This is a genomic window from Streptomyces sp. NPDC054887 (assembly GCF_053610585.1).
Window position 1 is genome coordinate 104,396 of sequence record NZ_JBSGYQ010000005.1, and the last position, 56,009, is coordinate 160,404.

The 56,009-nt window shown below is 72.6% G+C and carries 51 protein-coding genes, 1 pseudogene and 1 riboswitch (1 of these 53 cut by a window edge); of the genes and pseudogenes, 33 read left to right on the plus strand and 19 right to left on the minus strand.

Features of this window, described 5'->3' with window-relative positions; all coding sequences use genetic code 11:
• Nucleotides 1-211: 211 nt before the first annotated feature.
• A complete protein-coding gene (locus ACWGH0_RS04530) occupies nt 212-1,141 on the minus strand; it encodes an FAD-dependent oxidoreductase (protein ID WP_453402641.1) in 930 nt (309 codons plus the stop codon).
• Nucleotides 1,142-1,207: 66 nt separating this feature from the next.
• On the opposite strand from ACWGH0_RS04530, the gene ACWGH0_RS04535 reads away from it, so the two are divergent.
• Nucleotides 1,208-2,236 (plus strand): oxidoreductase, encoded by a 1,029-nt coding sequence (locus tag ACWGH0_RS04535; RefSeq protein ID WP_453402642.1) that lies wholly within the window; start codon nt 1,208-1,210, stop codon nt 2,234-2,236.
• A gap of 220 nt (nt 2,237-2,456) precedes the next feature.
• Entirely contained in the window at nt 2,457-4,094 is a 1,638-nt protein-coding gene (locus ACWGH0_RS04540) for an ABC-F family ATP-binding cassette domain-containing protein (protein ID WP_453402643.1), read from the plus strand.
• 94 nt (nt 4,095-4,188) lie between these two features.
• Here ACWGH0_RS04540 and ACWGH0_RS04545 read toward each other — a convergent pair whose 3' ends face one another.
• From ACWGH0_RS04545 to ACWGH0_RS04555, 3 genes are all read right to left on the minus strand, one after another.
• Nucleotides 4,189-6,597 (minus strand): Tex family protein, encoded by a 2,409-nt coding sequence (locus tag ACWGH0_RS04545; RefSeq protein WP_453402644.1) that lies wholly within the window; start codon nt 6,595-6,597, stop codon nt 4,189-4,191.
• A gap of 94 nt (nt 6,598-6,691) precedes the next feature.
• On the minus strand, nt 6,692-6,838 hold the full coding sequence (locus tag ACWGH0_RS04550; RefSeq protein ID WP_167367988.1) for an LPFR motif small protein: 147 nt from the start codon (nt 6,836-6,838) through the stop codon (nt 6,692-6,694).
• A 103-nt stretch (nt 6,839-6,941) separates the two neighbouring features.
• Nucleotides 6,942-7,802, minus strand: a complete 861-nt coding sequence (locus ACWGH0_RS04555) for an SCO6745 family protein (RefSeq protein WP_453402645.1) — start codon at nt 7,800-7,802, stop codon at nt 6,942-6,944.
• A gap of 110 nt (nt 7,803-7,912) precedes the next feature.
• Here ACWGH0_RS04555 and ACWGH0_RS04560 point away from each other — a divergent pair, with 110 nt between their 5' ends.
• Both ACWGH0_RS04560 and ACWGH0_RS04565 read left to right on the plus strand, forming a co-directional pair.
• Nucleotides 7,913-8,896 (plus strand): GlxA family transcriptional regulator, encoded by a 984-nt coding sequence (locus ACWGH0_RS04560; RefSeq protein WP_453402646.1) that lies wholly within the window; start codon nt 7,913-7,915, stop codon nt 8,894-8,896.
• Between the two features lie 55 nt (nt 8,897-8,951).
• The gene (locus ACWGH0_RS04565) at nt 8,952-9,590 is read left to right on the plus strand and encodes a DJ-1/PfpI family protein (protein WP_453402647.1); all 639 of its coding nucleotides are present in this window, start codon (nt 8,952-8,954) and stop codon (nt 9,588-9,590) included.
• On the opposite strand, the gene ACWGH0_RS04570 is transcribed toward ACWGH0_RS04565, so the two are convergent.
• A complete protein-coding gene (locus tag ACWGH0_RS04570) occupies nt 9,577-10,365 on the minus strand; it encodes an enoyl-CoA hydratase/isomerase family protein (RefSeq protein WP_453402648.1) in 789 nt (262 codons plus the stop codon). The genes ACWGH0_RS04565 and ACWGH0_RS04570 overlap by 14 nt on opposite strands.
• Before the next feature lie 82 nt (nt 10,366-10,447).
• Here ACWGH0_RS04570 and ACWGH0_RS04575 point away from each other — a divergent pair, with 82 nt between their 5' ends.
• Both ACWGH0_RS04575 and ACWGH0_RS04580 read left to right on the plus strand, forming a co-directional pair.
• Nucleotides 10,448-11,050 (plus strand): HdeD family acid-resistance protein, encoded by a 603-nt coding sequence (locus ACWGH0_RS04575; RefSeq protein WP_453402649.1) that lies wholly within the window; start codon nt 10,448-10,450, stop codon nt 11,048-11,050.
• A gap of 94 nt (nt 11,051-11,144) precedes the next feature.
• Nucleotides 11,145-11,624: an ATP-binding protein gene (locus ACWGH0_RS04580; protein WP_453402650.1), complete on the plus strand. Its 480-nt coding sequence runs from the start codon at nt 11,145-11,147 to the stop codon at nt 11,622-11,624.
• Here the strand turns inward: ACWGH0_RS04580 and idi are convergent.
• The 4 genes and pseudogenes from idi to galE form a co-directional block, all read right to left on the minus strand.
• On the minus strand, nt 11,590-12,183 hold the full coding sequence (gene idi, locus ACWGH0_RS04585) for an isopentenyl-diphosphate Delta-isomerase (RefSeq protein ID WP_386721563.1): 594 nt from the start codon (nt 12,181-12,183) through the stop codon (nt 11,590-11,592). The two genes, ACWGH0_RS04580 and idi, sit on opposite strands and share 35 nt — an antisense overlap.
• A gap of 137 nt (nt 12,184-12,320) precedes the next feature.
• Nucleotides 12,321-13,028 (minus strand): annotated as a pseudogene (locus tag ACWGH0_RS04590) (class I SAM-dependent methyltransferase); the annotation flags it as partial.
• Between the two features lie 276 nt (nt 13,029-13,304).
• Complete coding sequence (locus ACWGH0_RS04595) at nt 13,305-14,246, minus strand: cation diffusion facilitator family transporter (protein ID WP_453402651.1); 942 nt, start codon at nt 14,244-14,246, stop codon at nt 13,305-13,307.
• Between the two features lie 144 nt (nt 14,247-14,390).
• Complete coding sequence (gene galE, locus ACWGH0_RS04600) at nt 14,391-15,374, minus strand: UDP-glucose 4-epimerase GalE (protein WP_453402652.1); 984 nt, start codon at nt 15,372-15,374, stop codon at nt 14,391-14,393.
• A gap of 250 nt (nt 15,375-15,624) precedes the next feature.
• On the opposite strand from galE, the gene ACWGH0_RS04605 reads away from it, so the two are divergent.
• The 18 genes from ACWGH0_RS04605 to ACWGH0_RS04690 all read left to right on the plus strand — a co-directional run bounded on the left by ACWGH0_RS04605 (nt 15,625) and on the right by ACWGH0_RS04690 (nt 35,765).
• Nucleotides 15,625-17,397, plus strand: a complete 1,773-nt coding sequence (locus ACWGH0_RS04605) for a DUF5941 domain-containing protein (RefSeq protein ID WP_453402707.1) — start codon at nt 15,625-15,627, stop codon at nt 17,395-17,397.
• A complete protein-coding gene (locus tag ACWGH0_RS04610; RefSeq protein WP_138894317.1) occupies nt 17,394-18,131 on the plus strand; it encodes a phosphocholine cytidylyltransferase family protein in 738 nt (245 codons plus the stop codon). Before ACWGH0_RS04605 ends, ACWGH0_RS04610 begins: the two co-directional genes overlap by 4 nt.
• A complete protein-coding gene (locus ACWGH0_RS04615; RefSeq protein ID WP_138901526.1) occupies nt 18,119-19,180 on the plus strand; it encodes an iron-containing alcohol dehydrogenase family protein in 1,062 nt (353 codons plus the stop codon). The genes ACWGH0_RS04610 and ACWGH0_RS04615 overlap by 13 nt, the downstream gene beginning before the upstream one ends.
• Nucleotides 19,158-19,937, plus strand: coding sequence for a CDP-alcohol phosphatidyltransferase family protein (locus ACWGH0_RS04620; protein WP_453402653.1), 780 nt, complete (start codon nt 19,158-19,160; stop codon nt 19,935-19,937). The genes ACWGH0_RS04615 and ACWGH0_RS04620 overlap by 23 nt, the downstream gene beginning before the upstream one ends.
• A gap of 50 nt (nt 19,938-19,987) precedes the next feature.
• Nucleotides 19,988-20,833 carry a glycosyltransferase family 2 protein gene (locus tag ACWGH0_RS04625; RefSeq protein WP_453402708.1) on the plus strand — a complete coding sequence of 282 codons (846 nt, stop codon included), beginning with the start codon at nt 19,988-19,990 and terminating at the stop codon, nt 20,831-20,833.
• A 95-nt stretch (nt 20,834-20,928) separates the two neighbouring features.
• Nucleotides 20,929-21,864, plus strand: a complete 936-nt coding sequence (locus tag ACWGH0_RS04630) for an ABC transporter permease (protein ID WP_453402654.1) — start codon at nt 20,929-20,931, stop codon at nt 21,862-21,864.
• Nucleotides 21,857-22,642: an ABC transporter ATP-binding protein gene (locus ACWGH0_RS04635; protein WP_453402655.1), complete on the plus strand. Its 786-nt coding sequence runs from the start codon at nt 21,857-21,859 to the stop codon at nt 22,640-22,642. Before ACWGH0_RS04630 ends, ACWGH0_RS04635 begins: the two co-directional genes overlap by 8 nt.
• 326 nt (nt 22,643-22,968) lie before the next feature.
• Entirely contained in the window at nt 22,969-23,889 is a 921-nt protein-coding gene (gene hpnC, locus ACWGH0_RS04640; protein ID WP_453402656.1) for a squalene synthase HpnC, read from the plus strand.
• Between the two features lie 26 nt (nt 23,890-23,915).
• The gene (hpnD, locus tag ACWGH0_RS04645) at nt 23,916-24,836 is read left to right on the plus strand and encodes a presqualene diphosphate synthase HpnD (protein ID WP_453402657.1); all 921 of its coding nucleotides are present in this window, start codon (nt 23,916-23,918) and stop codon (nt 24,834-24,836) included.
• Between the two features lie 100 nt (nt 24,837-24,936).
• On the plus strand, nt 24,937-26,364 hold the full coding sequence (hpnE, locus tag ACWGH0_RS04650; RefSeq protein WP_453402658.1) for a hydroxysqualene dehydroxylase HpnE: 1,428 nt from the start codon (nt 24,937-24,939) through the stop codon (nt 26,362-26,364).
• On the plus strand, nt 26,361-27,455 hold the full coding sequence (locus tag ACWGH0_RS04655) for a polyprenyl synthetase family protein (protein WP_453402659.1): 1,095 nt from the start codon (nt 26,361-26,363) through the stop codon (nt 27,453-27,455). The genes hpnE and ACWGH0_RS04655 overlap by 4 nt, the downstream gene beginning before the upstream one ends.
• Before the next feature lie 121 nt (nt 27,456-27,576).
• The gene (gene shc, locus ACWGH0_RS04660) at nt 27,577-29,682 is read left to right on the plus strand and encodes a squalene--hopene cyclase (RefSeq protein WP_453402660.1); all 2,106 of its coding nucleotides are present in this window, start codon (nt 27,577-27,579) and stop codon (nt 29,680-29,682) included.
• A complete protein-coding gene (locus ACWGH0_RS04665) occupies nt 29,682-30,362 on the plus strand; it encodes a phosphorylase family protein (RefSeq protein ID WP_453402661.1) in 681 nt (226 codons plus the stop codon). Before shc ends, ACWGH0_RS04665 begins: the two co-directional genes overlap by 1 nt.
• Nucleotides 30,363-30,367: 5 nt before the next feature.
• A complete protein-coding gene (gene hpnH, locus ACWGH0_RS04670) occupies nt 30,368-31,390 on the plus strand; it encodes an adenosyl-hopene transferase HpnH (protein ID WP_453402662.1) in 1,023 nt (340 codons plus the stop codon).
• Nucleotides 31,391-31,641: 251 nt separating this feature from the next.
• Complete coding sequence (dxs, locus tag ACWGH0_RS04675) at nt 31,642-33,555, plus strand: 1-deoxy-D-xylulose-5-phosphate synthase (RefSeq protein WP_453402663.1); 1,914 nt, start codon at nt 31,642-31,644, stop codon at nt 33,553-33,555.
• Nucleotides 33,552-34,949, plus strand: a complete 1,398-nt coding sequence (locus ACWGH0_RS04680; RefSeq protein ID WP_453402664.1) for an aspartate aminotransferase family protein — start codon at nt 33,552-33,554, stop codon at nt 34,947-34,949. Before dxs ends, ACWGH0_RS04680 begins: the two co-directional genes overlap by 4 nt.
• 59 nt (nt 34,950-35,008) lie before the next feature.
• On the plus strand, nt 35,009-35,611 hold the full coding sequence (locus ACWGH0_RS04685; RefSeq protein WP_453402665.1) for a helix-turn-helix domain-containing protein: 603 nt from the start codon (nt 35,009-35,011) through the stop codon (nt 35,609-35,611).
• 1 nt (nt 35,612) lies between these two features.
• Nucleotides 35,613-35,765 carry a DUF6126 family protein gene (locus ACWGH0_RS04690; RefSeq protein WP_453402666.1) on the plus strand — a complete coding sequence of 51 codons (153 nt, stop codon included), beginning with the start codon at nt 35,613-35,615 and terminating at the stop codon, nt 35,763-35,765.
• On the opposite strand, the gene ACWGH0_RS04695 is transcribed toward ACWGH0_RS04690, so the two are convergent.
• Nucleotides 35,766-36,590: a tyrosine-protein phosphatase gene (locus ACWGH0_RS04695; protein ID WP_453402667.1), complete on the minus strand. Its 825-nt coding sequence runs from the start codon at nt 36,588-36,590 to the stop codon at nt 35,766-35,768.
• A gap of 459 nt (nt 36,591-37,049) precedes the next feature.
• Nucleotides 37,050-37,218: riboswitch (cyclic di-AMP (ydaO/yuaA leader) on the plus strand.
• Nucleotides 37,219-37,220: 2 nt separating this feature from the next.
• Between ACWGH0_RS04695 and ACWGH0_RS04700 the strand changes: the two genes are divergently transcribed.
• Nucleotides 37,221-38,156, plus strand: coding sequence for a M23 family metallopeptidase (locus ACWGH0_RS04700; protein WP_453402668.1), 936 nt, complete (start codon nt 37,221-37,223; stop codon nt 38,154-38,156).
• A gap of 187 nt (nt 38,157-38,343) precedes the next feature.
• Nucleotides 38,344-39,135, plus strand: a complete 792-nt coding sequence (locus ACWGH0_RS04705; protein ID WP_453402669.1) for an SGNH/GDSL hydrolase family protein — start codon at nt 38,344-38,346, stop codon at nt 39,133-39,135.
• Here ACWGH0_RS04705 and ACWGH0_RS04710 read toward each other — a convergent pair.
• The 6 genes from ACWGH0_RS04710 to ACWGH0_RS04735 are packed head-to-tail and all read right to left on the minus strand — an operon-like array spanning nt 39,088 to nt 45,237.
• Nucleotides 39,088-39,984 carry an STM4011 family radical SAM protein gene (locus tag ACWGH0_RS04710; RefSeq protein WP_453402670.1) on the minus strand — a complete coding sequence of 299 codons (897 nt, stop codon included), beginning with the start codon at nt 39,982-39,984 and terminating at the stop codon, nt 39,088-39,090. The two genes, ACWGH0_RS04705 and ACWGH0_RS04710, sit on opposite strands and share 48 nt — an antisense overlap.
• 7 nt (nt 39,985-39,991) lie before the next feature.
• Entirely contained in the window at nt 39,992-41,335 is a 1,344-nt protein-coding gene (locus ACWGH0_RS04715) for an STM4012 family radical SAM protein (protein WP_453402671.1), read from the minus strand.
• Nucleotides 41,332-42,144: an STM4013/SEN3800 family hydrolase gene (locus ACWGH0_RS04720; protein WP_453402709.1), complete on the minus strand. Its 813-nt coding sequence runs from the start codon at nt 42,142-42,144 to the stop codon at nt 41,332-41,334. The genes ACWGH0_RS04715 and ACWGH0_RS04720 overlap by 4 nt, the downstream gene beginning before the upstream one ends.
• 1 nt (nt 42,145) lies before the next feature.
• Nucleotides 42,146-43,264 carry an STM4014 family protein gene (locus ACWGH0_RS04725; protein WP_453402710.1) on the minus strand — a complete coding sequence of 373 codons (1,119 nt, stop codon included), beginning with the start codon at nt 43,262-43,264 and terminating at the stop codon, nt 42,146-42,148.
• Between the two features lie 43 nt (nt 43,265-43,307).
• Nucleotides 43,308-44,276, minus strand: a complete 969-nt coding sequence (locus ACWGH0_RS04730) for an STM4015 family protein (RefSeq protein ID WP_453402672.1) — start codon at nt 44,274-44,276, stop codon at nt 43,308-43,310.
• Nucleotides 44,277-44,283: 7 nt separating this feature from the next.
• Nucleotides 44,284-45,237: an STM4015 family protein gene (locus ACWGH0_RS04735; protein ID WP_453402673.1), complete on the minus strand. Its 954-nt coding sequence runs from the start codon at nt 45,235-45,237 to the stop codon at nt 44,284-44,286.
• Nucleotides 45,238-45,410: 173 nt separating this feature from the next.
• Here ACWGH0_RS04735 and ACWGH0_RS04740 point away from each other — a divergent pair, with 173 nt between their 5' ends.
• Complete coding sequence (locus ACWGH0_RS04740; RefSeq protein ID WP_453402674.1) at nt 45,411-45,737, plus strand: hypothetical protein; 327 nt, start codon at nt 45,411-45,413, stop codon at nt 45,735-45,737.
• A gap of 134 nt (nt 45,738-45,871) precedes the next feature.
• Complete coding sequence (locus tag ACWGH0_RS04745) at nt 45,872-46,873, plus strand: DUF6745 domain-containing protein (RefSeq protein ID WP_453402675.1); 1,002 nt, start codon at nt 45,872-45,874, stop codon at nt 46,871-46,873.
• A 13-nt stretch (nt 46,874-46,886) separates the two neighbouring features.
• On the opposite strand, the gene ACWGH0_RS04750 is transcribed toward ACWGH0_RS04745, so the two are convergent.
• Nucleotides 46,887-47,774 (minus strand): carbohydrate kinase family protein, encoded by an 888-nt coding sequence (locus ACWGH0_RS04750; RefSeq protein ID WP_453402676.1) that lies wholly within the window; start codon nt 47,772-47,774, stop codon nt 46,887-46,889.
• A 191-nt stretch (nt 47,775-47,965) separates the two neighbouring features.
• Between ACWGH0_RS04750 and ACWGH0_RS04755 the strand changes: the two genes are divergently transcribed.
• Nucleotides 47,966-48,739 carry an SIMPL domain-containing protein gene (locus ACWGH0_RS04755; protein WP_453402677.1) on the plus strand — a complete coding sequence of 258 codons (774 nt, stop codon included), beginning with the start codon at nt 47,966-47,968 and terminating at the stop codon, nt 48,737-48,739.
• 155 nt (nt 48,740-48,894) lie between these two features.
• On the opposite strand, the gene ACWGH0_RS04760 is transcribed toward ACWGH0_RS04755, so the two are convergent.
• The gene (locus ACWGH0_RS04760; RefSeq protein ID WP_453402678.1) at nt 48,895-49,515 is read right to left on the minus strand and encodes a TetR/AcrR family transcriptional regulator; all 621 of its coding nucleotides are present in this window, start codon (nt 49,513-49,515) and stop codon (nt 48,895-48,897) included.
• Nucleotides 49,516-49,727: 212 nt separating this feature from the next.
• On the opposite strand from ACWGH0_RS04760, the gene ACWGH0_RS04765 reads away from it, so the two are divergent.
• Entirely contained in the window at nt 49,728-50,306 is a 579-nt protein-coding gene (locus tag ACWGH0_RS04765; RefSeq protein WP_453402679.1) for a hypothetical protein, read from the plus strand.
• 264 nt (nt 50,307-50,570) lie between these two features.
• Here ACWGH0_RS04765 and ACWGH0_RS04770 read toward each other — a convergent pair whose 3' ends face one another.
• Nucleotides 50,571-51,749: a Glu/Leu/Phe/Val dehydrogenase dimerization domain-containing protein gene (locus ACWGH0_RS04770; protein ID WP_453402680.1), complete on the minus strand. Its 1,179-nt coding sequence runs from the start codon at nt 51,747-51,749 to the stop codon at nt 50,571-50,573.
• A 352-nt stretch (nt 51,750-52,101) separates the two neighbouring features.
• Here ACWGH0_RS04770 and ACWGH0_RS04775 point away from each other — a divergent pair, with 352 nt between their 5' ends.
• The 3 genes from ACWGH0_RS04775 to ACWGH0_RS04785 all read left to right on the plus strand — a co-directional run.
• Entirely contained in the window at nt 52,102-53,337 is a 1,236-nt protein-coding gene (locus ACWGH0_RS04775) for an MBL fold metallo-hydrolase (protein WP_453402681.1), read from the plus strand.
• A gap of 246 nt (nt 53,338-53,583) precedes the next feature.
• Entirely contained in the window at nt 53,584-55,614 is a 2,031-nt protein-coding gene (locus tag ACWGH0_RS04780; RefSeq protein ID WP_453402682.1) for an ATP-binding protein, read from the plus strand.
• A 62-nt stretch (nt 55,615-55,676) separates the two neighbouring features.
• On the plus strand, nt 55,677-56,009 hold the 5' portion of the coding sequence (locus tag ACWGH0_RS04785; protein ID WP_453402683.1) for a roadblock/LC7 domain-containing protein. The gene runs 102 nt beyond the window's last position; only the first 333 of its 435 coding nucleotides appear in the window; its start codon is at nt 55,677-55,679; its stop codon lies beyond the right edge, outside the window.

The window sequence follows — 56,009 nt, forward strand, 5'->3', positions numbered from 1 at the left end:
AGCCCGTTGTCGTGTGTGGCCGGTGCGGGTGCGCGGCGGTCTGGTTGTGGTCCCTTATTCTCCGTTTTACAGATACCCGCTGCCACGTTCGGCACCCGTGGAGACGCCCCGGCGCGGCACCGACCCCCCCGCCCCCGCACGACCCCCGAGCCACCCGGCATCACGCCCTCGCACTCCCGGCCCCCGTACGCCCCCGCTCACCCGCCCCGCCTCATTCCCCCAACAACCCAGCCACCCCCCGCGCACACCCCCAAGCAACCGTCACCCCCGCCCCACCATGCCCATAGTTGTGCACGCACAACGCCCCCCAAGGCATCCGCTCCGCCGCCAACCGCACCCCGCCCCCACGCACCGGCCGCAACCCGACCCGATGCCCGAGAACCCTCGCCCCCGCCACCTCCGGCCGAACCCGCGCGCACCGCTCCACAATCCCCCGCCCCACCGACGGCACCGCGTCCACCCCCCACGCGTCCTCCTCGGCCGTACCCCCCAGCACCAGCCCGTACGGCTGGGGAAACAGATAAACCGACTCCGCCCCACTCGCCGCCCCCACGAACCACTCGTCCACCCCCGGGTTCTCCACCACCACCAACTGCCCCCGCACCGCCCGCACCGCGCGGTCCGGCACCAGCTCGCGTGCCCCCAACCCGGTGCAGTTGACGACGGTGTTCCCGGCCGCCGGCGCCGCCTCAGCCAGCCGCGTCACCTCCCGCGTTTCCACCACACCCCCCGCCGCCTCCAACCGCCGCCGCAGGTACCGCAGATGGACCGGCATGTCGATCAGCGGCAGCACGGCACGCAGGCCGTCCGCCCCGTCCGCCACCCCCGTGATCCCCGCCCCCCACGCCCCGAGTCCGGCCACCGTGGCGCCCGCCATGACCCCGGCGACGAGCCGCACACCCGTGTCGTCCGGGGCGAGCGCCATCCGCTCGTACACGCGCAACGTGTGCAGAGCCCAGTCGCCCACCAGTTCGGCGGGCTCGATCCGGTACGGCCACCACAGCGCGCCCGCCACGGCCGAACAGGTCCGCTCCACCGGATCCCGGCTCCACACCCGTACTGACCGGCCGCTCTCCGCCAGAACGACGGCGGTGGTCAGCCCCGCGACCCCGCCCCCCACCACGACCACGTCACCGTTCATGTCGGGACGTTAACGGAATCCGTGCTGCCGTGCTCACATCACGTCATGACTGGGGATACTCAGGACATGTCTGCCGACTACGCGACTTTCGGGCTGGCTCCGGCGATGCGGGCCGGCGGTGTTCTCGTCAACGGTGACTACCAGGTGCACCGCGACTTCATGGACTTCGTCGTCGACGGCCGCCCGCTGCTCCACCGGCTCTCGGACCTCGACGCGGTGTCCCCTCTGGCCGCCGACGTGCCCCCCGCCATCTTCACCGCCCAGGTGCGCAGCCTGCTCCTGGAGGCGGAAGCGCCTCTGCCCGCCGGGCGGTACGTCATCTACGGCTGCCCCGACTGCGAGAGCCTGGAGTGCGGCGCAGTGACCGCCGTCATCGAGCGGGCCGGGGACGACTTCGTCTGGCGGGACTTCGCCTGGCAGACCAGCGGAACGGCGGACCTGGAGCTGAACGGCTATCACGGGATAGGCCCGTTCCGCTTCCGCGGCGGGGAGTACCGCACGGCGTTGGAGCGACTGCTCGCGGCCGACGGCGAGGAGCCGCCGCCCCGCCGCCGCGTCCTGTTGATCGGAGCGCGTGTCGACGTACTGGCGAAGCTCGCCGCGGCGCTGCGGACGATCAACATCGGCGCGGACATCACCGCCGACGCGACCGACGTACCGCCGGAGGAGCTGCGGGCGTACGGGGCGGTGGCCTTCGGCAGGGCGGTGGACGAGCGGGTGCGCGCCGGCACCAGGGCGGCGTTCGAGCGGGCGGGCGCCGACGTCGCCTACGTGGACGGCCTGGCGCCGGTCGTCCCGCTGCTGGTGGCCCATATCGAGGCCGCGCTCGACCGCAGCGCGCCCGGGCAGCGCCGCCTGACCCGGCTGGCGGCCGTGGAGGGCGGGGCGGCGGTGGAGGTGACGTCCATGTGCCGCGTGCAACTGATCGCGTACCGCCTGGACCGGCTGTACCGGACGCACGTCCACGAGATCTTCGACGACGTGCTGGAAGCGGGGGAGCACCGCATCCCGCTGGACGGCCGGACGACGAAGGGCCGCTCGTACCTGGTGGCGCGCACGACGGGAGCGGTCCTGGTCGCCCCGGTGCCCCACTGAACCCGTCGGCACCCACCGCATCCACGTGCCCCGCACCTACGACAACCCCCACCACACCGAAGCCACGCGCGCCGCAGCCCCACCCCCACACCCCCCGCAGCCACGCGCGCCGCAGCCCCACCCCCCACGCCTCGAAGCCACGCGCGCCGCAGCCCCACCCCCACGCCGCCCACCCGTCCCGTCCGCCCCCGCCCCGCCGCCTCGGTAGGATCGAGGCCTCATGACTGCAACCCTCGTCGCCAAAGATCTCGCCGCCGGCCACGGCGACCGCTCCCTCTTCTCCGGTCTCGACCTGGTGGTCGCCCCCGGCGACGTGATCGGCCTGGTCGGCGTGAACGGCGCGGGCAAGTCCACGCTGCTGCGCCTGCTCGCCGGTCTCGACACCCCCGAGTCGGGCGAGCTGCGCCTCTCGCCGCCCACCGCCACCGTCGGCCACCTGCCGCAGGAGCCGGAGCGCCGCGAAGGCGAGACGGTACGGGCCTTCCTGGCCCGGCGCACGGGAGTGGCCGCGGCCCAGCGCGCCCTCGACGAGGCCACCCAGGCGCTCGTCGACGAGACCCCCGGCGCGGACGACGCGTACTCGGACAGCCTCGACCGCTGGCTCGACCTCGGCGGCGCGGACCTCGACGAGCGCGCCGAGGAGGTGGCGGCCGGCCTCGGCCTGACGGTCGGGCTCGACCAGCCGATGACCGCCCTCTCCGGCGGCCAGGCCGCCCGCGCGGGCCTGGCGTCGCTGCTCCTCTCCCGCTACGACGTGTTCCTCCTGGACGAGCCCACGAACGACCTGGACCTCGACGGCCTGGAGCGCCTGGAGCGGTTCGTCTCCGGCCTGCGGGCCGGCACCGTCGTCATCAGCCACGACCGCGAGTTCCTGACCCGCACCGTCACCAAGGTCCTGGAGCTGGACCTCGCCCAGCAGCAGATCAAGCTCTACGGCGGCGGCTACGAGGCGTACCTGGAGGAGCGCGAGACGGCGCGCCGGCACGCCCGCGAGGACTTCGACGAGTACGCCGACAAGAAGGCCGCCCTCGAAGGCCGCGCCCAGATGCAGCGCGGCTGGATGGACAAGGGCGTCAGGAACGCCCGCCGCAAGGCCACCGACAGCGACAAGATGGGCCGCAACCTCCGCAGCGAGGCGAGCGAGAAGCAGGCGGCGAAGGCCCGCCAGACGCAGCGCATGATCGAGCGCCTCGACGTCGTCGACGAGCCCCGCAAGGAGTGGGAGCTGCGCATGGAGATCGCGGCGGCCCCGCGCTCCGGCGCGGTGGTGGCCACACTGCGCGACGCGACGGTCCGGCGCGGCGACTTCTCGTTCGGCCCGGCGTCGCTCCAGATCGACTGGGCCGACCGCGTGGCGATCACCGGGGCCAACGGCGCGGGCAAGTCCACGCTGCTCGCGGCCCTCCTGGGCCGCCTCCCGCTGGACGAGGGCCACTCGGTGCTCGGCCCCGGCGTGGTCGTCGGCGAGGTCGACCAGGCACGCGGCCTGTTCTACGGGTCGGAGTCGCTCCTCGAAGCGTTCTGCGCGGCCGTCCCCGAGACGGAACCGGCGGAAGTACGCACCCTCCTGGCCAAGTTCGGCCTGCGCGCCGACCACGTGCTGCGCCCCGCCACGACCCTCTCCCCGGGGGAGCGGACCCGTGCCGCGCTCGCGCTGCTCCAGGGCAGGGGCGTGAACCTGCTCGTCCTCGACGAGCCGACGAACCACCTCGACCTGACGGCGATCGAGCAGCTGGAGTCCGCGCTCGACTCGTACGAGGGCACGCTCCTGCTCGTGACCCACGACCGCCGCATGCTGGACGCGGTCCGCACGACCCGCCGCATCGAGGTCGCGGCGGGCAAGGTGACCGAACTCTGACGGACTGACCCACCGTCGCGAAAGGGGCGGCCGGGGAAGGGCTCCGCCGCAGCGGAACCCAGCCCCGCCCGCCCCCACCCGCGGGGAGCGACCGTCAGCCCCGCTTCGGGTCCGTCAGCCCGGCCCTGCGCAACGCGTCCGCCATCGCACTGTTCGCCGGAGCCGGCGCCTGCCGGGACGCCCCGCGCCCGCCGGCCCCGGCACCGCCGCCGCGCCCACCGGTCGCGGAACCGCCGCCGCGCCGCTCCCGGCCGCCCTGCCGCTGGGCCGGAGGACGGCCGCCGCCGCGCTCCCGCTTCCCCTCGCCGGACGCCGTGGCCGTCACCTCGTCCTCCAGCCGCAGCGTGAGCGAGATCCGCTTGCGCGGGATGTCGACGTCCATCACCTTGACCCGGACCACGTCACCGGGCTTCACCACGTCGCGCGGATCCTTGACGAAGTTCTTCGACAGCGCCGACACGTGCACGAGTCCGTCCTGGTGGACCCCGACGTCCACGAAGGCACCGAAGGCGGCGACGTTCGTCACCACGCCCTCCAGGATCATGCCGGCCGCCAGGTCGCCGATCTTCTCGACGCCCTCCTTGAAGGTCGCCGTCCGGAAGGCCGGCCGCGGGTCGCGTCCCGGCTTCTCCAGCTCCTTCAGGATGTCGGAGACGGTCGGCAGCCCGAACCGGTCGTTCACGAAGTCGGCGGCCCGCAGGGACCGCAGTACCGCCGTGTTCCCGATCAGCGTGCCGACTCCGCTGCCCGCCGTCTTCACCATCTCCCGCACCACCGGGTACGCCTCGGGGTGCACGCTCGACGCGTCGAGCGGGTCGTCGCCGCCCTGGATGCGCAGGAAGCCCGCGCACTGCTCGTACGCCTTCGGGCCGAGCCGCGCCACGTCCTTGAGCCCCTTGCGGGACCGGAACGGGCCGTTCGCGTCACGGTGCGCCACGATGTTCTCGGCGAGCCCGGAACTGATGCCGGAGACGCGCGAAAGCAGCGGCGCGGAGGCCGTGTTGACGTCGACGCCCACTCCGTTGACGCAGTCCTCGACCACCGCGTCGAGCGAACGCGACAGCTTCACCTCCGACAGGTCGTGCTGGTACTGCCCGACCCCGATCGACTTCGGGTCGATCTTCACCAGCTCGGCGAGCGGGTCCTGGAGCCGCCGCGCGATGGAAACGGCGCCGCGCAGCGACACGTCCATGTCCGGAAGCTCCTGCGAGGCGAACGCGGACGCCGAGTACACGGACGCCCCCGCCTCCGAGACCATCACCTTCGTCAGCTTCAGCTCGGGGTGCCTGTCGCACAGTTCCCCGGCGAGCTTGTCGGTCTCGCGGGACGCCGTGCCGTTGCCGATGGCGACCAGCTCGACGTCGTGCTCCTTCGCGAGCCGCGCCAGCGTCGCCAGCGATTCGTCCCACTTGTTCCGCGGCACGTGCGGGTAGATGACGTCCGTCGCCACGACCTTGCCGGTCGCGTCCACGACGGCCACCTTCACGCCCGTACGGAAACCGGGGTCGAGCCCGAGCGTCGCCCGCGTACCGGCCGGCGCCGCCAGCAGCAGGTCCCGCAGGTTCGCCGCGAAGACGCGTACGGCCTCGTCCTCCGCCGCGGTGCGCAGCCGCAGCCGCAGGTCGATCCCGAGGTGTACGAGGATGCGGGTGCGCCAGGCCCAGCGCACCGTGTCGGCGAGCCACTTGTCGCCGGGACGGCCGCGGTCGTTGATGCCGAAGCGCCGCGCGACCATGTTCTCGTACGCCGAGGGCCCGGCCGCCTCCGCGGACGACGGCTCCTCGGGCTCCATGACCAGGTCGAGCACGTCCTCCTTCTCGCCCCGCAGCATGGCGAGCACCCGGTGCGACGGCAGCGCGGTGAAGGGCTCCGAGAAGTCGAAGTAGTCGGCGAACTTGGCGCCGGCCTCCTCCTTGCCGTCCCGCACCTTCGCGAGCAGCCGCCCGCGCGTCCACATGCGCTCGCGCAGCTCACCGATCAGGTCGGCGTCCTCCGAGAAGGTCTCGGTGAGGATCGAACGGGCCCCGTCCAGCGCGGCCTGCGCGTCGGCGACGCCCTTGTCCGGGTCCACGAACGCGGCGGCGGCGGCCGACGGCTCCACCGAGGGGTCGGCCAGCAGCCCCCGCGCCAGCGGTTCGAGTCCCGCCTCCCGCGCGATCTGCGCCTTGGTGCGGCGCTTGGGCTTGAACGGAAGGTAGATGTCCTCCAGCCGCGCCTTGGTGTCGGCGGCGCGGATCCGCGCTTCGAGCGCCTCGTCGAGCTTGCCCTGCTCGCGTACGGACTCCAGGACGGCGGTACGCCGCTCCTCCAGTTCCCGCAGATACCGAAGCCGCTCCTCGAGCGTGCGCAGCTGCGCGTCGTCGAGCATCTCGGTCGCTTCCTTGCGGTAACGAGCGATGAACGGCACGGTCGAGCCGCCGTCGAGCAATTCGACGGCGGCCCGGACCTGCCGCTCTTGTACGCCGAGTTCCTCGGCGATCCTGCCTTCGATGGACGTCGTCACGATGTTCCCGACTCGCCTTCTCCTGCGGGCTGTGCTTGAGCCTGCATTGTGCAGGGTCGTCGGGTCCGGTGTCGCGCGCGCCCCGGCCGGGCCGTCAGGCGCGGCGTGCTCGTCCGCCGCCCCTTGACGCGGTGCTGGACGCACCTCCGAAGAGCTTGGCGACCAGCCTGAAGGGCAGAGTCACCACCGTCGCGATGGCCGAGCCGATCATCCGGAGCCCATCCGCTATCGCACGCAACACGTTGTACCTCCTGCTGTCTCGGTGCCCGACGCTCATTTCTTCGTCCGACACAGCTCGGGTGTCCGTCATCGCGCCGCGCAAACAACCCGCCCGGCGGGCGGGGTCACTTGCCGGTGAGGTCGGCGGGGAACGCGCCCGCCCCCAGCGCCACCGTCAGGAAGCCCCGCCCGAGCTCCGTGAGCCGCTCCGTTCCCGCCGCGCCCAGGTGCTCGTACGGCGCCGCGTCGAGCCGGTCCGTGGCCTCCTCCAGGCCGGCGCGCAGCGCGGTGCCCGCCTCCGTCAGCTCGCCGCCGGCGTCCAGGAGCCCGCGCTCCCGAAGCCGCGCCGAGGCCGCCTCCCAGTCCGTACGGCTCCAGCCGCGCGTCGCCAGGGTCCAGCGCGGCGACATGCCCTTGCCCGTCGCGGTGTGGCTGACCAGGGCCTCCAGCGGGTCGAGCCCGGCGGCGAGCAGCGCGGCCAGATGACCGTCGCCGCGGTGCTCGCGCAGCAGCGTGGCGGCGTGCCAGTAGGCGAGGTGGGGCTGCTCCGGTACGGGCAGGTCGGCGTGCGCGGCGTACAGGGGGCGCGCGTGGCGGGTGCACGCCTCGGCGGCGCGCAGGGCGAGGCCGGCGGCCTCCGCCATCTCGGCGGAGGCGACGGCCTTCTCACCGAGCAGCCGGCGCAGCGTGGTGTCGGCGGCGCGCAGCCGCGCCGCGAGGACGGCCTCGGGAGACGCCGTACGCCACACCTGGGGGACGTGACGGGCGACGAGGTCGTGGTTGAAGTTGTAGAACGCGGCGGTGATCACACCGGCGCCCACCGCGCCCATGGCGGCTCCGCGGCCCGCGAAGTAGGCCGCGTTGCTGTCCGCGATGCCCAGATCCGCCAGTTCCTTGGTGAAGTCGGGGGAGAAGTACACGGTCGAGTGCAGCGGATTGAGGGCGTTGTGGCAGCGGCGGCCGGCGCGCGCGGGCAGAGAGGTCATGCCGCAACGCTACCGACTGGTCAGTACGTCGTGAAGCGCCGGGGCTGCATGGCAGGAAAGGCGGGGTTCTCGTCGTTGCGGACATCGGCGGCGGGCCGAAGGATGGCCGCATGACGCAGCGATCCGTACGCACCGTGCTCGTCGTGCTCTTCGACGAGGTCCAGAGCCTCGACGTGACCGGCCCCGTCGAGGTCTTCACGGGCGCGGCCCGGGAGGCCGCACGGGGTGGCGCCGCGGCCGCCTACCGCATCCGCACCGCCTCGCTCGACGGCGCTCCCGTCCGCACGTCCAGCGGGCTGACCCTCGTCCCCGACACCGCCCTGGCCGGCGAACCCGCGCCGCACACCCTCCTCGTACCCGGCGGCCAGGGCACCCGGACCCCCGACCCGCGCCTGACCGACTGGCTCCGCGCCCACGCCCCGCACGCGGAGCGCCTGGTCAGCGTCTGCACGGGAGCACTGCTCCTGGCCGCCGCCGGACTCCTCGACGGCCGCCGCGTCACCACCCACTGGCTCGTCTGCGACCACCTGGCCCGCACCCACCCGGCCGTCGAGGTCGACCCCGACCCCATCTACGTACGCGACGGCAACGTGGCGACGTCGGCCGGCGTCACCGCGGGGATCGACCTGGCGCTCGCGCTCGTCGAGGAGGACCTGGGCCGGGACATCGCACTCACCGTCGCCCGCCACCTCGTCGTCTTCCTCCGCCGCCCGGGCAACCAGGCGCAGTTCAGCGCCCAGCTCGCCGCCCAGACCGCGCGGCGCGAACCCCTCAGAGACGTCCAGCAGTGGATCACGGAGCACCCGGAAGCCGACCTGTCGGTGGAGGCGCTGGCCGGCCGCGCCCGCCTGTCGCCGCGCCACTTCGCCCGCGCCTTCCAGGCCGAGACGGGCACCACCCCCGGCAGATACGTCGAACGCGTACGCATCGAACACGCGCGGCGGCTCCTGGAGGACTCGGCTGACGGTGTCGAGGAGATCTCCCGGACCTGCGGCTACGGCACCCCCGAGGCGATGCGCCGCGCGTTCGTGAAGAGCCTGGGCGCGCCCCCGGCCGAGTACCGCCGCCGCTTCCGCCCGCACACCGGTCCGTGAGCACTGCCCAAACGCACGCACCCACTCACCCGCCCACGAGAGGAACCCCACCACCATGACGCTGATCGCCATCGCGCTCTTCGACCGCTTCACCGCACTCGACGTGGTCGGCCCGTACGAGATGCTCTGCCGGCTGCCCGGCGCCGAGACGGTCTTCGTCGCCGAGCGCACCGGGCCGGTGGTCAACGACCGGGGCGAGCTGGGCCTCGTCGCCGGGAAGACCTTCGCCGACGTCGTGAACCCGGACATCGTGCTCGTGCCGGGCGGCCCCGGTCAGGCCGCCCAGATGGAGAACGAGGCGCTCCTGGCCTGGCTGCGTACCGTCGACGCCACCACGACCTGGACGACCTCCGTCTGCACCGGCTCACTGCTCCTCGCCGCCGCCGGACTCCTCGACGGCCGCCGCGCCACCTCGCACTGGCTGGCCCTGGACGCGCTGAAGGCCCTCGGCGCCGACCCCACGGGCGAGCGGGTGGTCACCGACGGCAAGTACGTCACCGCCGCCGGCGTCTCGGCCGGCATCGACATGGGCCTCACCCTGGTCGGCCGGATCGCGGGCGACGGGCACGCGCGGGCCGTGCAGCTGCTGACGGAGTACGACCCCGAGCCGCCGTACGACGCCGGATCGCCGCGGAAGGCGCCGGCCGCGCTCGTCGAGGAGTGCCGCGGCCGGAGCCGGTTCATCCTCCGGTAGGCCCGGGCGTCCAGGTGAAACGGGGCGTACGGCGCTCCAGGAAGGCGGCGACGCCCTCGGCGGTGTCGCCGCTGCCGCGTGCCTGCGCGGCCCAGTGCGCGTCCCGGTCCTCCCGGCCGTCGGCGAACTCCTTCGCCGCGGCCTGCGTCAGCTGCGAGCGCGACACCAGCCCCCGGCTGAACTCGGCCACCCGCTTGGTAAGTTCGCCGTGCGGCAGCACCTCGTCCACGAACCCGGTGCGCAGCGCCCGTTCCGCGTCGATCAACTCGCCCGAGAACAGCAGGTACTTGGCCGTCGAAGGTCCGACCAGGGAGACCAGCCGCCGCGTCGACGACGCCGGGTAGACGATGCCGAGCTTCGCGGGCGTGATCCCGAAGGACGCGCCCTCCTCCGCGAACCGCAGGTCGCAGGCGGCGGCCAGCTGGCTCCCGCCGCCCACGCAGTAGCCCCGGACGGCGGCAAGCGTCGGCTTGGGGAACGCGGCCAGCGCGTCCTCCGCCCGCACGGCCAGGTCCTGCGGGGCGGCGCCGGTGTCACCGGGACCGCCCTCCCGCCCGCCGCGCCCGCGCAGCGACGAGATGTCCGCCCCCGCGCAGAAGGTGTCGCCCGCCCCCGTCAGCACGAGCGCCCGTACGTCCGGGTCCCCGGCCAGCCGCTCCAGCAGCCCCGGCAGCGCCGCCCACATCCCGGCGGTCATGGCGTTGCGCTTGGCCGGGTGGGCGATGACGACGGTGGCGACCCCGTCGGCGACGGTGAGGTCGAGCTGCGGCTCCATGCGCCGGATGCTATCCGGACGGTACGAACCTATGATCGGGAAGGGGCCGACAGGCGCACGCCGCCGTGTGGAGGAGTCGCTCATGGCCGCTCGCGCGGGCACACCGGAAAGCAACAAGAAGCTCAGCCGCGGCTTCGGCTGGCTGGCCGTCCTGGGCGTCATTCTCGTGCTCGGCGGCATCGTCGGCCTGGTCTACACGGGCCTGGCCACCCTCACCTCGATGCTCCTCTTCGGCTGGCTGCTGCTCGTCGGCGGCCTCGTCGGGCTGCTCCAGGCGGTGCAGTCACGCGGTTCGAACTTCTTCTGGCTCGGCGTCGTGGTCGCGGCGCTCAACCTGGCGGCCGGGATCGTCGTCATCCGCCACCCCGAAGGCACCGCCGAGGCGCTGACGATGTTCGCCGCGCTGCTCTTCCTGACCGGCGGCGTCTTCCGGCTGGTCGGCAGCGTGGTGGTGCGCGGCCCGCAGTTCGGCTGGACGCTGGTGCAGGGCGCCTTCGGCGTACTGCTCGGCCTCCTGGTGCTCTTCGACTGGCCGCACAGCAGCCTGTACGTCCTGGGCACCTTCTTCTCCCTCGCCCTGCTCTTCGACGGACTCGGCCTGATCGCGATCGGGACGGGCGGCCGTCAGATGGTCAGTATGGTCGCGCCTTCGCCACCGGACGATCAAGAAGAGGTACCCAACTGACACCAGTGCGGGTGAAGTGGTCAGAGGCGACCGAATTCGGCTGACTTGTGTTCAGTAGCTCGGTGCCGACCAGCGCGTTCCCAACACTCGACACGTGGTGACGAGAGAAGACGCACCGGCAGGGTACGAGGGAGTGTGGCGCTTCACCGCCCCGGCGGCGGACGCCTCCGTACCGGAAGCCAGGCACGCCGTCCGTGATCTGCTGAACCGCCAGCGTGTACCCGCTCACGACGACCTGGTGCAGGGCCTCCTGCTCATCGTCTCCGAGCTGGTCACCAACGCCGTACGGCACGCCGCGCTGCTCTCCCCGCAGCTCGCCGTCGAGGTGGCGATCGGGACGGAGTGGATCAAGGTGTCCGTCGAGGACGACCACCCCTACCGGCCCAAGGCCCTGGAACGGGACTACGCGCAGACCGGCGGCCGCGGCCTGCTGCTCGTACGGGAGATCACCGCCGAGGCCGGCGGGACGTGCGACATCGAGCACACGGCGAGCGGCGGGAAGGTCATCTGGGTCGCGCTGCCGCTGGCGGGGGCGGCCCTCACCAGCCCGCGGCCGGGCCCGTCAGCTCTCTGATCGCCGGACGCGCCGCGTCCAGCACCGTCATGAACCACGCCGAGAACGGCGCCCGCGCGTGCCGCTCGGCCAGTTCGTCCGGTGTCACGAACGACGTCTCGCCGACCTCCTCCGGATCGGGCCGCAGCGCGCTCTGCGCCAGCCCGACGAAGAGGTGGTTGTACTCCTGCTCGACCAGGCCCGAGTCGGGGTCCGGGTGGTTGTAGCGGACCGTGCCGGCCTCGGCCAGCAGCGACGGGGAGATCCCCAGCTCCTCGTGCGTCCGGCGGGCGGCGGCGGCGAACGGCGACTCGCCGGGGTAGGGGTGCCCGCAGCAGGTGTTGGACCAGACACCGGGGGAGTGGTACTTGCCGAGCGCCCGGCGCTGGAGCAGCAGCCGCCCGGTCTCGTCGAAGAGGAAGACGGAGAACGCGCGGTGCAGACGGCCGGGAGCCTGATGGGCGGAGAGCTTCTCCGCCGTGCCGATGGTATTGCCGTCCTCGTCGACCAGCTCGAGAAGGATCTCTTGCGCTGTGCCGTTCGACGAGCTGTTGGCCGCGGTGACTGGTGTGCTCGGCATGACCATCCTTCGCATCGGTTCCCGGCGTCCAAGTCTGCCGTACAAAAGCGTCTTGTCCGTACTTCACGACCCTTGAGCATGTCCGCCCCCGCCGCCTGCGCGCGGCGGAGGCGGACGGCCCGTCAGCTCAAGACGGCGGCCGGCCGCAGTACATAGCCGGTGTAGCCGTACTCCGTGCCGTACTCCTCCCGCACCGCGATCTCCTCGCGGGTCGCGGCGAGCGCCGCCGCCATTCCGGGCGTGGCGGGGTCGGCCGCGCCGGCGCGCGCGGCGAGCGGGACGTAGTACTCGTCCCAGTCGCTCCCGGGCTGCTCGTACACCCCGAGGACCGCGTACCCGGCCGTGACGGCCGCGGCGGTGTTCCCGGCCCGGTCGCGCAGCGCGTAGTGCCGGTCCCAGAACGTACGTGCGCCGAGTGACGGCTCCTCGGTCGTCCACTCGCACTCGGTGACGACGAGCGCGCCGCCGGGCGCGACCAGGCGCCGCCACTTCTCCAGCGCGGTGTCGAAGCCGATGCTGTAGACGGAGCTCTCCGCCCAGACGAGGTCGAACGAGCCGTCCGGAAAGGGAAGTTCGCCCATGTCGGCCTCGGCGGTACGGATCGAGCCGTCGAGCCCGCGGGCTTCGGCGGCGCTCCGCAGCTCGGCCAGGAACGGCGCGTACAGGTCGACGGCCGTCACCTGCGCGCCGCACTCCGCCGCCAGCAGCAGCGACGCCCGGCCGGGGCCGCAGCCCAGGTCGAGCACGCGGGGACGGGGCGGCACAGGTCCGGCGAGGGAGAGGAGACGGCGGGTGGTGGCGTCCGAGCCGGGTCCCTGGCGCGGCAGCCCGCGGTGCAGGGTCATGAAAGCTTCGAACACGGCGTTGTCGGTCAACGTGGAGAACCCTTTGGTGTGAGGGCCCCGGCCGGCGTGCGCCGTGACGTGCGCGGACGCGGCGCGCGAAGACGTACGCGTACGTGCGGGAGGTCGCGACGAAGCGGTCAGCCGAGAGCCCGGGAGTCGAGGACGAACCGGACACTGCTCGCAGCAGCATCGACCATGACGGCCATCGCACCTCAACTCCCTTCCATGTCCCCGAGACGCATTCGTCTGCGCGAAGACCCTAACAGCCCACCGGTGTCAGCGGCAGAGCCTCGCCTCGTGCTCCGCGTGCCCGCGCGGCTCCAGCTGGAACGTGCAGTGCTCGACGTCGAAGTGGTCGCCGAGGCAGCCCTGGAGCGCGTGCAGCATCTTCTCGTGCCCCACCGAGTCCAGGAAGTCCTGACTCACCACGACGTGCGCGGACAGCACCGGCATGCCCGAGGTGATCGTCCAGGCGTGCAGGTCGTGTACGTCGTCGACGCCCGGCAGATCGAGTATGTGCTCCCGCACCTCCGCCATGTCCACGCCCTTGGGCGCGATCTCCAGGAGCACGCTCAGCGTCTCCCGCAGCAGCTTCCAGGTGCGCGGCACGATCATGAGGCCGATCACGAGCGAGGCGATGGGGTCGGCCGCCTGCCAGCCGGTCGCCATGATGACGCCGGCCGAGATCAGCACCGTCACCGAGCCCAGGGTGTCCGCGAGCACCTCGAGGAAGGCGCCCCGGACGTTGAGGCTGTCCTTCTGGCCCCTCATCAGCAGCGACAGCGAGATCATGTTCGCCACCAGGCCGACCAGCGCGAAGACGACCGCCGTACCGCTCTTGGTCTCGGCGGGCGTGATGAAGCGGTCGACGGCCTCGAAGAGCAGGAAGCCGCCGACGCCCAGCAGCAGCAGACAGTTCGCGAGCGCGGCGAGGATCTCGGCCCTGGCGTAGCCGTAGGTGGCCTTGGTGGTGGCCGGGCGGTTCGCGAAGTGGATGGCCAGGAGCGCCATCGCGAGCCCCAGCGCGTCCGTCGCCATGTGGGCCGCGTCGGCGATCAGTGCCAGCGAGTTGGCGAGCAGGCCGCCCACGATCTCGGCCGTCATGACGGTCAGGGTGATGCCGAGCGCGACCCGCAGCCGCCCCTTGTACGCGGCGGCCGCCGTCCCGGTGGGCGGCGGCCCCCCGTGCGTATGCCCGTGATCGTGCCCAGCCCCCATGAAGTACGCCTCCCCGGTGGTGCGAATGGTCGTGCCGAGGTGCCAGTGAACTACGGGCCGGGGGTATGCGCAACACGGGGCTGAACACCGTTGTCATGTGCCCTGACCTGCGGAAACGGCTCGCAGGTCAGGGCGTCGGCACGGTCAGTCCCGGGCGGCTTCGGGATGCCGCAGCAGCCAGCCCTCCCACGCCGACGCGACCATTTCCCGTACGCCGCGTCCGGCCGTCCAGCCCAGCTCCTTGGCGATCAGATCGGACGAGGCGACCGCCTTCGCCGCGTCACCGGGGCGGCGCGGTCCGACCTCCGGGGCGAGCGTCGAACCGGTGATCTCGCTCACCAGGTCCGCCAGCTCGCGCACCGAGACGCCTTCGCCGCGGCCGATGTTGTACGTCAGGTCCGTCTGCTCCTCGCGCGCGGTGAGCGCCCGGGCGACGGACAGGTGCGCGTCGGCGAGGTCGGCGACGTGGATGTAGTCGCGGACACAGGTGCCGTCGGGCGTCGGATAGTCCGCCCCGAAGATCCGCGGGGCCTCGCCGCGCGTGATCCGGTCGAAGAACATCGGGACGATGTTGTAGACCCCGGTGTCGGCCAGCTCAGGCCGCGCCGCACCGGCGACGTTGAAGTAGCGCAGGGACGCCGTGGAGAAGCCGTGCGCCCGGCCCGCCGCCCGCACGAGCCACTCGCCGGCCAGCTTGGTCTCGCCGTACGGATTGATCGGCGCGCAGGGGGTGTCCTCCGAGATGAGCTCCGCGTCGGGCACCCCGTACACGGCGGCGGAGGAGGAGAACACGAACCGGCGCACACCGGCCGCCGCGACGGCCTCCAGCAGCACTGTGAGTCCGTACACATTCTCCCGGTAGTAGAGCAGCGGCTTCTCGACCGACTCCCCGACCTGCTTGCGCGCCGCGAGATGCACCACACCCGTGACGCCGTGCTCGGCGAGCGTCCGGTCGAGCAGCTCCCGGTCCAGCACCGAGCCGCGTACGAGCGCCATGTCCCCGGGCAGCCGGTGCGGGAGCCCGGACGACACGTCGTCCAGGACGACCACCCGCTCACCCGCCGCCGCCATGGTCAGCGCCACATGCGCACCGATGTAACCCGCACCACCCGTGATCAGCCATGTCATAACGGCCACCCTAGGGTGTCCGGGGACCGCCGGAGGCCGCGGTTTGTGGGGCGGGGCCCCCATCCCCCAAGATGATCTCGGTCGGCCGGACCCCTTCCCGGACCGGTCTTATCGGGGCGTGAACGGGCCGTGAACTCCTGCTTCCGTACATCCGATAACCTCTGCCGACATGCCGCCGCGCCCGTGCCGGGCCGGAACGCCGCATGCCACGCATGGCCAGCCCCTGCCCAGCGCCAAGGAGTGAGTTCGTCTGTCGACCGCCATCCTCACCGGTCCGCCGGTACCCGGATCGCCGCTCGAGGGCGATCTGCGGTCGCTGGGATTCGACGTACGGTCCGCCTCCGACGCGGAGGAGACCGCGCGGCTCCTCGACGCGACGCCCGCCGGTGAGCGGGTCGCCCTCGTCGACCCGCGCTTCGTCGGCCACGTCCACGCGCTGCGTCTCGCGCTGACGGATCCCCGCTTCCCGGCCGCCGCGGCCCCCGGCGCGCTCACCGCGCGGCCCGAGGCCCGCGCCGCGCTGGTCCGCGCCGTGCGCGGCGCCGCGGGCGGGCCCGACGCCGTGGCGCAGGCGCTCGACGCGGACGGCACCGAGGTGCGGCGGCCCGAGCTCGGCTCGCTGGTCGCGGTCGTCGCCGCGGACGACGAGGAGCGCGCGCGGGCCCGCGCCGCCGTCGCCGCCGTCGACGAGGAGGCCGTACGGCTGCGTACCGCCGTGAAGTCGCGCGACGGTTTCTTCACCACCTTCTGCATCAGCCCGTACTCCCGCTACCTCGCGCGCTGGTGCGCCCGCCGGGGCTTCACCCCGAACCAGGTCACCACCGCCTCGCTGATCACCGCGCTCGTCGCGGCGGGCTGCGCGGCGACCGGCACCCGCGGCGGGTACGTCGCGGCCGGCGTGCTGCTGCTCTTCTCCTTCGTCCTGGACTGCACCGACGGGCAGCTCGCCCGCTACTCGCTCCAGTACTCGACGATGGGCGCCTGGCTCGACGCGACCTTCGACCGCGCCAAGGAGTACGCGTACTACGCGGGCCTGGCGCTCGGAGCCGCCCGGGGCGGGGACGACGTGTGGGCCCTGGCGCTCGGCGCGATGGTCCTCCAGAGCTGCCGCCACATCGTGGACTTCTCCTTCAACGAGGCGAACCACGACGCGGAGTCCAACACCAGCCCGACCGCCGCCCTCTCCGACAGGCTCGACAGCGTCGGCTGGACGGTCTGGCTGCGCCGGATGATCGTCCTGCCGATCGGCGAGCGCTGGGCCATGATCGCGGTCCTGACCGCCGTCACCACCCCGCGAACCGTCTTCTACGCCCTGCTCGTCGGATGCGCCCTCGCCGCGCTCTACACCACGGCCGGCCGCGTGCTGCGCTCGCTGACCCGCAGGGCGCGCCGCACCGACCGGGCCGCGCAGGCACTCGCGGACCTCGCGGACAGCGGACCGGTCGCCGAGATCGTCGCGGCCCGGGGACCACGCCTCAAGGGCGCCTTCACCGCCCCGGTCGTCGCCGCGGCCGGCACCGCCGCCCTGCTGGTCACGGCGCTCACCCAGCCCGTCGGCGGCGCGCAGCTGATCGCCGCCGCCGTCCTCTACGCCGTGCTCTCCGGCACAGCCGTCGCGCGGCCCCTCAAGGGCGCCCTCGACTGGCTGGTCCCGCCCCTGTTCCGGGCGGCCGAGTACGGCACGATCCTGATCCTCGCCGCCCGCTCCGAAGTGAACGGGGCACTGCCTGCCGCCTTCGGGCTGGTGTCGGCCGTCGCCTACCATCACTACGACACGGTGTACCGCATCCGGGGCGGCACGGGCGCACCGCCCCAGTGGCTGGTGCGGACGATCGGCGGGCACGAGGGCCGGACGCTTGCAGTGGTGATCCTCACCACCCTCCTGGCCCAGCAGAACACAGACCTCACCTTGGCGCTCACGGCACTCGCCGTGTCCGTGGCGCTTGTGGTGCTCATGGAGTCCATCCGCTTCTGGGTGTCCTCCGGAGCACCCGCAGTACATGACGAAGGAGAACTCGCATGATCGGCCTCGTACTGGCTGCCGGCGCCGGCCGGCGTCTGCGTCCCTACACGGACACCCTCCCGAAGGCCCTGGTGCCTGTGGACGGTGAGACGACCGTCCTCGACCTGACCCTGGGCAACTTCGCCGAGGTCGGCCTGACCGAGGTCGCCATCGTCGTCGGCTACCGCAAGGAGGCCGTCTACGCGCGCAAGGAGGCCCTTGAGGCGAAGTACGGCCTCAAGATCACCCTCGTCGACAACGACAAGGCCGAGGAGTGGAACAACGCCTACTCCCTGTGGTGCGCGCGTGACGTCCTCAAGCAGGGCGTGATCCTCGCCAACGGCGACACCGTCCACCCGGTCTCCGTCGAGAAGACGCTGCTCGCCGCCCGCGGCAAGGGCCAGAAGATAATCCTCGCCCTCGACACGGTGAAGAACCTCGCCGACGAGGAGATGAAGGTCATCACGCAGGACGGCAAGGGCGTCCAGCGGATCACCAAGCTGATGGACCCGGCGACCGCCACCGGTGAGTACATCGGCGTCACGCTGATCGAGCCCGAGGCCGCCGAGGAGCTGGCCGACGCGCTGAAGACGACGTTCGAGCGCGACCCCGACCTCTACTACGAGGACGGCTACCAGGAGCTGGTCAACCGCGGCTTCACCGTCGACGTGGCTCCCATCGGGGAAGTGACGTGGGTCGAGATCGACAACCACGACGACCTCGCGAAGGGCCGTGAGATCGCGTGCCAGTACTGACCCGACTCATCCCGTCCCCGGTCGTCGTCGACATCAGCTGCGGCGCCATGGACGACCTGGCCGGCCTCCTGGCCGACCAGCGGATCTCCGCCTCGGGCAAGCTGGCGATCGCCACCAGCCCCGGCTCCGGGCTGGCCCTGCGCGACAAGCTCGCGCCGGTGCTGCCCGGCGCCGACTGGTACGCGGTCGCCGACGGCACGATCGACTCCGCCGTACAGCTCGCCGACGACATCAAGGGCAAGCGGTACGACGCCGTCGTCGGCCTCGGCGGCGGCAAGATCATCGACGTGACGAAGTACGCGGCGGCCCGGGTCGGCCTGCCGATGGTCGCCGTCGCGACGAACCTGTCGCACGACGGTCTGTGCTCACCGGTGTCCATCCTGGACAACGACAACGGCCGGGGCTCCTACGGCGTACCGACTCCCATCGCCATGGTCATCGACCTCGATGTGATCCGTGACGCCCCGGTCCGGTTCATCCGGTCCGGCATCGGCGACGCGATCTCCAACATCTCGGCGATCGCGGACTGGGAGCTGTCCCACCGGGTCAACGGCGAGCCGGTCGACGGACTGGCCGCCGCCATGGCCCGTACGGCGGGAGAGGCCGTGCTCCGCCACCCCGGCGGGGTCGGCACCGACGAGTTCCTCACGGTCCTCGCGGAGTCCCTGGTGCTCTCCGGCATCGCCATGTCGATCAGCGGCGACAGCCGCCCGTCGTCCGGCGCGTGCCACGAGATCAGCCACGCCTTCGACCTGCTCTACCCCAAGCGGGCCGCCAGCCACGGCGAGCAGGTCGGCATCGGCGCGGCCTTCGCCATGCACCTGCGGGGCGCGACCGAGCAGTCCGGGCTCTTCGCCGAGGTACTGCACCGGCACGGCCTGCCGGTGCTGCCCGAGGAGATCGGCTTCAGCGTCGACGAGTTCGTCAAGGCCGTCGAATACGCACCGCAGACCCGCCCGGGACGCTTCACCATCCTGGAGCACCTCGACCTGTCCGCAGACCAGATCAAGGACGCTTACGCCGACTATGTCAAGGCCATCAGTAGCTGAACTCCGTCCGGTCGTTCACCCCGAGGGTGTGAAGGACCGGCGCAGCGGTGAGCACTGGGCCGGGCGCATGTACATGCGGGAGATCTCGCTGCACATCGACCCGTACCTGGTGAACACCAAGATCACGCCGAACCAGCTCACGTACCTCATGGTCGTCGTGGGCGTGCTCGGCGGCGCGGCCCTGCTGATCCCCGGTCCGACCGGTGCGATCCTCGCGGTGGTGCTGTTCCAGATCTATCTGCTGCTCGACTGCGTCGACGGGGAGGTGGCCCGCTGGCGCAAGCAGACCTCGATCACCGGGGTCTACCTGGACCGCATCGGCCACTACCTGTGCGAGGCGGCCCTGCTGGTCGGCTTCGGCCTGCGCGGCGCGGACCTGTTCGGCGCCGGCCGGCCCGAGTGGCTGTGGGCGTTCCTGGGAACGCTGGCCGCGCTCGGCGCGATCCTGATCAAGGCCGAGACGGACCTGGTCGACGTGGCCCGTACGCGCAGCGGTCTGCCCGCCGTGAAGGACGAGGCGTCCGTGCCCCGCTCCTCCGGTCTGGCGCTGGCGCGCAGGCTGGCCGCGGCGCTGAAGTTCCACCGCCTGGTCGGCGGGATCGAGGCGAGCCTGTTCATCCTGGTCGTCGCGATCCTCGACTTCGTCCAGGGCGATCTGTTCTTCAGCCGTCTCGGGATCGCCGTCCTGGCCGGGATCGCGATCGTGCAGACCTTCCTGCACCTCGTGTCCATCCTCGCTTCGAGCAGGCTGAAGTGACGGGCGCGGACACGGGCGCGGGTCTGAAGGTCGGCGCCGTCGTCATCACGATGGGCAACCGGCCGGACGAGCTGCGCGCCCTCCTCGACTCGGTCGCCAAGCAGGACGGCGACCGCGTCGAGGTGGTCGTGGTCGGCAACGGCTCCCCGGTCACCGGCGTCCCCGAGGGCGTACGGACAGTCGAGCTGCCGGAGAACCTGGGCATCCCGGGCGGCCGCAACGCCGGAATCGAGGCGTTCGGCCCCAGCGGCGCCGAGATGGACATCCTGCTCTTCCTCGACGACGACGGCCTGCTGGCCCACCACGACACGGCCGAGCTGTGCCGCCGGGCCTTCGCCGCCGACCCGAAGCTCGGCATCATCAGCTTCCGCATCGCGGACCCGGAGACGGGCGAGACGGCACGCCGCCACGTTCCCCGGCTCCGCGCGGCCGACCCGATGCGCTCCTCGCGCGTGACGACCTTCCTCGGCGGCGCGAACGCCGTGCGGACCAAGGTCTTCGCCGAGGTCGGCGGGCTGCCCGACGAGTTCTTCTACGCCCACGAGGAGACCGACCTCGCGTGGCGGGCGCTCGACGCCGGCTGGATGATCGACTACCGCTCGGACATGGTCCTGTACCACCCGACGACCGCTCCCTCCCGGCACGCCGTCTACCACCGCATGGTGGCGAGGAACCGGGTGTGGCTGGCGCGGCGCAATCTGCCGGCCCCGCTGGTCCCGGTCTACCTGGGCGTGTGGCTGCTGCTCACGCTGGCGCGGCGGCCCTCGGTACCCGCTCTGAAGGCATGGTTCGGAGGGTTCAAGGAGGGGTGGACGACCTCCGCCGGACCGCGCCGTCCGATGAGATGGCGTACCGTCTGGCGCCTGACCCGGCTCGGCCGACCTCCTGTCATCTGAGAAGCTCGGGTCTGAAACCATCGGGGGCACGCGGGACGTGCTGTCCGATCCTGCGCCCTCCTGCCTGCGCATCTTGAACACGAAAGTTTCAACTTGTGAGTGACACAACCCGTGACGGTGCGGTCGCGACGAGCGCCCCGCCATCTCCCGACGACGGCCTGACCCCGGCGGAGCTCGCCGCGAAGTACGGCCTGTCGGTGAGCGGTGCCCGGCCGGGGCTGATCGAGTACGTCCGGCAGCTGTGGGGCCGGCGCCACTTCATCCTCGCGTTCTCCCAGGCGAAGCTGACCGCCCAGTACAGCCAGGCCAAGCTCGGCCAGCTCTGGCAGGTGGCGACTCCGCTGCTGAACGCCCTCGTGTACTTCCTGATCTTCGGTCTGATCCTGGAGGCCGACCGGGGCATGCAGCGGGAGGTCTACGTTCCCTTCCTGGTCACGGGCGTGTTCGTCTTCACCTTCACCCAGAGCTCGGTCATGGCCGGCGTCCGGTCCATCTCCGGCAACCTGGGCCTGGTGCGGGCGCTGCACTTCCCGCGCGCCTCGCTGCCGATCTCCTTCGCCCTCCAGCAGCTCCAGCAGCTGATGTTCTCGATGATCGTGCTCGTGATCATCGCGGTCGCCTTCGGCAGCCTCCCCTCGATGTCGTGGCTGCTGGTGCTGCCCGCGCTGGCGCTGCAGTTCCTCTTCAACATCGGCCTGGCGCTGATCATGGCGCGGCTGGGCAGCAAGACGCCCGACCTCGCGCAGCTCATGCCGTTCGTGATGCGTACGTGGATGTACGCGTCGGGCGTGATGTTCTCCATCCCAGCGATGCTGAAGGACAAGGACCTGCCCGGCTGGGTCACCGACGTGCTCCAGTGGAACCCGGCGGCCGTCTACATGGACCTCATCCGCTTCGGTCTGATCGACGGGTACGGCTCCGACAACCTGCCCCCGCACGTCTGGGCGGTCGCCCTCGGCTGGGCGCTGCTGATCGGCGGGGCGGGCTTCGTGTACTTCTGGAAGGCTGAGGAGCGGTACGGCCGTGGCTGATGACAACAAGCAGGGACGCATCCCGACCGTCATCGCGGACGACGTGCACATCGTGTACCGCGTCAACGCCGGCGCGGGCGGCCGGGGCAGCGCCACCGCCGCCCTGAACCGCATCATGAAGCGCGGCAAGGGCGACTCACCCGGCGTACGCAAGGTGCACGCCGTCAAGGGTGTCTCCTTCACGTCGTACCGGGGCGAGGCGATCGGCCTGATCGGCACGAACGGTTCGGGCAAGTCGACCCTGCTGCGTGCCATCGCGGGTCTTCTGCCGACCGAGCAGGGCAAGGTGTACACCGACGGGCAGCCCTCGCTGCTGGGCGTGAACGCGGCGCTGATGAACGACCTGACCGGCGAGCGCAACGTCATCCTCGGCGGTCTCGCCATGGGCATGACGCGCGAGCAGATCCGTGAGCGCTACCAGTCGATCGTCGACTTCTCCGGCATCAACGAGAAGGGCGACTTCATCACGCTGCCCATGCGGACCTACTCCTCCGGCATGGCGGCGCGCCTGCGCTTCTCCATCGCCGCCGCCAAGGACCACGACGTGCTGATGATCGACGAGGCGCTGGCGACGGGGGACCGCAAGTTCCAGATCCGCTCCGAGCAGCGCATCCGCGAGCTGCGCAAGGAGGCCGGCACGGTCTTCCTGGTCAGCCACAGCAACAAGTCGATCAGGGACACCTGCGACCGCGTCCTGTGGCTGGAGAAGGGCGAGCTGCTGATGGACGGTCCGACGGACGAGGTCCTCAAGGCGTACGAGAAGGAGACCGGCCGCTAGGTCCGGGTTCGGTGCCCCCGCCGGTCGAAACCGGCGGGGGTTCCGCGTGTCCGCGCGGCGCGAGCGGTCCGGCGCGCCGTACGATGCCGGAATCGTCAACTCCCGTAACCTTCGGGAAGGTTGAGGCATTTCGCCGCCTTGGTGCGTTGTGCCCAGCACCCCGGGACATTGCTCGCCGCTGTACAACGTAAGCTGTACCGGCGGGCGGCGTGTCCGAAATGGGATGTATTAGGTCGACAGTGTAGAACGGGAGATGTGACGGCAATGGCTATGGAACCTCTCCAGCTCGAAGACGCTTGCGCCGTCCCCGCCCCGGGCAGCCGGCGATGACCGGAACCCGGCCCGTGCGCACCGGCGCACCCGCGCGTCCGACCCTGGCCAAGGCCGCCGAAGAGAACTTCCCGGTGGCTCCCTTCTTCCTGCCGCGCGCCTGGCGGGACGACCTGATGGCCGTCTACGGCTACGCCCGGCTCGTCGACGACATCGGCGACGGCGACCTCGCCCCCGGCGGCGCCGACGCCCGCCTGCTCGGCGTCGATCCGGCCCTGACCGACGACCGCCTGGCCGTGCTCGACGCCTTCGAGGCCGACCTGCGCCGCGTCTTCGCCACCTCGGGCGAAGGCCCCCGGCACCCGCTCCTGCGCGCCCTCGTGCCGACCGTGCGGCGCTGCTCGCTCACCCCCGAGCCGTTCCACGGACTCATCGAGGCCAACCGCCAGGACCAGCTCGTACGCCGCTACAAGACGTACGACGAGCTGCTCGCGTACTGCGAGCTGTCGGCGAACCCGGTCGGCCGGCTGGTCCTCTCGATCACCGGCACGTCGAGCCCCGAGCGGATCCGCCGCTCCGACGCGGTGTGCACCGCCCTCCAGATCGTCGAACACCTCCAGGACGTCGCCGAGGACCTCGGCCGCGACCGGATCTACCTGCCCGCCGACTCCATGGCGCGCTTCCGCGTCGACGAGGCCGACCTGGCCGCGCCGACCGCCAACGCGTCGGTGCGCTCCCTGATCGCGTACGAAGTCCAGCGCGCCCACGGCCTGCTGGACGAGGGCAGTCCGCTCGTGGCCAGTGTCGACGGCAGGCTGAGACTGCTGCTCGCCGGTTTCGTCGGCGGCGGGCGCGCCGCCCTGGCCGCGATCGCCGCCGCCGGCCACGACGTGCTCCCCGGACCGCCCAAGGCCACCAGGCTCAGCGTGCTGCGCGCAGCGGGAGCTGTCCTGCGACGAGACCCGAGAAAGGGGTGAGCCGGCCCGTGGAAGGACTCGTGCAGATGTCCGCACCGGTACTCGCCGCGTACAGCTACTGCGAGACCGTCACCGGACAGCAGGCGCGCAACTTCGCGTACGGCATCAGACTGCTGCCGACGGACAAGCGCAACGCCATGTCCGCCCTCTACGCGTTCTCGCGGCGCGTGGACGACATCGGTGACGGCGTGCTGGATCCGGCCGTGAAGCAGGCGCGGCTCGAGGAGACCCGCTCCCTGCTCGACCGCGTCCGGGCGGGCACCGTCGACGACGACGACACCGATCCCGTCGCCGTGGCGCTGACCGACACCGCGCGCCGCTTCCCGATCCCGCTGGAGGGGCTCGACGAGCTCATCGACGGCGTGCTCATGGACGTGCGCGGCGAGACCTACGAGACCTGGGACGACCTGAAGGTCTACTGCCGGTGCGTCGCGGGGGCCATCGGGCGGCTCTCGCTCGGCGTGTTCGGCACCCAGGCGGCTCTGCGCTCCACCGAACGCGCCTCCGAGTACGCCGACACGCTCGGCCTCGCCCTCCAGCTCACCAACATCCTGCGCGACGTGCGCGAGGACGCCGGGAACGGCCGTACCTACCTGCCCGCCGACGACCTCGCGAAGTTCGGCTGCTCGGCGGGTTTCCGGAGCGCCACCCCGCCCGACGGGTCCGACTTCACCGGCCTCGTGCACTTCGAAGTACGCCGGGCCCGCGCCCTGTTCGCCGAGGGCTACCGGCTGCTGCCCCTGCTCGACCGGCGATCCGGCGCGTGCGTGGCGGCCATGGCCGGCATCTACCGGCGGCTCCTCGACCGCATCGAGCGCGACCCCCTGGCCGTGCTGCGCGGCCGGGTCTCGCTGCCGGGGCACGAGAAGGCGTACGTCGCGGTGCGCGGCCTCTCCGGACTCGACGCCCGGAACATCTCGCGCACCCAGCTCAGGAGGCGGGTGTGACGGGGCCCGTGCCGGCCGGCCGGCCGCATCCGCGCACGAGCGGCGGGGCCCCCGCCACGGCGGACCGCCGCCCGCACACCGAGATCCGCCGGGAGGACGTATGACGCGCGGCGCCACACCCGGACGGCCGGGCGTGCCCGCCCCGTCACCCGGCGACGCGGCGGGCCACGCCGTCGTCGTCGGAGGAGGGCTCGCCGGTGTCACGGCCGCCCTCCGGCTGGCCGACGCGGGCCTGCGGGTGACGCTCCTGGAGGGGCGCCCGCGCCTGGGCGGCCTCGCCTTCTCGTTCCGCCGGGGCGAGCTCACGGTCGACAACGGCCAGCACGTCTACCTCCGCTGCTGCACCGCCTACCGGTGGTTCCTCGACCGGGTGAAGGGGGCCGCTCTCGCGCCGTTGCAGAGCCGGCTCGACGTGCCGGTGCTCGACGTCGGCCGGGCCGCGGGGCCCCGGCTCGGACGCCTGCGCCGCACGGCGCTGCCCGTGCCGCTGCACCTGGCCGCGAGCCTGGCGACGTATCCGCACCTGTCGCCCGTCGAGCGCGTGAGCGTGGGACGGGCCGCCCTCGCCCTGAAGAAGCTCGATCCGGCCGATCCCGCCCTGGACGGGGTGGACTTCGCCACCTGGCTGGGCCGCCACGGGCAGTCGCCGCGCACCGTCGAGGCGCTGTGGGACCTCGTCGGCGTCGCGACCCTCAACGCGACCGCGCCCCACGCCTCCCTCGGCCTCGCCGCCATGGTCTTCAAGACGGGGCTGCTCTCCGAGCCCGGCGCCGCCGACATCGGCTGGGCCCACGTACCCCTCGGCGACCTGCACGACACACTCGCCCGCAAGGCGCTGGACGCGGCCGGTGTACTCACCCGGACGCGCGCCCGGGTCGCCTCCGTCTCCCGCGCCGCGAACGGCGGCTGGGAGATCGGGACGGCGGGGGAGCGGATCGAGGCCGACGCCGTCGTGCTCGCCGTACCGCAGCACGAGACGCACGCGCTGCTCCCCGAAGGCGTCGTCGAGGACCCGGACCGGTTCCTCGACATCGGCACCGCGCCGATCCTCAACGTCCACGTCGTGTACGACCGTCAGGTGCTGCGCCGGCCCTTCTTCGCCGCGCTCGGCAGCCCCGTCCAGTGGGTCTTCGACCGTACGGAGTCCTCCGGCCTCAAGGGCGGCGGCCAGTACCTCGCCCTCTCCCAGTCGGCGGCCCAGGACGAGATCGACATTCCCGTCGCCGAGCTGCGCGCCCGCTACCTGCCCGAACTGGAGCGCCTGCTGCCCGCCACGCGCGGCGCGGGCGTACGCGACTTCTTCGTCACCCGGGAGCGGACAGCGACGTTCGCCCCCACCCCCGGCGTCGGACGGCTGCGCCCCGGCGCCCGTACGCACGCGCCCGGCCTGTACCTGGCCGGCGCGTGGACCGCCACCGGATGGCCCGCGACCATGGAGGGCGCCGTGCGCAGCGGCATCACCGCGGCCGGCGCGGCCCTCGCCGAACTCGGCCGCGCCCATGAACATCCGTTGCAGGAGGCGGTATGAGCACTGGCATGGAAACAAGAGGAGAGTCTGTGACCCCGGCGAACACGGTCGACGACACCACGGTGGACATCGCCGCCCTTCTGGAGCGCGGCCGCACGTTGTCCACTCCGGTGCTGAAGGCCGCCGTGGAACGGCTCGCGCCGCCCATGGACACCGTCGCGGCGTACCACTTCGGGTGGATCGACGCCCAGGGGCGGCCCGCCGACGGCGACGGCGGCAAGGCCGTGCGCCCGGCGCTCGCGCTGCTGTCGGCCGAGGCGGCGGGCGCGCCGCCCGAGGTCGGCGTACCCGGCGCGGTCGCCGTCGAACTCGTGCACAACTTCTCCCTGCTGCACGACGACCTGATGGACGGCGACGAGCAGCGCAGGCACCGCGACACCGTGTGGAAGGTGCACGGGCCCGCGCAGGCGATCCTCGTCGGCGACGCCCTCTTCGCCCTCGCCAACGAGCTGCTGCTGGAGATCGGCACCGTCGAGGCGGGTCGCGCCACGCGCCGGCTCACCACCGCGACGCGCAAGCTCATCGACGGACAGGCCCAGGACATCTCCTTCGAGCACCGCGAGCGGGTCACCGTCGAGGAGTGCCTGGAGATGGAGGGCAACAAGACGGGTGCGCTGCTGGCCTGCGCCGTGTCCATCGGCGCGGTGCTCGGCGGGGCCGACGACCGCACGGCCGACCGTCTGGAGGCGTACGGCTACCACCTCGGTCTCGCCTTCCAGGCCGTCGACGACCTGCTGGGCATCTGGGGCGACCCGGACGCCACCGGCAAGCAGACCTGGAGCGACCTGCGCCAGCGCAAGAAGTCCCTGCCCGTCGTGGCGGCGCTGGCGGCCGGCGGCCCGGCGTCGGCGCGGCTCGGCGAGCTGCTCGCCGCCGACGCCAAGAGCAACGACTTCGACAGCTTCTCCGAGAAGGAGTTCGCCACCAGGGCGGCGCTCATCGAGGAGGCGGGCGGCCGTGACTGGACGGCGCAGGAAGCCCGCAGGCAGCATGCCGTCGCCATCGAGGCGCTGGACGGCGTCGACATGCCCTCGCAGGTCCGTGCGCAGCTCACCGCGCTCGCGGACTTCGTCGTCGTACGAAAGAGATGATCAGCATCCGCCTCATATAACTCGCATGTCGCCGTCCGGTGCCGGGTTCCGCCGTGAACCCCGCACCGGACGACGTCGGACCCCAGCACAGCAGACGACCAACTGCCACGAAGGGGAAACCATGACAGCGACGACCGACGGAAGCACCGGGGCCATGAAGCCCCGGGCAGCCGCGGCCAGCGAATTTGCCGACAGCAGCACCTGTACCGACACTCATACCCGTACCGACACCCACCCCCGTACCGACACGCACCCCCGCGCCGGCGAGCGCGCCGGCGGCAGGACGGGGAGGACCGGCGGCAGTCCGGTCACCGCCGACGTCCTGGACGCGGCGCGGCGGGCCACGGACCGCGCGGTCGCGTACCTGCTCGCCCAGCAGGACGACCAGGGCTGGTGGAAGGGCGACCTCGAGACCAATGTGACCATGGACGCCGAGGACCTGCTGCTCCGTCAGTTCCTCGGCCTGCGGGACGAGAAGACCTTCGGGGCCGCCGCACTCCACATCCGCGGCGAGCAGCGGACCGACGGGACCTGGGCCACCTTCCACGGCGGTCCCGGCGACCTCTCCACCACCATCGAGGCGTACGTCGCCCTGCGGCTCGCCGGCGACCGGCCGGACGATCCGCACATGGAGCGCGCCGCCGCCTGGGTCAGGTCGCACGGCGGCATCGCGGCGAGCCGGGTCTTCACGCGGATCTGGCTGGCGCTGTTCGGCTGGTGGAAGTGGGACGACCTGCCGGAACTGCCGCCCGAGCTGATCTTCCTGCCGCCGTGGTTCCCGCTGAACATCTACGCGTTCGGCTGCTGGGCCCGGCAGACCATCGTGCCGCTGACCGTCGTCTCGGCGAAGCGGCCCGTGCGCCCCGCGCCGTTCGCGCTCGACGAGCTGCACGCCAACCCCCGGGTGCCGAACCCGCGCGAACGCCTCGCGAAGCCCGTCAGCTGGGAAGGCGCGTTCCAGCGGCTCGACAAGGTCCTGCACGTCTACCGCAGGGTCGCGCCGGGCTGGCTGCGCGGCGCCGCGATGAAGAGCGCGGCCCGCTGGATCATCGAGCGGCAGGAGAACGACGGCTGCTGGGGCGGGATCCAGCCGCCGGCCGTGTACTCCCTGATCGCCCTGCACCTGCTCGGCTACGACCTGGACCACCCGGTGATGCGGGCGGGCCTGGAGTCGCTCGACCGGTTCGCGGTGTGGCGGGACGACGGCGCCCGCATGATCGAGGCGTGTCAGTCGCCGGTCTGGGACACCTGCCTGGCGACCATCGCGCTCGCCGACGCGGGCGTACGGCCCGACGACCCGGCCCTGGTCAAGGCCGCCGACTGGATGATGAGCGAGCAGATCGTACGACCGGGGGACTGGGCCGTACGCCGTCCCGGACTGGAGCCGGGCGGCTGGGCGTTCGAGTTCCACAACGACAACTACCCGGACATCGACGACACCGCCGAGGTGGTCCTGGCCCTGCGGCGCGTCGCGCACCCGGACCGTGCCCGGATGAACGCGACCGTCGGCCGCGCCGTCCGCTGGAACCTGGGCATGCAGTCGAAGAACGGGGCCTGGGCGGCCTTCGACGCCGACAACACCAGCGCCTTCCCCAACCGGCTTCCCTTCTGCGACTTCGGTGAGGTCATCGACCCGCCGTCCGCCGACGTCACCGCCCACGTGGTGGAGATGATGGCGATCGAGGGCATGGCGCACCACCCGCGGGCCCGGCGCGGCATCGAGTGGCTGCTGGCCGAACAGGAGCTGAACGGGGCCTGGTTCGGACGCTGGGGCGTCAACTACGTCTACGGGACGGGGTCGGTCGTCCCGGCGCTCACTGCGGCGGGGCTGCCCACGTCCCACCCCGCGATCCGCCGTGCCGTCACCTGGCTGGAGTCCGTGCAGAACGACGACGGCGGCTGGGGCGAGGACCTGCGCTCGTACCGGGAGCCCGCCCGGGCCGGGCGCGGCGTGTCGACGGCCTCGCAGACCGCCTGGGCGCTGATGGCCCTGCTCGCGGCCGGCGAGCAGGAGGCCACGTCCGTCGAGCGGGGAGTCGCCTGGCTGGCCCGCACCCAGCGGGAGGACGGCTCCTGGGACGAGCCGCAGTTCACCGGCACCGGTTTCCCGTGGGACTTCTCCATCAACTACCACCTCTACCGGCAGGTCTTCCCGCTCACCGCTCTTGGGCGGTACGTCCACGGGGAGCCCGTCTACCCCGCCCTGAGCACGCGGGAAGGGGCCTGATGGGGCGCACGGCGGACCCGGCCGAGCCGCCGGATCCGACGAGCGGCCCGCCGGCGCCCGCACCGCTGCTGATCGCCTGCGCGCTCGGCATCGAGCGGTTCGCGCTGCGCGGCGCCGGCCGCGGGGCGCCGGAGTCGGTGACCGTACTGCGCACGGGCATGGGGCCCAGGGCGGCGGCCGCGGCCGTCCGGCGGGTCCTCGGCGAGGGCGGACCGCTCGCGGACGCGGCGGTCGTCGCCTCCGGCTTCTGCGCGGGGCTGGTCCCCGGGATGCGCCCCGGCGACCTGGTCGTGGCCCACGAGACGCGCGGGCCCCACGGCAGCTCGCCGTGCACGGACGTGGAACCGCTGGCGAAGGCACTGGGCCGGGTGGCCCCCGGACGGACCGTGCACACCGGCCCGCTGCTGGGCTCCGACCATGTCGTACGGGGCCCCGAGCGCGCCGAGCTGCGGGCCACCGGGGCGATCGCCGTGGACATGGAGTCCGCCGCGACGCTGGGCAGCGCGCTGCGCATGGGACCGCGCCCGATTGCGGCCGTACGGGTGGTAGTCGACGCCCCGGAGCACGAACTGGTCCGTATCGGGACACTTCGCGGGGGAATATCGGCCTTTCGTGTTCTCCGTGCCGTCCTACCGGCTTTCTACGAATGGCACCGTTCTTTGCTGCTCCCCAGGAGGTGAGCCAGATGGCCATGCCGCTCCGCCAGACCATCAGGGTCGGGTCTTATCTTTTCCAGCAGAAGGTCCGCAAGAGGGAGAAGTTCCCGCTCATCGTCGAGCTGGAACCGCTCTACGCCTGCAACCTCGCGTGCGAGGGCTGCGGCAAGATCCAGCATCCTGCGGGGGTCCTGAAGCAGCGCATGCCCGTCGCGCAGGCCGTGGGCGCCGTCCTGGAGTCCGGCGCCCCGATGGTCTCCATCGCGGGCGGCGAGCCGCTGATGCACCCGCAGATCGACGAGATCGTGCGCCAGTTGGTGGCGAAGAGGAAGTACGTCTTCCTCTGCACCAACGCGCTGCTGTTGCGCAAGAAGATCGAGAAGTTCACGCCCTCGCCGTACTTCGCGTTCGCCGTGCACATCGACGGGCTGCGGGAGCGGCACGACGAGTCGGTGGCGAAGGAAGGTGTGTTCGACGAGGCCGTGGCGGCGATCAAGGAAGCGAAGAAGCGCGGCTTCCGCGTCACCACCAACTCCACCTTCTTCAACACCGACACCCCGCAGACGATCATCGAGGTGCTCAACTACCTCAATGACGATCTGGCGGTGGACGAGATGATGATCTCGCCCGCCTACGCGTACGAGAAGGCTCCCGACCAGGAGCACTTCCTCGGCGTCGAGCAGACCCGGGAGCTGTTCAAGAAGGCGTTCGCGGGCGGCAACCGGCGACGCTGGCGGCTGAACCACTCGCCCCTGTTCCTCGACTTCCTGGAGGGCAAGGCCGACTTCCCGTGCACCGCGTGGGCGATCCCCAACTACTCGCTCTTCGGCTGGCAGAGGCCCTGCTACCTGATGAGCGACGGGTACGTCCCGACGTACCGGGAGCTCATCGAGGAGACCGACTGGGAGAAGTACGGCCGGGGCAAGGACCCGCGCTGCGCCAACTGCATGGCGCACTGCGGCTACGAGCCGACGGCCGTCCTCGCGACCATGGGCTCGCTCAAGGAGTCCCTGCGCGCGGTCCGCGAGACGGTGTCGGGCAGCCACGGATGACGTCCTGACCGTGGGTGAGCCCGTCGCACGGGGGCTCACCGGGCCGTCGGTCCGGCCGCCGGCGGTGCGCCGCGTCCCGCGGTGCGCCCCGGCCGGGCCGGCGGCCGCCGCGGGGACGCACCGGGCCCGGCGCCCCGGTCGGCGGGCGTAGCGGCCGCGACCGTGCCCGGGCCCATGGAGGAGAAGGCGGGCGGCCTTCGCGAAGCGCCCGCCGTCAGCGTGAGCGAAGGATTCAGAGAGGGGGCCCGAGCGTGACGATCTTGGAGAACATCAGGGGGCCGCGCGACCTGAAGGGTCTGACAGAGGCCGAAACGGGCCGGCTGGCATCCGAGATCCGGGAGTTCCTGGTCCGGGCGGTGGCCCGGACGGGCGGCCACCTCGGGCCGAACCTCGGGGTGGTGGAACTGACCGTCGCCCTGCACCGGGTGTTCGACTCGCCCGCCGACCGCGTCCTGTGGGACACCGGCCACCAGAGCTACGTGCACAAGCTGCTGACCGGCCGGCAGGACTTCTCGAAGCTCCGCGGCAAGGGCGGGCTCTCCGGCTATCCGTCGCGCGCGGAGTCCGAGCACGACGTCATCGAGAACTCGCACGCCTCGACGGTCCTCGGCTGGGCCGACGGCCTCGCCAAGGCCAACGAGGCGCTCGGCAGGAGCGACCACGTCGTCGCGGTGATCGGGGACGGCGCGCTCACCGGCGGCATGGCGTGGGAGGCGATCAACAACATCGCCGCCGCCCGCGACCGGCCGCTGATCATCGTCGTCAACGACAACGAGCGTTCGTACGCCCCCACCATCGGCGGCCTCGCCGACCACCTCGCCACGCTCCGCACGACGGACGGGTACGAGCGCTTCCTCGCCTGGGGCAAGGACGTGCTCCAGCACACCCCCGTGATCGGGCAGCCGCTGTACGGGTCGCTGCACGGGGCGAAGAAGGGCTTCAAGGACGCCTTCGCCCCGCAGGGCATGTTCGAGGACCTGGGGCTCAAGTACGTCGGGCCGGTCGACGGCCACGACATCGCGGCCGTCGAGTCGGCGCTGCACCGCGCGAAGCGGTTCCACGGGCCCGTGCTGGTGCACTGCCTCACCCAGAAGGGCCGCGGTTACGCCGCCGCCGAGCAGGACGAGGCCGACCGGTTCCACGCGGTCGGGGCCATGGACCCGCTCACCTGCGCGCCCCTCGCCCCGGCCGGCGGACCGTCCTGGACCTCGGTGTTCGGGGACGAGATCGTGCGGATCGGCGCGGAGCGCCCCGACGTCGTCGCGATCACGGCGGCCATGCTGCACCCCGTGGGACTGACGAAGTTCGCCGCGGCCTTCCCCGATCGCGTGTGGGACGTGGGCATCGCGGAACAGCACGCGGCGGTCTGCGCCGCCGGGCTCGCCACCGGAGGTCTGCACCCCGTCGTGGCCGTCTACGCCACCTTCCTCAACCGCGCCTTCGACCAGGTGCTCATGGACGTGGCCCTGCACCGGTGCGGGGTGACCTTCGTCCTCGACCGGGCAGGCGTCACCGGGACCGACGGGCCCTCGCACAACGGCATGTGGGACATGTCGCTGCTCCAGGTCGTACCCGGCCTGCGGATCGCCGCGCCCCGCGACGCCGACCAGCTGCGGGCCCAGCTCCGCGAGGCCGTGGACGTCGACGACGCGCCGACCGTCGTGCGGTTCCCCAAGGAGGCCGTGGGGCCGGTGGTGCCGGCCGTCGGCCGGGTGGGCGGGACGGACGTGCTGCGCCGGGACGGAGCGCCCGACGTCCTGCTGGTCTCCGTCGGCGCCCTCGCCCCCGTGTGCCTGGAGACCGCCGGGCTGCTGGCCGAACGCGGCATCGGGTGCACGGTCGTCGACCCGCGCTGGGTCAAGCCCGTCGACGAGCAGCTCGCACCGCTCGCGGAGCGGTACCGCCTCGTCGCGGTCGTCGAGGACAACAGCCGCAGCGGCGGCGTGGGTGCGGCCGTCGGGCAGGTGCTGCGGGACGCCGGAGTCGACGTACCGCTGCGGACGTACGGCATTCCCGAGCAGTTCCTCGCGCATGCCGGGCGCGGCGAGGTGCTGGCCGACATCGGGCTCACGCCCGCCTCGATGGCGGGCCGCATCAGCCTCGCTCTGGCGGCGGTCGAGAGCCGGGCCGCCGCGGCGGGCAGCACCGAGGAGGCCGCGCGATGACGGACGTCGCCCCCAAGGGGTTCGACCTGGCCCGGCTCCTCGCGGACCGCGGGGCCGAGCGTTACGCCCTGCACGCCAGGCACCTGAACCACCAGTTGCCCCGCATGCTCCGCACCATCGGCTTCGACAAGGTGTACGAGCGGGCCGAGGGCGCCTACTTCTGGGACGCGGAAGGCAACGACTACCTCGACATGCTGGCCGGCTTCGGCGTCATGGGGCTCGGCCGGCACCACCCCGTCGTACGCAAGGCGCTGCACGACGTCCTCGACGCCTCGCTGGCGGACCTGACGCGCTTCGACTGCCAGCCGCTGCCCGGACTCCTCGCCGAGAAGCTGCTGACGCACAGCCCCCACCTGGACCGCGTGTTCTTCGGCAACAGCGGCACGGAGGCCGTCGAGACCGCGCTGAAGTTCGCCCGGTACGCGACGGGCAGGCCCAGGATCCTGTACTGCTCCCACGCCTTCCACGGTCTGACGACGGGCTCCCTGTCCGTGAACGGCGAGGCGGGCTTCCGCGACGGCTTCGCGCCGCTGCTGCCCGACACCTCGATCGAGCTGGGCGACCTGGACGCGCTGGAGCGCGAGCTGAAGCGCGGCGACGTGGCCGGCTTCGTCGTCGAGCCGATCCAGGGCAAGGGGGTGCACGCGTGCCCGCCGGGTTTCCTGCGGGCCGCCCAGGACCTTTTGCGCCGCCACAAGGCGCTGCTGATCGCGGACGAGGTCCAGACGGGGCTCGGCCGGACGGGCGACTTCTACGCGTACCAGCACGAGGAGGGCGTCGAGCCCGATCTGCTGTGCGTCGCCAAGGCGCTCTCCGGCGGGTACGTGCCGGTCGGGGCGACCCTCGGCAAGGACTGGATCTTCAAGCGGGTCTACTCCTCCATGGACCGCGTGCTGGTGCATTCGGCCAGCTTCGGCTCGAACGCGCAGGCCATGGCGGCGGGCCTCGCCGTTCTGACGGTCATGGAGGACCAGGAGATCGTCGCGAACGCCCGGCGCTCCGGCGACCTGCTCCGCGAGCGGCTGACCGCGCTCGTCGACCGGTACGAGCTGCTGCACGACGTGCGCGGGCGCGGGCTCATGATCGGCATCGAGTTCGGCCGTCCCCGCTCGCTGAAGCTGCGGAGCCGGTGGGCCGTGCTTCAGGCCGCGCGCAAGGGGCTCTTCGCGCAGATGGTGGTCGTACCGCTGCTCCAGAGGCACCGGATCCTCACCCAGGTCTCCGGCGACCACATGGAAGTGATCAAGCTGATTCCGCCGCTGATCGTGGGGGAGGCGGAGGTGGAGCGGTTCGTCGGCGCGTTCACCGAGGTCATGGACGACGCGCACAGCGGCGGCGGGCTGATGTGGGACTTCGGCAGGACCCTGATGAAGCAGGCGGTCGCCGGCCGCTAGTTTTTGCCTCTGAGGCAAAGAGTTTGCCCGCCAGGCAAGAACTCTGGCCCAATGGAGGCATGACACCCCGCCTCGAAGAGCCGTCCGAGGGGGCGCTGCCCTCCGTCGCCCCGCGCCTGCGCGACCTGCGCAGGCACAGCGGGCTCACGCTGGAGGCGGCGGCCCGCCGCGCCGGGCTCTCACCCGCGCACCTGTCCCGCCTGGAGACGGGGCAGCGCCAGCCCTCGCTGCCGATGCTGCTCGCGCTGGCCCGTGTCTACGGTACGACGGTCTCCGCGCTCCTCGGCGAGACCCCGGGCGACCGGGACGCCGTACTGCGCGCCGGGGAGGCCGTGGCGCGGGAGGCCGACGGCTGGACGTACCACCGGGCCGGTGGGCCCGGCCGCGCCATGCAGGCCCTGCGGGTGCACGTGCCGTACGGCGCCCAGGGGGATCTGGTGCGCGTCCATCCCGGCGAGGAGTGGCTGTACGTCCTGTCCGGGCGGCTGCGGCTGGTGCTCGGCGAGAGCGTGCACCGGCTCGACGCCGGGGACAGCGCCCATTTCGACTCGCTGACCCCGCACCGCATCGCCGCGGCCGGCCCCGAGGGGGCCGACCTGCTGTTCGTCCACACGCTGTTGCAGAGCGCCACCGCCGGGCTGTGCCTTCCCCAGGAGACCTGACATGCCGCTGCCCGAAGAGAAGACCGCCGCACGCCGCTTCGTGGAGGACAGGATTCCCAGGGGGCTGGCGATCCGCGTCTTCGTCTACGTCGTCGCGGGCCACCTGTTCGCCGCCTTCGTCTACCTGCTCTTCACGCTGGGCGGCTCCCGCTGATCAGCTCGCGTCGAGGAGACGTGCCCGCAGCCGCTCACGGATCTCGGGCGTGACGTTCAGCCCCTCCTCCAGGTAGCGGTCGGTGCTGCCCCAGGTCTCCTCGATCGTCTCGAAGGCGGCCGCCAGGTACTCCGCGCGCGCCTCGAACAGCGGGCTGAGCAGCTCCATGACCTCGGGGGACATCCCGGTCGGCGACTCGTCGCTGCGGCGGACCCTGTAGCGGCGGCGCGGGTCGTTCGACTTCAGGTAGTCGGCCTCGATGGCCTCGCGCTCGACGCCGAGCGCCAGCAGGGTCACGGCTATCGACAGCCCCGCCCGGTCCTTGCCCGCCGCGCAGTGCATCAGCGCGGGCACGCTGTCCTCGGCCAGGGCGTGCAGCACCCGGCTCTGCTCGGCCGTGCGCTCCTTGATGATCACCCGGTACGTCGCCGACATCCGGTCCGCGGCCTTGCCGTCCGCGAGGATCTCGCGCAGCTCGTCGAGGTTCCCGTCGCGGACCATCTTCCAGAACACCGCGCCGTCGGCGGGGTCGGTCAGCGGCAGGTTCACGTTGCGCACGCCGGGCAGCTCGACGTCCGGGCCCTCCAGCTTCTGGTCGGCCTCGTTGCGGAAGTCGAAGATCGTGTGCAGGCCGAGCGAGCCGAGGAAGGCCGCGTCGGCCGCGGTGGCGTGCGCCAGATGACCGCTGCGGAAGAGCACGCCGCGCCGGACCCGCCGCCCGTCCACCGTCGGCAGTCCGCCCACGTCGCGGAAGTTGCGCACCGAGGCGAGCTCCGGCTCCGACTCGGTCTCGGTCGGCGGGACTTGCGGCAGCTGCTGTGTCACGTGGGCTCCTGAAGTCTGCCGTCGGCGCTGCTCGCCGACTTCGGCGCGTTTCGACGATACGACATGGGTTCCTGGGGCAATCATCGTGCGCGCGACTGTCTCGGAGAGGCCGTGGACGCCGATACCGCATGACGGGCTTATGTGTGCAAGATTAACCGTAAGTGGCACTTGGGGTGAAACGGACGATTGTGGGTCAACTCGCCCTGCGGGTAAGGGGGATGGTGACACCACTGGTGAGCAGGATCATATTTGTGACGGTGCGTGGCGAAGCGCCGTGGGCGCATGCCAGTTCACAGGCGGGGCGCGAAGATCCGGAATCCACGCAGGGTGACGGGAATTGCGTCGCGCATTCCCTTGCGGCAATCGCGAAATGATTGGACCGGCTTGTCCGGGGGAGCCGCGTCGGCTTACCGTCACCGTCAATCCGGGTGGACCGCCGAATCCTGCCACCTCCCGGAATCCGCACTCACACTCACTCACGCGTGGCAGGAGCGGGGGAACCAGGTAAGTACGCCGGTCAAACGGAATTACCAATTCCGAACCGGCTTTGGGGTGAAGTCGCGCCAGCGGCCGGACATCTCCAGTCCGAACCCGACAGCTCACCTCGTAGGCGCCGGAGAGGAATGTTCCATGCCCGCAAAGGGTAAGCACCGCCGCCCGAGGTCCAACCCGCTCACCCGCGGCTTCGTCGCCGCCGGCACGGGCGGAGCCGCACTCGCCCTGCCCCTCATCGCCGCCACCGGCGCGAACGCCGCGGAGAAGGCGGCCCCGGCCACCACCTCCGCCGGCAAGGCCGCCGCCCCGGCCGCCGCCGAGAAGGCGACGCCGAAGAAGAAGGCGGGCACCCGGACGTACTCCGTCGTCTCCGGCGACTACCTGTCGAAGATCGCCGACGAGCAGGACGTGCGCGGCGGCTGGCAGAGGCTGTACGAGGACAACCGCGAGGTCGTCGGCGGCAACCCCTCGCTGATCCTGCCCGGCATGAAGCTCACCATCGGCGCGAAGGCCGCCGCGCCCGCGAAGGCCGCCCCGGCGAAGCCCGCTCCCGCGAAGGCGGAGCGCCCGGCCGCCAAGCCCGCGCCCGTCGCCCCCAAGGCGGCTCCCAAGGCCGAGGCGCAGACCGAGACCCAGAAGCCGGCCTCGACCACGCGGAACACCGGCTCCGGGTTCACCTCCCCGGTCGCCGCGGGTGTCACCACTCCGTACCGCATGGCCGGCGGCAGCTGGTCCAGCGGCTACCACACGGGTGTCGACTTCGCCGCGTCCAGCGGTACCCCGGTCAAGGCCGTCGGCGCCGGCACCGTCGTCTCCGCGGGCTGGAGCGGCTCGTACGGCAACGAGGTCGTCATCAGGCACGAGGACGGCCGTTACTCGCAGTACGCCCACCTCTCCTCGCTCTCCGTCTCCGCCGGTCAGAGCGTCGGCGGCGGCACGCAGATCGGCCTCTCCGGCAGCACGGGCAACTCGACCGGCCCGCACCTGCACTTCGAGATCCGCACCGGCCCGAGCTACGGCTCGGACGTCGACCCGCTGGCCTACCTCCGCGGCCACGGCGTCACCATCTGACGCTTCACTCCGTCAGGGCGCTTCCCTACGCCCCCTTTTGCCGCCACGCGCGACGGCCAAAGGGGGCGTATGCGCGTTGTGGGGCTATTCCGGGTTGGGTGAATCTTGACCGGTGTCTTATATCACCCCCCGTCAACCCCTCCTTACGGTGGCGTAGGTCACGCGCTCCAGTGAAGGATGTACCGACGTGGCAGACGATTCGAGATCATTCAGTGCAGGCACCATCGGGTCGTACGCGGCGATCGGCGACAGCTTCACCGAAGGGGTCGGAGATCCGGGCCCCGACGGTGGGTTCATCGGCTGGGCCGACCGGCTCGCCGTACTCCTCGACGACCGCGTCCCCGAGAACACGTTCCGCTATGCCAACCTCGCCGTCCGGGGCCGGCTCCTCGACCAGATCGTGGCCGAGCAGGTCCCGCGCGCGAAGGCCCTGGCGCCCGACCTGGTCAGCTTCTGCGCCGGCGGCAACGACATCCTCCGGCCGGGCAGCGACCCCGACGCCGTCGCCGAGCGCTTCGAGCGGGCCGTCGCCGAACTCACCGACGCCGTGGGCACCGTGATGGTGACCACCGGCTTCGACACGCGCGGCATCCCCGTCCTGCGCCACCTGCGCGGCAAGATCGCGACGTACACGGCGCACGTGCGGGCGGTCGCCGACCGGTACGACTGCCCGGTCCTCGACCTGTGGTCGCTCAAGTCCGTCCAGGACAGGCGCGCCTGGGACGGCGACCGGCTCCACCTCTCGCCCGAGGGGCACACCCGCGTCGCGCTGCGCGCCGCACAGGTGCTCGGGCTCGACGTCCCGGCCGACCCGGACCAGGTGTGGCCGCCGATGGCCCCGCGCGGCTCGCTGGAGGCGCGCCGGGACAACATCCAGTGGGCGCGGGAGCACCTGGTGCCGTGGATCGGGCGGCGGCTGCGCGGGGAGTCCTCAGGTGATCACGTCGAGGCGAAGAGGCCCGACCTGCTGCCCCTGTGACAGGTCCGCGGGCACGCGTTCCAGGACGCCGCCCGCGAACACGTCGTACAGCGGCAGCGTCTCCAGGTGGACGTAGCCGATGTGGCAGTCGCAGACGGCGAGCGGGCAGGCGCGGGGGCGCAGCGCCCGGCGGTACGAGCCGTCGTAGAGGTTGCCCAGCTCCGCGCGGACGAAGTGGCAGCGGCGTACCGTGCCGTCGCCGTCCACCGAGATCACCGACTCGCCGGTCCGGCAGGGGAGACCGGCCGAGCGGTGCGGGTGGCGGCTGTACGGGAACAGCGGGTCCAGCGCCGTCCACCGGTCGGCCTCCGCGTCCGTGTACGTGCGGCCCTCCGCCGCGTTGACCCACAGGTAGACCTCGGTCGGCAGCGCAGCGCGCAGTCGGCGGGCCTCCGCCAGGTGCTCGGGCAGGCCGACCACGCCGACGCTGAAACGCACGCCGCCCGCGGCCAGTTCGCGGCACTTGGCGAGGAACCGGTCGTACGGCGTCTGACCCGGGTGGTACGTGCACCACAGCGCCAGGGCGTCGAGATCGGCGTCGCCCCCGGTGAGCCAGCCGGTGCGGCAGCTGAGGTTCGTCTGGATGGCGACGCGCCGGATGTGCGGCAGGCGGGACAGGTCGGTGAGGGCGCGGCGGTACCAGGAGCGGACCAGGCCCTCGCCCCACGGTGTGAAGAGCACTGAGAGCCGGTCGTCGGTCCGCGCCGCGGCCCACGCGGTGAACCGCTCCAGCGCGGCGCGGTCGGCGCGCAACTGCTCGGCACTGTCGCGCCGCTTGGCGAAGGGGCAGTACGGGCAGTCGTAGTCGCAGGACGCGAGCGGGCCGCGGTACAGGATCGTCAGGTCCATGCCGGGCTCACTTGGCTTCGTACGCGGCCATGGCGGCCCGTACGGCGGGGGAGAACAGCTCCGGGCCCAGGGCGTCCGAGTGGGCGAGCCCTTCGGGGGACAGCCGCAGCAGGCCCTTCGGCGCGCTCTCGTCGAGCCAGCCGAGGGCGGCGAACCGTTCGAACTCGGCGGGGAAGTCGTCGGCGGGCGCCGTGCCGAACCGGTCGGCGTACCCGTCAAGGGGCATGCCCTCGGCCTGGAGGAGCGACTGGAGCAGATGGCGGCGGCGGGCCTCGCCGGCGTCGACGTAACGGCCGGTCCCGGCCCGCGTGAAGTCCTCGGCGCGCGTGTAGTCGTCGATGATCTTCCGGATCTCGCGCATGTCGACGGCGTAGTCGAAGGAGTAGTGCAGCGCGGAGGTGTACGAACGGGCTCCGCAGCCCAGGCCGATCATGCCGTCGGTCTGGCAGGCGTAGTCGTCGGCCGCTGCCCGGGGCGCGTCGGCGCGGCGGAACATCCGCATGGACACCTGTTCGTAGCCGTGGGCGAGCAGGTGGTCCCTGCCCTGGTGGTAGAGCCGCAGCCGCAGGGCGTCCCAGGCGGCGTCCGCCTCGGCGCCGATCCGGCCGAGGCCGGTGAGGGGGCGTACGTACAGCGGGTAGAGGTAGAGCTCCTCCGGCCGCCAGGCGAGCGCCGCGTCGAGCGAGGTGCGCCAGGTGGCGGCGGTCTGGCCGTCGATGCCGTAGATCAGGTCGATGTTCAGGACGGGGATGCCGGCGTCGCGGACCGCGGCGAGGGCCGTCTCGACGTCGGCGCGCCGCTGGGGGCGCACGGCCGCGCGGGCCTCGGAGTCGACGAAGCTCTGCACACCCAGGCTGAGCCGGGTCGTGCCGCGGGCGGCGAGGACGGCGAGGCGGTCGGGGGTCGCGGTGGCGGGGGACGCCTCGACGGACAGCGGTACGGCGGCCAGGTCCGCGCCCATGCGCTTCTCGGCGATGTCGCAGAGCCGCTCCAGCTCGCCGGGGTCGAGGAACGTGGGGGTGCCCCCGCCGAAGGCCGCGGCGGCGAAGCGGACGTCGCTGCCGCTGTCGCCGCCGGCGTCGAGTGCGTCACGGACGGCGGTGGCCTGGCGGTCGAGCGCGTCGAGGTACCGGCCGGTCAGCTCGTCGGGAGCGCCGATGCGGGTGAAGAGATTGCAGAACCCGCACCGCACCTCGCAGAACGGTATGTGGAGGTAGAGGGAGAGGGCGTTCTTGGGCTCGTCCGCCCAGAGCTCGCGCAGCGCGGGGCGGTCGGCCAGCTCGCGGTACGCCGTCTTGTGCGGGTAGGCGTAGACGTAGCTCTGATAGGGGCGGGGCGGTGCGGTGCTCATCGGGTGGCCCCTTGATCGAGGGTGAAGTGGGCGTACGGGACGGTCCAGACGGCCTCGTGGCCGAGGCGGTGGCCGGTGTAGCCGTCGTCGCCGTACGCCGTTCCGTGGTCGGAGCAGACGATCGCGAAGCAGGGGCGGCGGCTGCTCGCGGCGGCGAACAGACGGCCGATGTGCCGGTCGACGTACTCCAGGGCGGCCGCGTGGGTGGCGCGCGAGTCGCCGGCCTCGCGGGTGGCGCCGGGGAGGTGGAACCAGTTGGGCTGGTGCAGCGCGGAGACGTTGACGAACAGGAACAGCCGCTGGTCCGCGGGGAGCCCGGCGACGACCTGCTCGGCGCGGGCGACCTGTTCCTCGAACGACGTGGGCGACGCCACGCCGAACCCGGGCTCCCAGTGGCTCTCCTGGAACATCCCCGGCAGGACCGATCCGAGCGGGCCCCGCTTGTTGAAGAATCCGACGCCGCCCACGCACACCGTGCGGTAGCCGGCGTCCGCGAGGCCCGAGACGAGGTCGGGCGCGTCGAAGACGAAGGTGCGTTCGGCGGTCGTCTCGCTGCCCGCGAAGCGCGCGGCGAACAGCCGGGGATGAGGGCCGGGGGCGGCGGGCGTGGGCAGGAAACCGGCGAAGATCGCCTGGTGCGAGGCGTAGGTGAAGCTGCCGGGCGCGTGCCGCTTCTCCCACGCGCCGCCGGGCAGGTGCCGGGCCAGGTTCGGCAGGCGGCCGGCGGCGGCGAGTTCGGCGGCGACGTCGTACCGCAGGGTGTCCAGGGTGACGAGCAGCAGATCGTGGGTGCCGACGATCTCGTTCATGTCAGGGGGCCGCATGGTGGTTCCTTGTCGTGCGCAGTACGGCGGCGACCTGCGCCGCGTAGGTGTCGAGACCCTCGGCGCCGCTGCCGGGCAGGCCGGTGAGGCGGGGCAGCAGGTCGCCGAAGGCGTTGACCTCGCAGACGGCGAAGCGCCGCCAGCCGACGGCGGGCAGCAGGTCGACGCCGACGCAGAGGGTGCGCGGGAAGCAGGCGGCCGCGCGCTCGCACACCGCCACGGCCTCGTCCCAGCCGCCGCCCGCCGCCTCCATGGCGGCGCGGGCCTCGTCGAGGTCCCCGCGCGCGCCGCCGAGATGCAGGTTGGTCATGGGGGAGCGGCTCGTCCGTACGACGGCGTGCGTCGCCCTGCCGCCGACCACGACGACCCGCAGGTCGGCGGCCCGGCCCCGCTGCGCGGCCTTGGGCAGCCACCGCTCGACGTGCAGTCCGTCCGGTGCGAGCGTGTCGACGACGGCCGCCACCTCGGTCTCGGTCGTACAGCGGCGTACCCGCAGGGAGTTGAAGAGTCGGCCGCGCGCGTCGCGCTCCACCGAGGTGGTGGCCCGCACGCGCCCGGGGCCGGCCGTCTCCACGGCCAGCACGCCGGACGCCGACGAGCCGTGCGCGAGCTTCACGAAGGCACGCGGCATGCGGTGCGCACGCATCAGCTCGCGTACGTCCTCCCAGCCGCGCACGGCCGGCGACGCGGCCCCGGAGGTCGGCGACGGCGGCACGGGCACGCCCGCGTCGTGCAGGACGGCGTGGCACAGCCGCTTGTCGAACATCACCGCCAGCTCGCCGGGGTCGTCGAGCAGGACGCAGCCCGCGGAGGCCCGCCCCACGTCCCGCACGGCCGCCGTGAACCGCTCGTACCAGAGGGCGGAGCCTTCCACCCGCGTGCCGTCGCCGACGCCCCGCAGCAGCCGCTCGACCTCGGGGTCCTCCCCGGGCGAGTCGATCCGTACGGTCTCTCCCGGACGGAACGCGGCGGCGGCCCGGCCTCCGAGCACGTCGCGCCAGGGCACGAGCCGCGCGGCGGGGAGCCCGGCGGCCGTCACGGCCGCCTGGAAGAGTGCGACGCGGCGGCTGCCCGGGTTGCCGACGACCACGAAGCGCGGGTCCATGGCGCCGGCGCCGGCCACTCCGGCACCGGCCGTGCCGCCCGGCCTATTCGTCGACGGCGACATAGCGGGTCTCGTCGTCCGGGTCCCAGTGGTCGGCCTCTTCGAGGTTGATCCGCACGCCGTGCGGTTCGAGGGTCTCGCGCAGGCGCTGCCGCACGGGATCGGTGATGTAGTGGTGGTGCAGGTCGAGTGCGCTCAGGTGGGTGAGCGGCTGGCCGCCGAGCAGGGCGTGCGCGCCGCTGTCGCTCAGTGTGCCCATGGAGAGGGACAGCGAGTCCAGGGCGGCGACGACGGGGGCCGACGCGACGGCCGCGGCGATCTCGTCCTGGATCTCGCTGTTCTGCACGCCCAGGTGGCGCAGGCGCGGCAGCGCTCCGCCGGACAGTACGGGCGCGAGGTCCGCCACCGTGGCGTCGCCGCCGTAGTGCGAGACGCCCAGCCACAGCTCCAGGTGCTCCAGGGCCGGCAGGCGGGAGGCGCCGACGGCACGGACGACGGAACCCGGCAGACCGCCGGACTCGAAGCGCAGTACCTTCAGCGCCTCGTGGCTCAGCGGTCGCAGCTCCAGCCGGTCCGTCTCGCTGAGCGATTCACCGCAGCCGCGCACGGTCAGTTCCTCGAGCAGCGGGAAGGCTTCCACGCACGGGGTGACGTCGGTCAGCTCCAGCCAGGACAGCTCGCACTCCTCGCTGACGACGTCGGCCAGGAACAGCGCGCGCAGAGCGGGGAAACGGCCGGCGTCCGCGAGGACGCGGTCGAGGACCGGCCCCAGCGGCTCGTAGTCGCCGTGCCACCAGGGGCCGATCAGCAGGGCCCGCACCCGTGAGGAGTCGACGGAGTCGAGGAAGCGGGGCCACAGCTCGGAGAACGGATTGTCCTCGTTCCACAGGCAGTCGAGGCGCCAGGCCACGGAGTCCGCGGCCGGGAGCGGGGCCGCCTGCTGGTCCCCTGGTTTCGGCAAAGTGAAGACGGGCAGGCCGTGGAACGTCTCGGGGTGTTCGATGTCCGTCATGGCCGGATCACTCCGCCACGGCGGTGTAGCGCCCCTCGGCGCCGCGGTTGTCCCACGGCTCCAGACGGTCCGACAGGTCCACGCTGACGCCGTGCGGCTCCAGGGCATCGGCCACCCGCCGCTCCATCTCCTCGGAGAGGAAGTGGTGGTGCAGGTCGAGGAGTTCGAGGTGGGTGAGCGGCTGTCCTTCGAGGAGCGCTGCCGCGCCCTCGTCGCCGAGCGTGCCGTTCGACAGGTCGAGCGTGTCGAGCCGGGCGACGACGGGGGCCGACGCGACCGCCGCGGCGATCTCGTTCTGGATTTCGCTGTTGCGCAGGCCGAGATGGCGCAGTCCGGGGAAGCGGGTGCCGGAGAGCAGCGGTGCGAGGTCGGCGATCTCGGTGGTGCCGCCGTACTCGGAGACGCCCAGCCACAACTCCAGGTGATCCAGGGACGGCAGTTCGCTGCCGGTGACACCGCGCACCACGTCCGCAGGCAGACCGCCGGACTCGAAGACGAGTGAACGCAGCCGCTCGTGCCGCACCGGGGGGAAGAGCAGACCCTGGCCGCCGCGTACGCCGAACTCCAGCAGCCGGGGGAAGGCGTCGAGCAGGCCCGTGACGTCGGACTGCTCGACCCAGGAGATCTCGGCCTCCTCCTGGCTGAGGTCACCGACGAACAGGGCCTCCAGAGAGGTCAGCCGGTCGGCCGCCGCGAGGACGAGACCGATGGGGTACGAGGAGTCCTCTTCGTACGACTCGCCCCACTGACCGATGATCAGCGCACGGACCCGCGTGGGATCGACGGTCTTCAGCCACGCGTCGAAACGCTCCTCCCACGGCCCGTCCTCGTCCTCGAACGGGTCCACGGAGATGCGCCACGCCGCGGCGTCCGCGGCCGGCAGGGCCGAGGCGGGCTCGTCGGGACGGAAGTCGACGGCCGGGAGGCCGAGCAGTTCCTGCAGATGGTCCACACCGGACATGGCCCTGGTCTCCTGACATGGTGCGTGCGACTGACGTGCGAAAGGTTTATCAAGCGCCACTGACAATGCTGCGAGCGGGTTCGTTGTCGCTGGTCAGGAGCGATTGTCAGACCCTGGCCGTAGCGTTTTCACCGGGTCGGCACAGGGTGTGCGGACCGGGAGGGGAGACAGCCATGTACCGGCAAGGGGACGTGCTCATCGTGCCGTTGGACGAGTCGGCGGTGCCGGCGCACCTGACCGACGCCCCGGGGGAACGGCGCGACGCGCGGGGGCGGCTGGTGCTGGCGCTGGGCGAGGTCACGGGGCACGCGCACGCCGTGCAGGGGCCGGGGCGACTGCTGCGGGAGGCCGGTCCTTTCGACCCGATGCTGCTGCATCTGCCCGAGGGCGGACGGGTGGTGCACGAGGAGCACGCGGTGATACCGCTGCCCAAGGGCTGGTACCGCGTGGTGCGCCAGCGCGAGTACGTGCCGGGGGCGGTCCGCGTCGTCGCGGACTGACCGGCGGGTGCGGGCGGTCCGGGCGGGGTGCGTCAACCACGCTGCGGGGAGCGCGCGTTCGGGGGCGTGTACTCGCCGGCAGGAACAGCAGCTGAATTCGGGATCGGGATCAGGATCAGAGGGCAGGGAAAGCGATGCAGCAGGTGAACACGTGGCGGGCCGTCGCGGCGGCGACCGGTGCGGCGGACCGCGCGGCCGCGGAGGACGGGGTGCGGCTCGCCTACCGCACGGCGGGACTCGCGCAGCCCGAGCGGATCGTGTGGGCCGACTCGCCCAGGGCGGCGGTCGAGACCGTGGAGCGGCTGTCCGGCGCCGGACGCTCGGTGCGCGACGAGGTGCGTACCGGGCCGTGGGCCGAGGAGCGGCGGCGGCTGCACGACGAACTGGGCCCGGCGGGGTGGGCGCAGCTGTGGTCGGCCACCGGAGCCCAGCTGTGGGACACGACGAGGGAGCTGGCCGAGCGGATACGGGTGGGAGTCGTCGCCGAACTGATGGAGCGGCCGGAGGACGAGTCCGATGTGCGGCTGCTCCTGCTGGACGCGGTGCTCGGCCAGCACGACGCCGCCTGGCTCGCCGCGTTCGACGGCCGGGGGGAGCGGCTCGCGGGGCTGGCGCAGGTCGCCAGGAACGCCGGCTGGTGGTGGCCGTACGAGAACGCGGTGGTGATCTGCGAACGGCCCGTGGAACTCCACCGCGACGAGGCGGGCCGGCTCGACCGGGGCGACGGCCCCGCGCTGGCCTTCCCCGACGGGTTCGCCCTGTACGCCTGGCGCGGGATGCCCGTGCCCGCCGCGTTCCTCGGCGAACTGCCGTCCCTGACGCCCGAACGCATCCGCGCGGAGGAGAACGCGGAACTGCGCCGCGTGATGCTGGAGCACTACGGCTACGACCGCTACCTCGACGAGTCGGGCGCGCAGCCGGTGCACCGCGACGAGACCGGCGTCCTGTGGCGCATAGCCCTGGAGGGCGACGAGGACGTGGCGATGGTCGAGGTGGTCAACTCCACCCCGGAGCCTGACGGCACGTACAAGACGTACTGGCTGCGCGTGCCGCCGGCCACGAGGACCGCGAAGGAAGGGGTGGCCTGGACGTTCGGGCTCGGGCAGGAGGCGTACGAACCCGTGCGGCAGACCTGACGGACGCGGCGGGCTAGGCGGACAGGAGGTCGCCGGGGCCGATCAGGTCCGTGTTGCCCTCCGCGGTGCACGCGTGGGCTCCCGCGAGGGAGCCGAGGCGGGCGCACTCCTCCAGCCCCCGGCCGGTGAGGCGTCCGTACAGGAACCCGCTGACGTACGCGTCCCCGGCTCCGTTGGAGTCCACCACAGGGCCGGGCGGCACGGTCGCCGGGAAGTGGCGCGGGGTGCGGCTGCCGTCCCGCGTCAGCAGGTACGAGCCGCCCGCACCCGCCGTGGCCACGACCGCCTCCGCGCGGCCCTCGCGCAGGATGTCCCGCATCACGTCGGCGATGCGCTCACCGGCGCCCGCCGCGCTGAGGAACACCAGGTCGGAGCGGAGGGCGAAATCCCGGTGGTGGTCGGCCAGTCCGTCCCAGTCGTGCAGGTCGGTGGAGACCGGTACGCCCAGTTCCCCGATGTCGTCGAACAGGTGCCGGGCGAAGTCCATGATGGACAGGTGCACGTGGCCGGCCCGCCGCAGATGGGGCAGGTAGAAGTCGCGCGGCATCCGCAATCCAACGGGATCGCGGGCGTCGTAGAAGGACGTCCGGCGGCCCGTGGTGTCGACGAGGTTGACGGCGCGGCGCGTGCCCGCCGGTGAGATGAGCGGCTCGAAGTCGACACCGCCCTCGGCGAGCCGTCGCCGCACCTGCCCGCCGATCCAGTCCTCACCGATGAAGTCCAGGAACTTCACGCCGAGTCCGAGGGCGCGGCAGCCCAGCGCGACGTTCCCGCCCGTGTGCCCCGGCCACTCACGGATGGGCGGAACGCCGAACGAGTCGGCCGGCGGTACGGGCAGCGAGTCGACGCGGACGACGGTGTCCACCCCGCTGCCGCCGACGACCAGGACGTCGTACAGCACCTCGTCCGACCGTAGTCCCAGAGGTAGTTCGGACGGTACTTCAGACCGCTGTTCAGACACCGCAACCCCTTCCGGATCCGCTGTGAGCAGTATGGCTGGTACGGAGAGGTGACAAGGCTGGAGTGGCGTGACCGGTCCCGGAGCGCCCGGTGCTGGGATGGCCGTACACCCCCTGGGAAGGACCTCTCCTCATGTACGTACGTACGGCTCTCACCGCCGCCGCCCTCACCGGCGGCCTCCTCCTCGGCGGCGTCGGACCCGCCTTCGGCGCGGCCCCCGCGGCAGCGGCACCCCACTCCGGTCCGGCGGCGCCCGCGTCCGCCGTCCCCGGCGGTGACCGCGAGGCCACCACCGTCTCGGTCGGCGGCGAGGGCACCGCATCGGCCGTCCCCGACATGGCGGTACTCACCATCGCCGTCGAAGCCACCGAACCGACCGCGAAGCGGGCGCTGGCCGCCCAGTCCGCGGCGGCCAAGGCCGTACTGGCCGCCCTGCGGAACCAGGGCATCGCCGACCGTGACGTACAGACGGAGAGCCTGTCGCTGAACGCCGTCTACCAGCACACCGACCGCGCCGCCGCCAAGCTGACCGGCTACCAGGCGGGCCAGTCCTTCTCCGTCAAGATCCGCGACCTCGACAGGACCGGGGCGGTCGTGGAGGCCGTGACGGCGGCGGCGGGCGACGCGGCCCGGATCCACGGCGTCGTCTTCGACGTGGCGGACCCGTCCGCACTGCGCGCCAGGGCCCGCGAGGCCGCGCACGCCGACGCGCGGTCGAAGGCCGAGCAGTACGCGCGGCTCAGCGGCCGGGGACTGGGCCGGCTCGTGTCGGTCACCGAGACGGGCAGCGGGACCCACCGGCCCGTGGAGGTGCCCGGCGCCGCGTTCGAGGCGGGCAAGGTGCCGGTCGCGCCCGGCGAGATCCGCGACGAGGTCGCCGTCACCGCGGTGTACGAGCTGTACTGAGCCACCGCACCCGCGCGGGCGGCGACTCCCGCGGCTGCGGACCCGCGCCGTCCGTACGGACCCGTGCCGTCCCTGCGGACCTGTGCCGATCCGTGCGGACCCGTGCCGCCCGTGCGGACCCTTGCGGCCATGCCGATCCGGCCGGGGCCAGGGCGTCAGCGCCCCCCGGCCGCCAGCGCCGCCCGGTCGACGCCCAGTTCGCGGGCGAGCGCGTCATCGGTCCACTCGAGCATGGTGGCGCGGGACAGGGACCCCGTGTACGCGGTCATCTGGACGGCGAGGCCGTCCAGCAGGGCGGTCAGCCGCCAGGCCGCGGACACGGGGTCCTCGCACCGGAACTCGCCCGTCCGCGCGCCCTCCGTGATGACTTCCGCCAGCGCGGTCTTCCACTGCTGATCGAGTTCCCGGGCCACCTCGCGGAGGGCGGGATCACGCAGGGAGGCCGCCCAGCCCTCGATCCACAGCCGCCACCCCTTGGCCTGACCGGTCGGCGCGTACCACCGGATTGCCGCACGCAGGCGGCGGACGGCGCTGGTGCGCCGGCCGAGCAGCTTGCGCAGCGTGGCGAGGTCGGCCTCGGCGGCGTACGCGAAAGCGGCCGCGACCAGCTTCTCCTTGGTCGAGAAGTGGTAGAGGACCAGTGCGTTGCTCACGGAGAGGGCCGAGGCGACGTCGGCGATCCGTACGGCGCCGACACCCCGCGCCTCGATCTGCTCCACCGCGGCGCGGAGCATTTCGTCGCGCCGTTCCTCCACGCTCAACCGGACTCTGGCCACCCGGCAACCCTACACACGGGCCGCCGACCGGCCCGGGCGCTACGGACGGCCGCCCCCCTTGACGGCCCGGCGCGGCGCGGGGCCCTTTCACCTGCGCCATGAGCGACTGAGCGGCTCGTACGTCATGGCCTTCCCCAGGCAGGCTGCGCCGCATGTACGGGGTGAAGGCGCGGTGCGCGAAGGGGTGTGGCGTACGGGATAACGTGCGGCGCATGGGCGATGCGTACGTATGGGTGGCCGATGTGGACGCCCGGGCGGAGGAGGCCGCGGTGCTCGCCGGCCGGGTCATGGACTGGCTGGAGCGCCGGGGCGTCGTCGAGGGCGAGCTCACGCACTGCCTGCTCGGCGACGAACTCGGCAGGGCACCGGGGCCGCACGCGGCGGACGCCGTGACCGGGAACGAGGTGGTGGCGCGCGCCGGAGCCTGCGGTGTCGGCCTGGAGATCGAGCGGCGCGTGTACGTGGGCGCGGAGCTCTGGACGGCCACCTGCCCGGCCTGCGGCGCCACGACCGAACTCGCCGACAGCGGACCCGACCTGTGGACCCGGACGTGGGCGCCGCTGGCCGACGACCTGTACGCCTGGTTCGGCGGTACGGGCCCGGGCAGCGGGGCCTGTGTCCGCTGCGGCGAGCGGTCCGCCTTCCTCGCGTGGACGACGGAACCGCCGGTCGCGGTGGCGCACTTGGGCCTCCTGCTGTGGAACTGGCCGCCGCTGGCGGACCGGTTCCTGGCGGAACTCTCGGAGGTCCTGGGCGGCCACCGCCTGGTGACCGCGACGGCGACGGTCTGACCCTCACGCGGGCGACGGCTCGGGGTCTCCCGCGGCTCCTGCGGCGCGGAGGGACGCTGTGGCGCAGCCCGCCGACACAGGGAGTCCACGGCCACAGGGTCCCGTACATCCGTCGGTACGGCGAGGGCCCGGCAGCGGCCCTCCTCGATCCGGGCGACCGTCACCTCCGCCCTGGTGCGCACGGCTCGCCAGGACGACCGCAATCCGCCCGCGCACGACCTCGAAGGACGGGGGGCCGAAGTCGGGCGCCGTGCCCGGGGCGCCTCACCTGTACCACCCGTACCGCTCCGCGATCACCGGCAGGCGGTCGGCGACGATCGCGTGGGCCGCCGCGCGCGGCGTCGTGCCGTCCGCATCGGCCCGCGTCAGCATCCGGTCGACCAGCGCGCGCATCGAGCGCCGGGTGTACGCGAACGCCTCGTCCGCGTCGGCGCCGATGTCGCCGAAGAGGGTCCACCACCACCACGCGTTCGTGCCGGAGTTGACCACCACGTCCGGCAGCACAGTCACCCCGCGCTCCGACAGCAGTTCCTCCGCCTCCGGCAGCACGGGCATGTTCGCCGCCTCGACGATCCAGCGGGCGGTGATCCGCTCCTGGTTCACGGCGTCGACGGCGTACGAGACAGCCGCCGGAACCAGCACCTCCGCCTCCGCCGACAGCCAGGCGTCACCCGGCAGTTCCACGTCCGCGGGGCGCAGCGCCGTCCGGTCGACGGCCCCGTACGCGTCACGGGCGGCGAGCAGGGCCTCGACGTCCAGGCCGTCCGGGTTCGCGACGGTCCCCTTCACATCGGCCACGGCGACCACCCGCAGCCCCGCGCTGGACAGGAAGCGGGCGCTCGCGCCGCCCATCGTGCCCAGGCCCTGCACGGACACCCGCGTCCCCGCGTGCGCGACCCCGGCGCGGTCGAGCGCCGCGAGCACCGACTCGGCGACCCCGCAGCCCCCGACCAGTGCGTCGAGCCCGATGCCGTCGACCTCGACTGCGAACGCGTCGGCGAGCCGCCGGCGGGCCGCCGCCTCGTCGTCGAGCAGCGGGTAGACGGCCTGGACGGAGGAGACCAGACCGGCCTCGGCGGCCGCCCGGTCGACGACGTCCTGCGTCAGGCCGAGGTCTTCGCCGGTGGTCCAGACGTGCTCGATGTGCGGCTGCATGGCACGCAGGTAGCGCACCAGGACGCCGTACGCCTCGGGGTCGCGCGGGTCGCAGTCGATGCCGCCCTTGGCGCCGCCGAGCGGGATGTAACGGCCCTCGGGGTTGTAGTGGAGGGCCTCCTTCATCGTCATGCCGCGCGCCAGGGCCGCGACCTCGTCGAGCGTGCAGCCCGCGCGCATGCGCAGACCGCCGCTGGCGACCCCGCGTACGAGCCGGTCGACGACCAGGAAACCCCGGCGTCCGGTGACGTGGTCGGTCCAGGTCTGCGCGATCAGGGGGGCGTTCATGCGGTGCTCTCCTCGGCAGCGGTGCTGACAGTGGGGCGTCGACGAGTCGCGCGCTCCGCGGTGAGTCCGATGGAGCTCGGCGGGGAGGTCGGGCACGGACGCCGCCCGGCACGACGAAGACATCTGAACTGAACTATCAGTCAGTATCCGGAGGGCGGAGCACCCCTGTCAACGCACCCATTACTGAACGAATGATCAGTAAGTCTCCTCCCGGGCGGCCATTCCGCGCCCGGTCGCGGTCCGGTCCCGTACGACGCCCCGCTCCCCGCCGCACCACGGCCCGCAAGGGCTCCTTTCCCGCGCTGTCGTACCCGGTGCCCATAATGGGAGGACCTGAGCCCCTGGAGGTCCTGTGACCGGCGCCGACTCCCTGCCATCGCTGCGCTCCCGGCTGCGCTCGCTGCGGTCCGCCCCCTTCGGCGCGGACCCGGCGGGGGAGCGCATGGAACGCATCCGCCGCTCTCCGCACTTCGCCGACGGGGTCTTCCAGAACCCGACGGGCGCCAGGACGCGTCCCTCCGGATCGACGCTCGAACTGATGAAGGTGTACTTCCGCAAGGAGGAGCGCCGCCGCAGAACGCCCGTCGGCGCGGTGCCCCTGCACAGCGCGACCCTCGCCGACCTCGCCGCACCGCCCGCCACGGGGCTGCGCCTCACCTGGATGGGTCATTCGAGCGTGCTCGCCGAGATCGACGGGCGGCGTGTGCTCTTCGATCCGGTGTGGGGCGAGCGCTGCTCCCCGTTCTCCTTCGTCGGCCCCAAGCGTCTGCACCCCGTCCCCGTGCCGCTGGCGTCGCTGGGCGAGCTCGACGTCGTCGTCGTCTCGCACGACCACTACGACCATCTCGACATGCCCACGATCCGGGCCCTCGCCGGCACCCGCACGGTCTTCGCCGTGCCGCTCGGCGTCGGAGCCCACCTGGAGCGCTGGGGCGTGCCGGCCGACCGGGTGCACGAGCTGGACTGGAACGAGACGGCGAAGATCGCCGGACTGACCCTGACCGCGACCCCCGCCCGCCACTTCTGCGGCCGGGGCCTGCGCAACCGGCAGCACACCCTGTGGGCCTCGTGGGCCGTCGCGGGACCGGAGCACCGGATCTACCACAGCGGCGACACCGGGTACTTCGACGGCTTCAAGGACATCGGCGCCGAGCACGGCCCGTTCGACGCGACCATGATCCAGATCGGCGCGTACAGCGAGTACTGGCCCGACATCCACATGACCCCGGCCGAGGGCATGCGCGCCCACCTGGACCTCCAGGGCGTCGCGGCGCACGGCTCGGCCGCCGGCCCGATGCTGCCGATCCACTGGGGCACGTTCAACCTCGCCCCGCACTCCTGGTCCGCACCCGCCGAGGGCACCGTCACGGCCGCCGAGGAGGCGGGCGCCCGCATCGCGCTGCCCCGTCCCGGCGAGCCCTTCGAGCCCGGCGCCGATGCCCTGCCCGTCGCACCGTGGTGGCGCGCGGTCGCCGCCGGCCCCGTGGCGGGCGGCCCCGGCGGCGGGCTGCCCGCCGTGTCCGGACGGCCGGTGGGCCGGGGGCGTGCGGCCGACACCGGCGAGCCGGAGACCGCGCCCGCGGTGTAGCGGGCCCCGGAGTCGTCGGAGTCGCCGGAGCCATGGGGTTTTCGGTCGGCAGTGCGAGTTGTCATACCAGAGCGGGACGCTGCGCGGGCAAGTTTGGCAACAGGGCGTCGATCATGGAAGGTTGCCGACTACTGTGAGTGCCCGGTGATCAACACGGGGCCACATCACCCACGTTGAGCCCGGACCGACCGTGGTCGAGCAGACGCAGTACGCCGATCCCTGGGGCCCCACGTACCGAGGACTCTGATGTCTCAACTTCGCGCACCCGCCGCGCGCGCAGACCGCCGCGAGGGCGGCCGGCACGGGCGGCCGGGCGCCCGGCCCCAGTCCCCCCATCCGATGCCCGACGTGCACATACGGCCCCAGATGCTGCGCGCCGCCGTACTGCCGGCCGTAGTCGTCGCGCTCAGCGGCGTCGCGGCCGTGCTGTGCACCCTCCACGCGACCGCCGCCGTCCGGCCGGACCGGAGCTTATGGGTCGCGCTCGCGGGGGCCGGGGCACTCGTAGTCGTCGCGCTCGCGGCGGCCGTCGTGGCCGCCGACCGCGCCGCCAAGACCGTGCTCGACCGCTGCACCGCACTGCGCAGGGCCGGCGCGCGGAGCCAGGCCGACCTGCGCGCGGTCCTGGAGCAGCTGCGGCGCGGCGAGGGGCCGCCCGCCCGGCGTACGCCGCCCCCCGCCGCACCGGGCGGTGACGAGTTCGACCGGCTGGAACAGGAGATGGGACGGGCCCACGACGCCGCCGTCACCGCCCTCGTGCAGGCCGCGCGGCTCAACGACAGCGCGGGCGCGGACCAGATGGTCGAGGTCTTCGTCAACCTGGCCCGCCGGCTCCAGTCGCTCGTGCACCGCGAGATCCAGCTGCTCGACGAGCTGGAGAACGACGTCGAGGACCCCGAGCTGCTCAAGGGCCTCTTCCACGTCGACCACCTCGCCACCCGCATCCGCAGGCACGCCGAGAACCTCGCCGTCCTCGGCGGCGCGGTCTCCCGCCGCCAGTGGAGCAACCCGGTGACCATGACCGAGGTGCTGCGCTCCTCGATCGCCGAGGTCGAGCAGTACTCCCGGGTCAAGCTGGTGCCGCCCATCGACGGCACCCTGCGCGGCCACGCCGTCGCCGACGTGATCCACCTGCTCGCCGAACTCGTCGAGAACGCCACGGTGTTCTCCGCCCCGCACACCACCGTCCTGCTTCGCGCCCAGCACGTCACCGCAGGACTGGCCGTCGAGGTGGAGGACCGCGGCCTCGGCATGCCCCTCGGCGAGCAGAACAAGATGAACGCCCTGCTCCACAACCCGGACAACGTCAACGTCGGCCGCCTCCTCCAGGACGGGCGCATCGGTCTGTTCGTGGTGTCCGCACTGGCCCGCAGGCACGGGATCACCGTCCGGCTCCAGCCCAACATCTACGGCGGTGTCCAGGCCGTGCTCGTCCTGCCCCAGGCCCTGCTGGGTGACGACGACGGGAACACTCCCGCCGCGGCCGCAGGCACCCCGCGATCCGTCCCGGCGCCGGCCTCCGCTCCGGACCCCCACCCGCCGGCCCCGGCGCCACCCGCCCCGACCCCTTCCTCCGCCCCCGCCCCCGCCGTGCACCCCGCGGGCCCCGCGCCGCTTCCCGTGCGGGGCGCGCGGCAGGACCGGCCCACTCCGGCCGCCGCCCGACCCGGCGGCGACCGCTCCGCCCGGCCCGACCGGTCGGCCGAGCCGGTGCACACGCTGGCCCAGCCGCGCGCCGAGGGATACGTACGCGGCACCACGAGCCGGCCCAGCCTGCCCGTGCGCCGCAGCCAGGAGAGCCTGGTCCCGCAGCTCAGGGACGCCCCCGCTCCGCGCAGGGACGACGAGTACCCCGCCCTGCACGACCCGGGGCTGATGGCCGCCTTCCAACGGGGCATCGGCCTGGCGGAGGCGCAGCCCGACCCGCACCCCGAGGCCGGCCCGCACCCCGAACCCAAGCCGGTCCAGCCGCAGCCCCCCTACCGCGAAACGCGCCCCGACCAGCCGCTGCCCGCGCACCCGACGCACCCGACGTACTCCGTGCAGCCCGCGCATCCGGCGTATCCCGTGACGCCCCAGGACCAGGCGCAGCCCGCGTACCGCGAGACGCTCCAGGACCAGGCGCCCCACCCGTACCCCGTGCCGCACCCGGACCAAGCGGCGCACCCGGACCAGCCGCCGCCCTCCGCCGCCCTTCCGGCGCCAGGCCCGGCGCCCGCCCCGGCGCCGGAGCGGTATCCGGAGCTGTACCGACCGCGCGAGGGCGGCGCCGGCTGACCACGGCCCCGCCCCCGCCTCCCCTCCCTCCACGCACGCAGTACCCAAGGAGTAGATGCACCATGGTGAGTGATGCGCCAACCGGCCAAGCGTCCGATCTCGACTGGCTGTTGAGCGGCCTGGTCCAGCGTGTCCCCTTCACACGCAACGCGGTTCTGCTCTCCTCCGACGGCCTCGTCAAGTCGGTCCACGGCCTCGACACCGACAGCGCCGACCACATGGCCGCCCTCGCCTCCGGCCTCTACTCGCTCGGCCGCAGCGCCGGCGCCCGCTTCGGCGACGGCGGCGAGGTCCGCCAGGTCGTGGTCGAACTCGACTCCACCCTGCTCTTCGTCTCCACCGCCGGCTCCGGCACCTGCCTCGCCGTGCTCGCCGGCCGCGAGGCGGACGCGGCG

Bases quoted from the DNA above. Each gene is read 5' to 3' on its own strand.
- ACWGH0_RS04575 (WP_453402649.1), top strand. From the start codon at position 10,448: ATGGCCGCTCGCGCGGGCACACCGGAAAGCAACAAGAAGCTCAGCCGC.
- ACWGH0_RS04720 (WP_453402709.1), bottom strand. From the start codon at position 42,144: ATGAACGAGATCGTCGGCACCCACGATCTGCTGCTCGTCACCCTGGAC.
- ACWGH0_RS04710 (WP_453402670.1), bottom strand. From the start codon at position 39,984: ATGGACCTGACGATCCTGTACCGCGGCCCGCTCGCGTCCTGCGACTAC.
- ACWGH0_RS04625 (WP_453402708.1), top strand. From the start codon at position 19,988: ATGGGCAACCGGCCGGACGAGCTGCGCGCCCTCCTCGACTCGGTCGCC.
- idi (WP_386721563.1), bottom strand. From the start codon at position 12,183: ATGCCGAGCACACCAGTCACCGCGGCCAACAGCTCGTCGAACGGCACA.
- ACWGH0_RS04535 (WP_453402642.1), top strand. From the start codon at position 1,208: ATGTCTGCCGACTACGCGACTTTCGGGCTGGCTCCGGCGATGCGGGCC.
- hpnC (WP_453402656.1), top strand. From the start codon at position 22,969: ATGACCGGAACCCGGCCCGTGCGCACCGGCGCACCCGCGCGTCCGACC.
- ACWGH0_RS04780 (WP_453402682.1), top strand. From the start codon at position 53,584: ATGTCTCAACTTCGCGCACCCGCCGCGCGCGCAGACCGCCGCGAGGGC.
- ACWGH0_RS04570 (WP_453402648.1), bottom strand. From the start codon at position 10,365: ATGGAGCCGCAGCTCGACCTCACCGTCGCCGACGGGGTCGCCACCGTC.
- hpnE (WP_453402658.1), top strand. From the start codon at position 24,937: ATGACGCGCGGCGCCACACCCGGACGGCCGGGCGTGCCCGCCCCGTCA.
- ACWGH0_RS04680 (WP_453402664.1), top strand. From the start codon at position 33,552: ATGACGGACGTCGCCCCCAAGGGGTTCGACCTGGCCCGGCTCCTCGCG.
- ACWGH0_RS04665 (WP_453402661.1), top strand. From the start codon at position 29,682: ATGGGGCGCACGGCGGACCCGGCCGAGCCGCCGGATCCGACGAGCGGC.
- shc (WP_453402660.1), top strand. From the start codon at position 27,577: ATGACAGCGACGACCGACGGAAGCACCGGGGCCATGAAGCCCCGGGCA.
- hpnH (WP_453402662.1), top strand. From the start codon at position 30,368: ATGGCCATGCCGCTCCGCCAGACCATCAGGGTCGGGTCTTATCTTTTC.
- ACWGH0_RS04565 (WP_453402647.1), top strand. From the start codon at position 8,952: ATGACGCTGATCGCCATCGCGCTCTTCGACCGCTTCACCGCACTCGAC.
- ACWGH0_RS04690 (WP_453402666.1), top strand. From the start codon at position 35,613: ATGCCGCTGCCCGAAGAGAAGACCGCCGCACGCCGCTTCGTGGAGGAC.
- ACWGH0_RS04540 (WP_453402643.1), top strand. From the start codon at position 2,457: ATGACTGCAACCCTCGTCGCCAAAGATCTCGCCGCCGGCCACGGCGAC.
- ACWGH0_RS04560 (WP_453402646.1), top strand. From the start codon at position 7,913: ATGACGCAGCGATCCGTACGCACCGTGCTCGTCGTGCTCTTCGACGAG.
- ACWGH0_RS04555 (WP_453402645.1), bottom strand. From the start codon at position 7,802: ATGACCTCTCTGCCCGCGCGCGCCGGCCGCCGCTGCCACAACGCCCTC.
- ACWGH0_RS04595 (WP_453402651.1), bottom strand. From the start codon at position 14,246: ATGGGGGCTGGGCACGATCACGGGCATACGCACGGGGGGCCGCCGCCC.
- ACWGH0_RS04620 (WP_453402653.1), top strand. From the start codon at position 19,158: ATGTCAAGGCCATCAGTAGCTGAACTCCGTCCGGTCGTTCACCCCGAG.
- galE (WP_453402652.1), bottom strand. From the start codon at position 15,374: ATGACATGGCTGATCACGGGTGGTGCGGGTTACATCGGTGCGCATGTG.
- ACWGH0_RS04765 (WP_453402679.1), top strand. From the start codon at position 49,728: ATGGGCGATGCGTACGTATGGGTGGCCGATGTGGACGCCCGGGCGGAG.
- ACWGH0_RS04700 (WP_453402668.1), top strand. From the start codon at position 37,221: ATGCCCGCAAAGGGTAAGCACCGCCGCCCGAGGTCCAACCCGCTCACC.
- ACWGH0_RS04725 (WP_453402710.1), bottom strand. From the start codon at position 43,264: ATGGACCCGCGCTTCGTGGTCGTCGGCAACCCGGGCAGCCGCCGCGTC.
- ACWGH0_RS04715 (WP_453402671.1), bottom strand. From the start codon at position 41,335: ATGAGCACCGCACCGCCCCGCCCCTATCAGAGCTACGTCTACGCCTAC.
- ACWGH0_RS04610 (WP_138894317.1), top strand. From the start codon at position 17,394: ATGATCGGCCTCGTACTGGCTGCCGGCGCCGGCCGGCGTCTGCGTCCC.
- ACWGH0_RS04770 (WP_453402680.1), bottom strand. From the start codon at position 51,749: ATGAACGCCCCCCTGATCGCGCAGACCTGGACCGACCACGTCACCGGA.
- ACWGH0_RS04530 (WP_453402641.1), bottom strand. From the start codon at position 1,141: ATGAACGGTGACGTGGTCGTGGTGGGGGGCGGGGTCGCGGGGCTGACC.
- hpnD (WP_453402657.1), top strand. From the start codon at position 23,916: ATGTCCGCACCGGTACTCGCCGCGTACAGCTACTGCGAGACCGTCACC.
- ACWGH0_RS04685 (WP_453402665.1), top strand. From the start codon at position 35,009: ATGACACCCCGCCTCGAAGAGCCGTCCGAGGGGGCGCTGCCCTCCGTC.
- ACWGH0_RS04755 (WP_453402677.1), top strand. From the start codon at position 47,966: ATGTACGTACGTACGGCTCTCACCGCCGCCGCCCTCACCGGCGGCCTC.
- ACWGH0_RS04730 (WP_453402672.1), bottom strand. From the start codon at position 44,276: ATGACGGACATCGAACACCCCGAGACGTTCCACGGCCTGCCCGTCTTC.
- ACWGH0_RS04735 (WP_453402673.1), bottom strand. From the start codon at position 45,237: ATGTCCGGTGTGGACCATCTGCAGGAACTGCTCGGCCTCCCGGCCGTC.
- ACWGH0_RS04655 (WP_453402659.1), top strand. From the start codon at position 26,361: ATGAGCACTGGCATGGAAACAAGAGGAGAGTCTGTGACCCCGGCGAAC.
- ACWGH0_RS04745 (WP_453402675.1), top strand. From the start codon at position 45,872: ATGCAGCAGGTGAACACGTGGCGGGCCGTCGCGGCGGCGACCGGTGCG.
- ACWGH0_RS04740 (WP_453402674.1), top strand. From the start codon at position 45,411: ATGTACCGGCAAGGGGACGTGCTCATCGTGCCGTTGGACGAGTCGGCG.